Source organism: Pseudomonas fluorescens (assembly GCF_005938625.1).
In the GTDB taxonomy this organism is placed as follows: domain Bacteria; phylum Pseudomonadota; class Gammaproteobacteria; order Pseudomonadales; family Pseudomonadaceae; genus Aquipseudomonas; species Aquipseudomonas fluorescens_BD.
The window spans coordinates 1-52,207 of the sequence record NZ_VCNJ01000069.1 but is presented as its reverse complement, the minus strand read 5'-3'; the positions used below and the strand labels follow the sequence as shown (position 1 = coordinate 52,207).

42 protein-coding genes and 1 riboswitch are annotated in these 52,207 nt (G+C 59.2%); of the genes, 19 read left to right on the top strand and 23 right to left on the bottom strand.

The genetic code is table 11. The features are described from left to right. Positions 1-51: 51 nt before the first annotated feature. Genes FGA82_RS28355 through FGA82_RS28330 form a run of 6 tightly spaced genes read right to left on the bottom strand, consistent with a single transcriptional unit; the run spans position 52 to position 5,477 of the window. Complete coding sequence (locus tag FGA82_RS28355) at positions 52-1,995, bottom strand: response regulator (protein ID WP_141129654.1); 1,944 nt, start codon at positions 1,993-1,995, stop codon at positions 52-54. Beyond that, on the bottom strand, positions 1,985-2,860 hold the full coding sequence (locus FGA82_RS28350; protein ID WP_141129653.1) for a sensor histidine kinase: 876 nt from the start codon (positions 2,858-2,860) through the stop codon (positions 1,985-1,987). Before FGA82_RS28350 ends, FGA82_RS28355 begins: the two co-directional genes overlap by 11 nt. Next, positions 2,853-3,863, bottom strand: coding sequence for an ATP-binding protein (locus tag FGA82_RS28345; RefSeq protein WP_141129656.1), 1,011 nt, complete (start codon positions 3,861-3,863; stop codon positions 2,853-2,855). Before FGA82_RS28345 ends, FGA82_RS28350 begins: the two co-directional genes overlap by 8 nt. Next, positions 3,860-4,264 (bottom strand): anti-sigma regulatory factor, encoded by a 405-nt coding sequence (locus FGA82_RS28340; protein ID WP_003225570.1) that lies wholly within the window; start codon positions 4,262-4,264, stop codon positions 3,860-3,862. The genes FGA82_RS28345 and FGA82_RS28340 overlap by 4 nt, the downstream gene beginning before the upstream one ends. Further along, positions 4,261-4,623: an STAS domain-containing protein gene (locus FGA82_RS28335; protein ID WP_007912539.1), complete on the bottom strand. Its 363-nt coding sequence runs from the start codon at positions 4,621-4,623 to the stop codon at positions 4,261-4,263. Before FGA82_RS28335 ends, FGA82_RS28340 begins: the two co-directional genes overlap by 4 nt. Before the next feature lie 2 nt (positions 4,624-4,625). Further along, a complete protein-coding gene (locus tag FGA82_RS28330) occupies positions 4,626-5,477 on the bottom strand; it encodes an STAS domain-containing protein (RefSeq protein ID WP_141129652.1) in 852 nt (283 codons plus the stop codon). 249 nt (positions 5,478-5,726) lie between these two features. Here FGA82_RS28330 and FGA82_RS28325 point away from each other — a divergent pair, with 249 nt between their 5' ends. Then, positions 5,727-5,993, top strand: coding sequence for a hypothetical protein (locus FGA82_RS28325; protein WP_141129651.1), 267 nt, complete (start codon positions 5,727-5,729; stop codon positions 5,991-5,993). A 375-nt stretch (positions 5,994-6,368) separates the two neighbouring features. On the opposite strand, the gene FGA82_RS28320 is transcribed toward FGA82_RS28325, so the two are convergent. Both FGA82_RS28320 and FGA82_RS32245 read right to left on the bottom strand, forming a co-directional pair. After that, positions 6,369-6,890, bottom strand: coding sequence for a DUF4142 domain-containing protein (locus tag FGA82_RS28320; RefSeq protein ID WP_095047850.1), 522 nt, complete (start codon positions 6,888-6,890; stop codon positions 6,369-6,371). Between the two features lie 30 nt (positions 6,891-6,920). After that, complete coding sequence (locus FGA82_RS32245) at positions 6,921-7,097, bottom strand: hypothetical protein (RefSeq protein ID WP_171057377.1); 177 nt, start codon at positions 7,095-7,097, stop codon at positions 6,921-6,923. Between FGA82_RS32245 and FGA82_RS28315 the strand changes: the two genes are divergently transcribed. Both FGA82_RS28315 and FGA82_RS32240 read left to right on the top strand, forming a co-directional pair. After that, positions 7,096-7,338: a YdcH family protein gene (locus tag FGA82_RS28315; protein ID WP_053120870.1), complete on the top strand. Its 243-nt coding sequence runs from the start codon at positions 7,096-7,098 to the stop codon at positions 7,336-7,338. The genes FGA82_RS32245 and FGA82_RS28315 overlap by 2 nt on opposite strands. A gap of 109 nt (positions 7,339-7,447) precedes the next feature. Further along, positions 7,448-7,612, top strand: coding sequence for a hypothetical protein (locus FGA82_RS32240; protein ID WP_007912545.1), 165 nt, complete (start codon positions 7,448-7,450; stop codon positions 7,610-7,612). 133 nt (positions 7,613-7,745) lie between these two features. Here the strand turns inward: FGA82_RS32240 and FGA82_RS28310 are convergent, their stop codons facing one another. The 4 genes from FGA82_RS28310 to FGA82_RS28295 all read right to left on the bottom strand — a co-directional run bounded on the left by FGA82_RS28310 (position 7,746) and on the right by FGA82_RS28295 (position 12,912). Further along, positions 7,746-8,822 (bottom strand): SMP-30/gluconolactonase/LRE family protein, encoded by a 1,077-nt coding sequence (locus FGA82_RS28310; RefSeq protein ID WP_141129650.1) that lies wholly within the window; start codon positions 8,820-8,822, stop codon positions 7,746-7,748. After that, a complete protein-coding gene (locus tag FGA82_RS28305) occupies positions 8,819-9,964 on the bottom strand; it encodes a sterol desaturase/SRPBCC family protein (RefSeq protein ID WP_141129649.1) in 1,146 nt (381 codons plus the stop codon). The genes FGA82_RS28310 and FGA82_RS28305 overlap by 4 nt, the downstream gene beginning before the upstream one ends. A 111-nt stretch (positions 9,965-10,075) precedes the next feature. Then, positions 10,076-10,939 (bottom strand): LysR family transcriptional regulator, encoded by an 864-nt coding sequence (locus FGA82_RS28300; RefSeq protein ID WP_141129648.1) that lies wholly within the window; start codon positions 10,937-10,939, stop codon positions 10,076-10,078. A gap of 254 nt (positions 10,940-11,193) precedes the next feature. Then, complete coding sequence (locus FGA82_RS28295; RefSeq protein WP_141129647.1) at positions 11,194-12,912, bottom strand: hydrogenase maturation protein; 1,719 nt, start codon at positions 12,910-12,912, stop codon at positions 11,194-11,196. A 297-nt stretch (positions 12,913-13,209) separates the two neighbouring features. Here FGA82_RS28295 and FGA82_RS28290 point away from each other — a divergent pair, with 297 nt between their 5' ends. From FGA82_RS28290 to FGA82_RS28245, 10 genes are all read left to right on the top strand, one after another. Beyond that, the gene (locus FGA82_RS28290; RefSeq protein WP_034152323.1) at positions 13,210-13,716 is read left to right on the top strand and encodes a sigma-70 family RNA polymerase sigma factor; all 507 of its coding nucleotides are present in this window, start codon (positions 13,210-13,212) and stop codon (positions 13,714-13,716) included. Next, the gene (locus FGA82_RS28285) at positions 13,713-14,660 is read left to right on the top strand and encodes a FecR domain-containing protein (protein ID WP_141129646.1); all 948 of its coding nucleotides are present in this window, start codon (positions 13,713-13,715) and stop codon (positions 14,658-14,660) included. The genes FGA82_RS28290 and FGA82_RS28285 overlap by 4 nt, the downstream gene beginning before the upstream one ends. A 91-nt stretch (positions 14,661-14,751) precedes the next feature. Then, positions 14,752-17,661 (top strand): TonB-dependent receptor, encoded by a 2,910-nt coding sequence (locus FGA82_RS28280; protein ID WP_141129645.1) that lies wholly within the window; start codon positions 14,752-14,754, stop codon positions 17,659-17,661. A 270-nt stretch (positions 17,662-17,931) separates the two neighbouring features. Next, positions 17,932-18,408 carry an antitoxin Xre/MbcA/ParS toxin-binding domain-containing protein gene (locus FGA82_RS28275; RefSeq protein WP_171057378.1) on the top strand — a complete coding sequence of 159 codons (477 nt, stop codon included), beginning with the start codon at positions 17,932-17,934 and terminating at the stop codon, positions 18,406-18,408. Then, positions 18,405-18,908 (top strand): RES family NAD+ phosphorylase, encoded by a 504-nt coding sequence (locus FGA82_RS28270; RefSeq protein WP_141129644.1) that lies wholly within the window; start codon positions 18,405-18,407, stop codon positions 18,906-18,908. The genes FGA82_RS28275 and FGA82_RS28270 overlap by 4 nt, the downstream gene beginning before the upstream one ends. 118 nt (positions 18,909-19,026) lie before the next feature. Then, positions 19,027-21,681 carry a TonB-dependent receptor gene (locus FGA82_RS28265; protein ID WP_141129643.1) on the top strand — a complete coding sequence of 885 codons (2,655 nt, stop codon included), beginning with the start codon at positions 19,027-19,029 and terminating at the stop codon, positions 21,679-21,681. Between the two features lie 225 nt (positions 21,682-21,906). Continuing rightward, complete coding sequence (locus FGA82_RS28260) at positions 21,907-23,748, top strand: extracellular solute-binding protein (RefSeq protein WP_141129642.1); 1,842 nt, start codon at positions 21,907-21,909, stop codon at positions 23,746-23,748. Continuing rightward, complete coding sequence (locus FGA82_RS28255; protein ID WP_141129641.1) at positions 23,735-24,799, top strand: microcin C ABC transporter permease YejB; 1,065 nt, start codon at positions 23,735-23,737, stop codon at positions 24,797-24,799. The genes FGA82_RS28260 and FGA82_RS28255 overlap by 14 nt, the downstream gene beginning before the upstream one ends. After that, positions 24,799-25,821, top strand: coding sequence for an ABC transporter permease (locus FGA82_RS28250; RefSeq protein ID WP_141129640.1), 1,023 nt, complete (start codon positions 24,799-24,801; stop codon positions 25,819-25,821). The genes FGA82_RS28255 and FGA82_RS28250 overlap by 1 nt, the downstream gene beginning before the upstream one ends. Before the next feature lies 1 nt (position 25,822). Continuing rightward, complete coding sequence (locus FGA82_RS28245) at positions 25,823-27,421, top strand: ABC transporter ATP-binding protein (RefSeq protein ID WP_141129639.1); 1,599 nt, start codon at positions 25,823-25,825, stop codon at positions 27,419-27,421. 3 nt (positions 27,422-27,424) lie between these two features. Here FGA82_RS28245 and FGA82_RS28240 read toward each other — a convergent pair whose 3' ends face one another. The 3 genes from FGA82_RS28240 to FGA82_RS28230 form a co-directional block, all read right to left on the bottom strand. After that, a complete protein-coding gene (locus tag FGA82_RS28240; protein ID WP_141129638.1) occupies positions 27,425-29,371 on the bottom strand; it encodes a P-loop NTPase fold protein in 1,947 nt (648 codons plus the stop codon). Positions 29,372-29,576: 205 nt separating this feature from the next. Next, a complete protein-coding gene (locus FGA82_RS28235; protein WP_007912567.1) occupies positions 29,577-29,894 on the bottom strand; it encodes an SCP2 sterol-binding domain-containing protein in 318 nt (105 codons plus the stop codon). A 50-nt stretch (positions 29,895-29,944) separates the two neighbouring features. Beyond that, positions 29,945-30,655, bottom strand: a complete 711-nt coding sequence (locus FGA82_RS28230) for a histidine phosphatase family protein (RefSeq protein WP_141129637.1) — start codon at positions 30,653-30,655, stop codon at positions 29,945-29,947. Between the two features lie 204 nt (positions 30,656-30,859). Here FGA82_RS28230 and sohB point away from each other — a divergent pair, with 204 nt between their 5' ends. After that, positions 30,860-31,891: a protease SohB gene (gene sohB / locus FGA82_RS28225; protein WP_122605220.1), complete on the top strand. Its 1,032-nt coding sequence runs from the start codon at positions 30,860-30,862 to the stop codon at positions 31,889-31,891. Between the two features lie 104 nt (positions 31,892-31,995). After that, a complete protein-coding gene (locus tag FGA82_RS28220; protein ID WP_141129636.1) occupies positions 31,996-36,963 on the top strand; it encodes a dermonecrotic toxin domain-containing protein in 4,968 nt (1,655 codons plus the stop codon). A gap of 43 nt (positions 36,964-37,006) precedes the next feature. Here the strand turns inward: FGA82_RS28220 and FGA82_RS28215 are convergent, their stop codons facing one another. Both FGA82_RS28215 and FGA82_RS28210 read right to left on the bottom strand, forming a co-directional pair. Further along, complete coding sequence (locus FGA82_RS28215) at positions 37,007-37,501, bottom strand: DUF934 domain-containing protein (protein WP_141129635.1); 495 nt, start codon at positions 37,499-37,501, stop codon at positions 37,007-37,009. Beyond that, positions 37,485-39,143 carry a nitrite/sulfite reductase gene (locus tag FGA82_RS28210; protein WP_034152311.1) on the bottom strand — a complete coding sequence of 553 codons (1,659 nt, stop codon included), beginning with the start codon at positions 39,141-39,143 and terminating at the stop codon, positions 37,485-37,487. The genes FGA82_RS28215 and FGA82_RS28210 overlap by 17 nt, the downstream gene beginning before the upstream one ends. 524 nt (positions 39,144-39,667) lie before the next feature. Between FGA82_RS28210 and FGA82_RS28205 the strand changes: the two genes are divergently transcribed. Continuing rightward, positions 39,668-40,741 (top strand): ABC transporter substrate-binding protein, encoded by a 1,074-nt coding sequence (locus FGA82_RS28205; protein WP_141129634.1) that lies wholly within the window; start codon positions 39,668-39,670, stop codon positions 40,739-40,741. A 5-nt stretch (positions 40,742-40,746) separates the two neighbouring features. On the opposite strand, the gene FGA82_RS28200 is transcribed toward FGA82_RS28205, so the two are convergent. Continuing rightward, on the bottom strand, positions 40,747-40,965 hold the full coding sequence (locus FGA82_RS28200; RefSeq protein WP_008080467.1) for a DUF2970 domain-containing protein: 219 nt from the start codon (positions 40,963-40,965) through the stop codon (positions 40,747-40,749). Between the two features lie 270 nt (positions 40,966-41,235). Next, positions 41,236-44,946, bottom strand: coding sequence for a methionine synthase (metH, locus tag FGA82_RS28195; protein WP_141129633.1), 3,711 nt, complete (start codon positions 44,944-44,946; stop codon positions 41,236-41,238). A 154-nt stretch (positions 44,947-45,100) separates the two neighbouring features. Between metH and FGA82_RS28190 the strand changes: the two genes are divergently transcribed. From FGA82_RS28190 to nfuA, 3 genes are all read left to right on the top strand, one after another. Continuing rightward, on the top strand, positions 45,101-47,407 hold the full coding sequence (locus FGA82_RS28190; RefSeq protein WP_141129632.1) for a fatty acid cis/trans isomerase: 2,307 nt from the start codon (positions 45,101-45,103) through the stop codon (positions 47,405-47,407). 178 nt (positions 47,408-47,585) lie between these two features. Further along, a complete protein-coding gene (locus FGA82_RS28185; RefSeq protein WP_141129631.1) occupies positions 47,586-48,608 on the top strand; it encodes an acyltransferase family protein in 1,023 nt (340 codons plus the stop codon). A 57-nt stretch (positions 48,609-48,665) separates the two neighbouring features. Beyond that, positions 48,666-49,250 (top strand): Fe-S biogenesis protein NfuA, encoded by a 585-nt coding sequence (gene nfuA, locus FGA82_RS28180; RefSeq protein ID WP_007912592.1) that lies wholly within the window; start codon positions 48,666-48,668, stop codon positions 49,248-49,250. 159 nt (positions 49,251-49,409) lie between these two features. Here the strand turns inward: nfuA and cobM are convergent, their stop codons facing one another. From cobM to FGA82_RS28160, 4 genes are all read right to left on the bottom strand, one after another. Continuing rightward, positions 49,410-50,156 (bottom strand): precorrin-4 C(11)-methyltransferase, encoded by a 747-nt coding sequence (cobM, locus tag FGA82_RS28175; RefSeq protein WP_141129630.1) that lies wholly within the window; start codon positions 50,154-50,156, stop codon positions 49,410-49,412. 81 nt (positions 50,157-50,237) lie between these two features. Continuing rightward, a complete protein-coding gene (locus tag FGA82_RS28170) occupies positions 50,238-50,651 on the bottom strand; it encodes a cobalamin biosynthesis protein (RefSeq protein WP_141129629.1) in 414 nt (137 codons plus the stop codon). After that, positions 50,648-51,349, bottom strand: coding sequence for a CbtA family protein (locus FGA82_RS28165; RefSeq protein ID WP_141129628.1), 702 nt, complete (start codon positions 51,347-51,349; stop codon positions 50,648-50,650). The genes FGA82_RS28170 and FGA82_RS28165 overlap by 4 nt, the downstream gene beginning before the upstream one ends. An 11-nt stretch (positions 51,350-51,360) precedes the next feature. Then, positions 51,361-51,558, bottom strand: a complete 198-nt coding sequence (locus FGA82_RS28160; protein WP_003225486.1) for a CbtB domain-containing protein — start codon at positions 51,556-51,558, stop codon at positions 51,361-51,363. A gap of 124 nt (positions 51,559-51,682) precedes the next feature. Continuing rightward, positions 51,683-51,904: riboswitch (cobalamin riboswitch) on the bottom strand. Between the last annotated feature and the right edge of the window lie 303 nt (positions 51,905-52,207).

The following is a 52,207-nucleotide window of genomic DNA, read 5'->3' as shown; positions in this document are numbered from 1 at the left end:
CTCACTCCTACATTGGATCTGTGTTCGACATTAATCCCTGCGAAGCTGTGGTCAGGCGCCGTCGAGCGTGCGGCGGACCTTGTCCAGCAGCTCGCTGATCTGAAACGGCTTGACCAGCATGTCCATGCCGCTGCCCAGAAACACCTGACGGTTGATCGCCGTTTCCGCATACCCGGTCATGAACAGGATCGGCAAGCCCTCACGCCAGCCCCGCGCCACATCCGCCAATTCACGACCGCTCATGCGCGGCAGGCCAACATCGGTCAGCAGCAGGTTGATCGACGGATCATTCTGCAGGCGCTCCAGCGCCGTTTCGATATCCGCCGCCTGGGTACAGCGATAACCGGCGTCTTCCAGCACTTCAGTGACAAACATGCGCACCGACGGCATGTCCTCGACAATCAGTAGATGCTCGCCGGTACCTTGCGGATCGACCACTGGCGCGGGGATGTCGGCGCCTGTCGGGTCGGTAGTGGCCGGCAACATGATTGTCACTTCGGTACCGCGTCGGGCGACGCTGCGAATGTGCGCATCGCCACCCGACTGGCGGGCAAAGCCATAGATCGTCGACAACCCCAGCCCGGTGCCTTGGCCCAATGGTTTGGTAGTGAAAAACGGATCGAAAACCTTGTCGATGACGTTGTGCTCGATCCCGGTGCCGTCGTCACGCACCGACAACGCCACGTAAGCGCCATCGGCCAGATTCGGATCGCCGTGGGAGTACGCTGCGTAGGTGTTGACCCAGATATTGCCGCCCGCCGGCAGGGCATCACGGGCGTTGATCACCAGGTTCAACACCGCACTTTCCAGTTGCACCGGGTCGACCAGCGCGATCGCCGGTTTGCTGGTCAATTCAAGCTTGAGGCTGATCCGTTCACCGATGGTGCGCACCAGCAACTCTTCCAGCGAGCGTACGTGTTCATTGATGTCCACCGGCCGCGTATCCAGCGGCTGCTGACGGGCAAAGGCCAGCAGGCGATGGGTAAGCGAGGCGGCACTCATCGCCGAATTCAGCGCGGCTTCGCTGTAAAACTGCACCTTGTCGAGACGCCCATCGAGCATGCGTTTCTGGATCAGCTCCAGGCTGGTGATGATCCCGGTCAGCAGGTTGTTGAAGTCGTGGGCGATACCGCCGGTGAGTTTGCCCAGTGCGTCCATCTTCTGCACTTGCAGCAACTGCGCCTCGGCGCGCACACGCTCGGCGACCTCTTTGGCCAGTTGTGTGGTGGTGTCGTCCAGGCGCGCCAGATGCGAGCGCTCGCGATGGCGATGTTCGGTGACGTCCTCAACGAACACCAGGCTCAGTTCGGGCGTGCGGTATGGGGAAATCTGCCATTCGGTTTCGCGAATCTCGCCCTGCACGCGCATGTTCAGCGTGCCTTTCCAGCGCTCGCCATCGACCAGACGCAGGCGCAGTTCATTGAGGATGGCGCTCTGCTCCTCGGCGAAACATTCACGCAGGATTTGCGGGTCCTGATTGTCCAGAATAAGCTGTGCGAAGGCATGGTTGCACTCATGCACCTTGAGGCTGGCATCGAGCACCGCGATCGGCGCGGAAACATTGACGAAAATCTCGCGGAATCGCGCTTCACTTTCCCGCAGGGCATTTTCCGTGTCGCGCACCCGTAGCAACGTGCGCAGGGTCGCCAGCAACACGTCCGGATCGACCGGGTGAATCAGGTACGCATCGGCGCCCGCGTCGAGGCCGGTGATGATGTCGCCGGTCTGGATCGATGCAGCGGAGACATGGATCACTGGCAGCAGGGCGGTGCGGCTGTCCGCGCGCAGAATCCGCACAATGTCGAAACCGCTCATGTCTGGCAGATTGACGTCGAGAATCAACGCATCGAGCGCTTCGCTGTCGATCAGCGCCAGCCCCTCGCCGCCGGTACCGGCCTCAAGGACTTCGTAACCGTGGCGCTCCAGCCGTCGACGCAAGGCGTAGCGGGTGGCGACGTTGTCGTCGACGATCAACAGGCGGATGTCACGTTTCATCGACGTTCTCCAGAGCGATCGCCAGTGGAATGATCACGAAGAAGGTCGAACCGACCCCCGGCGTGCTTTCCAGCCCGACTTCACCGCCGAGCAGGGCCGCGAAGCGTTTGCACAGTGACAGGCCCAGCCCGGTGCCGCGCAGACGTTTCTGCAGCGGCGAGTCGACCTGGGAAAAGTCCTCGAACAATGCGCCATGCAGCTCGGCAGCGATACCTATTCCGGTGTCGCTGACGGCAAAGCGCACCTTGTCCGCACCTTCGAGCCGCGCGGAAACCCGCACTTCGCCACGGGTGGTGAACTTCAGCGAGTTGGAAATGAAGTTGCGCAGGATCTGCGCGAGTTTCTTGTCGTCGGTGTACAGGCGTGGCAAACCGACCGGCTCTTCGAAAATCAGATCAACGGCGGAGGCGTCGACGATCGGCCGGAACATCCCGCGCAGCGCCGAGAACAGGTCGAACATGTCGAACCACGCCGGGGAAATGGTGATGCGTCCGGCCTCGATCTTCGCCAGATCGAGCAGGTCATCGACCATGTCGCTCAACTCGCGGGCAGCGGTGCTGACGAACGCTACCTGCTTGTGTTGTTCAGGGCTGAGCGGGCCGTCGAGCTCGTCGGCGAGCAGGCTGTTGATGCTGAGAATCGAGCCCAGTGGCGTGCGGAATTCGTGGCTCATGTAGGACAGAAAGCGACTTTTCAGATCCGAGGCCTGGCGCAATTCTTCAGCTTGTTCGTCAAGTTCGGCATACAGCGCCAGCACGCCCTGATTGGTTTCGTCGAGCTCTTCGCGCAAAGCCACTGTTTCGCTCTGCAACTGCGCGATGAGCGCGGCCTGTTCGGCGTTGCTCAAAATCGGTGACTCAGCCATGGGCGGCCTCCAGGGCAACGACCAGCACCGTTACATCGTCGCGCCCGCGACAGAAGTCGCGGTGCAGGACGCTGGCTATCACGGCGGGGTGGCGGTGCACCAGACCGGGGTAGTCTTGAAGATTCCAACGGGACTGCAAGCCGTCGCTGTACATGATCAATAGATGTCCGTTCACGTGAGCATAGTCAAAGGGTCTGGCTTTCCGGTATTGCACGCCGACGATACCCGGGTGCGAGGCCAGTCCGCGGGACTTGTCGGCGTTGATCAGGCTGGCGCCGATGTTGCCGACGCCGGCAAAGGTGAGGCTGTCGCGCCTGCCGTCGAACTGAGTAAACGCGACCGCGCCACCGCGGGTGCCGATCATGTCCCTGTGCATGTCCTCCATCAGCATCACCGGGTCGGCAAATGGCGTCAGGGCAAAGGCTCTCGCCCCCTCGCGACCGGCGCGTTCGGCTTCCTCGCCATGCCCGAGGCCATCGATCACCAAGGCGCTGATGCTGGCGCCTTCATACTTCAGGTGCCAAACGTCACCGCACGCCGGATCGTTGTGCAACGAGTGCTGGCTGACGCCATAACGGATATCCGGATCGCGGTCGGTGCGCGGGTAAAGACGCGCCAACAGTACCGCGCCACGGGCGTCGGCATAGACGTCAAATACCTCGGTCTGCCGCGAAACTGCACCGAGGCCGATACCTTGTGTGCCACCGGTGGAAAATCCGTCGGCCATGCAGGCCTGCAGATCAAAGCCCAGTGCACGATCGACCGCGAGCATTTCGATACCGAAACCCGCAGGCCGAGGTAATACCCGCAGATGCAGTGCACCGTGCGTGGCGTGCTTGAGCACGTTACTGGCCAATTCCGTGGCAACCAGGGCGACACGCCCGGCATCGCGCTCATCAAAGCCATGCTGTTCAGCGAGTTGCTGCGCGGTGCGTCGGGCATGACCGATCTGACTGCTGTCCTCGATCAACAGAACCTGGGTCAGCGACCCGACGATATTCATGTCCATCGGGTGATCGTTATGCGCGTGCCTTTGCCGGGCTCGGTGTCCAGTTCGAACTCTTCGACCAAGCGTTTAGCGCCGGTCAGCCCCAGCCCCATGCCGCTGCCGGACGTCCAGCCATCGGTCATCGCCAGCTTGATGTCGGCGATGCCCGGGCCTTCGTCGCGGAAGGTCAGGCGCAGGCCGACTTTGTGATCTTCATCGAGGATCTGCCAGTCCATGTCGCCGCCGCCACCGTAAACCATGGTGTTACGCGCCAGTTCGCTGACAGCGGTGACCATTTTGGTCAGGTCGATCAGGCGCATCCCGCATTCGGTAGCCAGTTTGCGTGCGGTCTGGCGCGCGAGCACGACATCCTGCTCGATATGGATGGGTTGAGTACCGCTGCTGCGTACGGTCATTGCCGGTCTACTCGTTCCTGCAGCAGCTTCATCCCGCGCTCGACGTTCAATGCCGTGCTGACACCGGGCAGGGTCAGGCCGAGTTCGACCAGGGTGATCGCCACGGCCGGCTGCATGCCGACCAGCATGGTTTCGGCGTCCATGATTTTCGACAGGCCGGAGATCGTGCTGATCATCCGGCCAATGAATGAGTCGACCATGTCCAGCGCCGAGATATCGATCAGCACGCCCCGCGCCGAGGTCTTGCTGATGCGCTCGGACAAGTCGTCCTGCAAGGTGAGGGCGAGTTGGTCATGCATGTCGACCTGAATGGTCACCAGCAGGAACTTGCCCATCTGAAGAATCGGGATACGTTCCATGTTTAAACCGTCTTGACGAGGCTGACACCCAGACGGGTCAGGGCCAGTTTCAACGCATCCGCCAGATTGGCTTTGGTGACCACGCCTTGCAGGTCGAGGCCGAGGTGGACGATGGTCTGGGCAATTTGCGGACGCACACCGCTGATGATGCAGTCGGCGCCCATCAGGCGGATCGCGGTCACGGTTTTCAGCAGGTGTTGCGCGACCAATGTGTCGACGGTCGGCACGCCGGTGATGTCGATGATGGCAATTTCCGAACCGGTGTCGACGATGCGTTGCAGCAGCGATTCCATCACCACTTGCGTGCGCTGCGAATCGAGGGTGCCGATCATCGGCAGCGCCAGTACGCCGTCCCACAGCTTGACCACGGGGGTCGACAGCTCCAGCAGTTCTTCCTGCTGACGCTTGATCACCGCTTCGCGGGATTTCTGGAAGGTGCGGATGGTGTGCATGCCGAACGCGTCGAGCAGTTCGGAGACTTCCCAGAGCTGTTCGGCGAGCAGTGCAGGCTGGTCTTTGTAATGGGCCTGGAGCAGGTTAAACAGCGGGCCTTTGAGGGCGAAGATGAAACTGGCGGTCTGTTGCGAATCCTGGCCGAGCAGGGCGCGGCTGTGGGAAAGCTTTTCGAGGAACTGGCGGGTGGCTTCCCAGCCCGGCGCGGCGATGTTGGTGCCGTTGTCGTTCTCGACACCACTGACCACCAGTTGCAGGAACTCCGAGGTTTGCTGCTGAACATCGTGATCCTTCAGATTGCGGGTGGCACCGCTGGCTTGCAGGCCGTTGATCCATTCGCCCAGCAGTTGTGCTTGTTTGTTTTTCATCGCATCGAGTGTGCTGTTCTGCAGTGCTGCCATGTGCCTGTTGCTCCGTCGCGAATTGGGGGCGATCGTGAAAAGTGATCGCCGCGAAGTGATCGACATTTGCCGTTCGAAATAGTTGTTCGTTCATGCACGTATATTTTTCATCTGGCGCAAGGAACGTCCCGGTAACTCTAGTCGGCGTGGCCGCAAGCGGCGATGTTTTGAACGATGGCGCGGGGCAGGCTTCGAATCTTCAAGGCCCGACTGATTTGCGTCGGGCTTGATTTGACGAGCGAGGTGGTCATGAACGAGCAAAAGCATCAGCAGAGTCAATCTGGCGAACCGATTAACCGCAACGATCCAGCGATTGACCCGCAGGTACCGGGGCAAGCGGCGCCTACGCAGCAGCAGGGCGAGGATGGTCAGGCGCAGAGTGCGGATCCGGCGGTGGATCAGAAGAACCAGCATACGGATAACGACAATGAGTTCAGCCCGGGCTTTAAACCGCAACCGGATCGGGCGAAGCCGGGGGAGGAGACGGATGCGGATATTGATACGGATGGCGGTTGATGTTCGGCGGATATGACAAGGCCGCATCTATCTGGATGCGGCCTTTTTTTGCTTTGGATTTGTGGTGTTGCGGACATCGATCCCCCCCCCTCACCCCAGCCCTCCCGAAACGTCGGACCGCCCCCAAGGGGGCGAGGGGGAAAGGGAGCCGATTGGGGGATGTTCAAATCCTGCGTTCAACCTAAGACTTTCAGGTCGGCGTAACTCGAACATCCACCTCGGTCGGCTCCCTCCCGCTCAAAGGGAAAGGGAGCGGATCAGGGGCTATTCAGAACCTGAGTTCGAAGTAAGACTTTCACGTCGATGTAACTCGAACATGCACCTCGGTCGGCTCCCTCTCCCTCCGGGAGAGGGCTGGGGTGAGGGTAAGGCTGTTTACTTGCTCGGATGCTTGGCTTGCAGTTCCTTGGCAGCGGCGAGGTGTTTTTCCAGCGCCGGCAGCATTTTCTGCGCAAACGCTTTCAGTTCAGTCGCGCCTTTGACCTTGTCATCGGTCACGGTATTGGCTTGTTTCTTGAACAGCTCGATGGTCTCTTCGTGCGCCTTCACCTGATTGTTGGCGTACGCCGCGTCGAAAGATTCATCACGCACTTCGAGGATTTTTTCCTTGGCCTGTTTGACCAGGGTTGTGGTGTCCGGGACTTCGATGTCGTTGGCTTTGGCAATGGTCGCCAGTTCGTCGTTGGCCTTGCCGTGATCGGTGATCATCATGTTGGCGAACGCCTTGATGTCAGCCGATTGGCTTTTTTCCAGGGCCAGACGACTGGTTTCGATTTCAGCAATGCCACCGGCAGCGGCGTTATCGACGAAGTCATTGTCAGTCGCAGCGAAAGCACTGCCCATGCCGCTGCTCAACGCGACAGCCAAAACCAGATGACGCAGGTTGAATCCGTCCATTGGTGTATCTCCACGCAGTTATTGTTGGTGTTAACCAATGGAGGCGATGCGGCGAATAAAGGTTTGATCGCATTTGCGACAGGGCGACGAACGGGCACCGCTGGTCTGACAGGTGGTCGACAGAAGCGCCCAACCGAGGCCATTCTGATAACTGGCCAGCGCAATCGGTCGCGTTGGCCAGCCGATCAACTGACGGAGGTGTTCCATGCCGGTGACCCATGATCTGTTACAGGACTTGAAGCTTACAAAGGAAGAGATCCAGCAAAAACGCACCGCGGATCCACATCTGGACGCACTGATCAACAAGTATTCACAGGCGGACGCCGACGTAGTCAAGGCCGAGACGGCGACCTCGGATGCTCCCAGCGACGACACGCTGAAAAAACTCAAAGAAAAGCGCTTGCAGGTCAAAGACAAGATCGTCGAGCAATTACAGGCGCGATCCTGAAACCCGGTTGACCCGCCGACCTGCGGTTGCGGATTGACGGGAACGACAGCCACGACCGGCACCTCGAATGTATAGAGTCTTCAATCCCCGACTCTTTGCGAGGTGCCTTATGAACGATCCCAAATTCCCCAGTGAAGAGCAGGGCGCATTCGACCCGGTTCCCACGCATCCTGAACCGAATAGCCCGGCGCATACCACCGCTAACCCCGAAGAGCCGGATGAGGATTTGCCTGAAGACGAAGATCCGGACAAGTTCGACAAGTCGAGTAACTGACAGACCGTCATCGCTGGCAAGCCAGCCCCCACAGTGAATTGTGTTGACCACAAATGCTGTGGTCAGCAGAGAACCCTGTGGGACCCGGCTTGCCAGCGATGGCGTCAGTCCGCTCGATACAGATCCAGCAGATTCACTTCAGCGCCGCATCCAACGGCATCCGCGCCATATGCATCGCCTTCAACGAGCCAAAATACAACCACGGCCCATACTCACGCACCGTGGTAATCGGCGAGTAATTGCCACTGCTCGCATCCTGCAGATTGGCAATCACCTTGCCCTCCAGATCCAGCCCCAGGACAAACCCGCGCTTCTCCACCGGCTTAGGCAAAACCGTCAACGCCCGCACAATCATCTTGCGCACGAATGGGTGCCCGGCCGTGCCGTCGAGCAACGCACTGCGCGGCGCATACAACGCCACCCAAAACCGGTTACTGCCATTGAATGCAAGGTTGTCCGGCAGCCCCGGCAGGTTGTCGATGAACAGGTCGTGAGTGCCGGCTTTCGGCCCGGTCAGCCAGTAACGGCTGATGCGGTAAGCGCCGGTTTCATTGACCAGCACATAGGCGTCGTCCGGGCCAAGAGTTACGCCATTGGCGAACTGCAGTTTGTCCAGCAGCACACTGGTTTTACCGCTCTGAAAGTCATAGCGCAGCAGACGCCCATCGCCGCCGTGCTCGATGATCGCTTCACCGTCATGGCCATAACCCCAGCGGCTGGAAGCATCGCTGAAATAGGCATAATGCCCGGACTTGTCGATGGCCACGTCATCAGTGAAACCGAAGGCCAGACCATTCGCCTCCGTGGTCAAAGGAACCAGCTGACCTTGCGCATCGAGGGACAACAAGCCCTTGACCCCATCAGCGATCACCAGCATGCCGTTCGGGTGCCGGGCCAGCCCCAACGGGCGGCCACCGGTGTCGGCGAGGACTTTGCGTTGCTGGCCGTCGAGGCTGGTACGGATCAGTCGGCCGTCGTGCAGCCCGGTGATCAGGAAGTCACTCTCCAGCAGCAAGGCTTCCGGCCCTTCGATGTCGCTCGGTCCGACCTGCGCTGTGGCTTTGAGTTTCTGATTCTCGGCGTAAATGCCTTCTTTCAGCGATGGCGCTGGCGGCGGCGTCCAGGCCACGGGTTCGACTTTGGTGGGCATCAACAATAAGAACGCGATGACGATGAGGACCAGCAACAACAGCAGATGTCTCAGCTTCACGCGCTGGCCCTCGCCGATGACAGGTATTGCGCGGCCATGTCGCGCAGCGCCAGCATCGATGCGGCAGATTCGCGCTCGATGCGCCGTTTCAGCAGCAGATGATTGGCGATGCGCATGCCCAGACCGCCGAAGCGATAATCCAGAGTGCGCACAAATCGCGTGCCGCTGCCTTCCGCGCTGCATTCATAGGTCAGCAGCAACGATAAGCCGTGATCGCCCTGCGCCCGCGCGCACCAGCGCCGGCCGGGCAAATACTCGGTGACTTCCCAGCTCAAATGGCCTTCACGGCCGCCGGCATGAATGTCCTCTTCGAAACGCGCGCCGGCATGCAGTGGGCCGTGTGGGCCGTCGATTTTCAGCGACGAGGGGTGCCACTCCGGCCAGCGCCCGACACTGGCGGCGTAGGCGAGCAAGGCAATGGGGTCGCCAGCGATATCGATGGTGTGCTGCATGCGGGTCATGGGCATTCTCGCGTAGCTCAAAGGGGCGATTTCCGGCTCCCAGTACAGGGTGCCGAACAGGTAGTCCATCAGCGGCAGGACGATGTTGAAGTTGCGTTCCTGCATGCGCTCGCGGCGGTGATGCAACTCGTGCAGGCGGCGCATCTGGCGGATCCATGGCAGGCGTGCCAGAGGGTTGTCTGCCGGCAAATGCTCGCAGGCATGGAACACTTCGTAAGTCAGATAACCCAGCACCATGCAACCGCCGAACAACCCGGCAACGTTGGCGTTTACCTGTGCCAACAGCCACCACAACGGTACGGTGATCACTAGCGTATGAAGCACGATCAACCAGGCGGGGAACAAAATCACCCGCCAGTCACGCGCACTGTCGTAGGTCATATGGCCCGGTGTGAAAAAGCTGTGATGATCGCCGGCATGCCGGGCGTAGAACATTTTCGCGAAGGTTTTTTTGTGGTGACCGAGATGGCGATGGACCATGTACACGCCGAAATTGAACAGCACTAGGGTCAACGGCACCGTCAGCCATTCCAGCAGGCTCGCCTGCTGCACGCTGCTCCAGAACGCACCGATGGCCAGCACGCCGAACAACAACACGAAGGCGCCATGTAGCCACGGGTTGTACAGCGGGTGAATGGCCGCACGGTAGCGGCTGCGAAATATCTCGGTGGTCTGCCTCACTGCGTCACCTGCGGGTATTGTTGTTATACCCGGCAGATTAGCCGATCCGGCCGTTTGTGCAGGCCGGTCCTCGGTGTCACATGCGCCATGCTCCGGTACGAAGCCGCCGCTTTAGCTCAGAGGGTTCCAGCGTTGCGACCAGTCGTCATCGGTGCGGATCACTTCGCGCAGCAGATCGAAGGCTTGCTGCAGCGTCGCCGAATCACGATCGCGGGAGTAGACAAGGTAAGTCGGGTAGCCGAATTCCGGGGCTTTGGTCACCGCTTCGAGGGCGCCGCTTTCCAGATAGGTGCGCACCACGCGGGTGCGAAAGTAGCCGCTGCCGCCGTGTTCGAGAATGTATTGCAGGGCCAGTGGGCCGAGGTTGAAACTCAGCGCGGCTTTGGCTTTTTCCGGCAGGGCGGCGTCATGCTGGCGGCGGAAGTCCGGGCCCCAGTCGATGTAAACGTAGGGATCGGGGCGATCGGGTGCACGCACCAGAATCAGTTTTTCTTCCAGCACTTGCTCGACCTGCAATCCCGGCCAGTATTCCGGCTGGTAGACCAGCGCCGCGTCGAGCACACCGAGTTCGAGCTGGCGCAGGAGGTTTTCGCCGTCGCGGATTTCCATGCGCAGGGCATGCCCGGGAATCTTTTCGCGCAGCTCCGCCGCCCAACTGAGCATCAACGGGTTGCACAAGCTGACTTCGCCGCCGATGTGCAGCACGTTGTGGTAGCCCTCGGGCAGCGGCAGGTCGCGGCGCGCGGCTTCCCAGGTCTGCACCAGTTGATTGGCGTAGACCACAAAGGCCTCGCCATTGGGCGTCAGTTTCGCCCCCGCGCGGTTGCGCACGAACAGTGTGCTGCCCAGCTGACTTTCGAGTTTCTGCACGCGCGCGGTGATTGCCGTTTGTGTGACGAACAGCTTCTGCGCGGCCGCGGCGAGGCTGCCGTGGCGGACGATTTCCAGGAAGGTGCGAGCGAGATCGATGTCCATGGGCGGGCCGGTGTTTGAGGTGTCGGGCATTGTAAAGGCAAAAGCCCCTCATCGGATCGCCGCCCGCCTAACCCTCTCCCGGAGGGAGAGGGGACTGACCGAGGCATCTTGCGTCATACACCGATCTGAAAGATCGCGTCGATTATGGATTCAGTAGAGATCGTTCATGTCGGCGAACCTCTACAGCATCCCCCAATCGGTCCCCTCTCCCTTGGGAGAAGGCTAGGGTGAGGGGAAAGCAGTCACCGCCAAAATCAACTGGCCAACTCGGTCAAACGCACCCGCGCCCATTCCTCGATCAATCGCGCCGGCGTGCCGCAAACCTTGCGCTTGTAGACAAAATTTCGGCACTTCTCGGCAAACTGATTGCGGTTGTAGAGCATGTCTTCCTGCATCTCTTGCAATTCGGTTTCGCGGCACTGCTGGATCAACACCTGATCAACCCGCGCCTTGCGCTCACGCACCGCCGCATAGGTCGGATCGCTCAACACACCGTTGGCCCGTTGCAGCAACCACAGGGCAAACTCATCCGGGCAGCGCGGGCCAACTTCCTGAACCATTCCCAATTGCCACGCCTGCACCGCGCTCACCGGCAAACAAGCCTGGGTCAATTGTTCGGCCATTGCCGGGCCGACGGCGCGGGGCAGGTTGTAGGTCCAGTATTCGGAGCCGTATAAACCCATGCTCTTGTAATGCGGATTAAGCACGACATCGGCGCGGGCAAACACAATGTCCGCCGCCAGTGCGAGCATCACGCCACCGGCGCCGGCGTTGCCTGTGATGCCACTGACCACCAGTTGCCGGGCCGTCAGCAGTTCTGCGCAGACATCATCGATTGCCTGAATATTCGCCCAGGCTTCGGCTCCGGGATCCTGCGCTGCCTGAATCACGTTCAAATGCACGCCGTTGGAAAAACTGCCGCGCCCGCCCTTGATCAGCAACACCTGAGTATCACGGGACTTGGCCCAGCGCAGCGCGGCGACCATGCGCTGGCATTGCTCGGTGCTCATGGCGCCGTTGTAGAACTCGAAGGTCAGCTCGCCGACGATGCCGGACTCGCGATAACGAATCGGTTGATAGGCTTCATCACTGAACGGCTGCGTGGCAACCGACCAGTCCAGCACCGGCACGTCGGCCAATTGTTCGGCCAACAGGTGCCGCGCCGGTTGCTTGAAGGTTTCCTCGCCGGGTTGCGGTTTGCGCCGCAGTGCGCCGATCCACAGGCTTTGATCACCGGCCGCGACGAGTACGGCATCGTCATGCACCGCGAGAATTTCGCCGGGCACGCCGCTGCGCGAATCAAGGTGTGCGTCGTACACGTAATACTGACCGCCGGCCAGGCTGGCCAGCACGCCGGGTTGGCCGTCGGCGGCATCGATGCAGCGTTTGATGAAGCGCGCGCAGTCGTGCCAGCTGAAACTGCGGTCGTCCTGTTTCATGTTCGGCTGCAAGCGCCCGCGCACTTTCGTATCGGCATAGTCGAGGGCAACCGGTTCAAAACCCTCGATGAATTTCTCCACCACTTCGCGTATGCAACGAATCGCCGCGTCACTGACCCGGCCGTTGTACAGTTCGGATTTGCGCAGGCCCGCCGGCAGGTTGAATTCGCAGGTGGCCCACACCGGGCCGGCGTCCATTTCTTCCACCGCTTGCAGCGCGGTGACGCCCCAGTTCGGCAACTCGTTGGTAATCGCCCAGTCGAGGGCACTGGCGCCACGATCGCCGACGATGCCGGGATGGATGATCACCACCGGACGCTGCGCATTGCTCCACAGTGCTTCGGGCACACGGTCCTTGAGGAACGGGCAAATCACCAGATCCGCGCCGCTGTGTTCGATCTGCTCGCACACGGCTTGTTCATCGGTAAACAGCACAACGCTGGGCGAGTGCCCGGCCTCGCGCAGTTCCAGCCAGGCGCGTTGGGTCAGGCCGTTGAACGCTGACGACAGCAGAATGATGTTGAGTGGTCGCATGCTTGCTCTTCCTTGAGTGGGTTGGGCCGCGGGCTCTCGGTGAGCCGTCCCTGGCTTTCGATGGAGCCGCGAGATTAATCAGTGGCTGTCCATGCGCCAGTGATCGAGGTCAACGTTGTGTCAGCCAATGTTTCTGCGGCGACGAAGCGGCTTATGCTCAATGGTTTGCTTGTGCTGATTTTTTATTACTTCAAATGTCTTCGAGGCTATTGCACAGTCGCGCCTGATCAGAGCCGGACGATCCCGGCAGAACGATGGTTTTTCGCAGCGGGTGGGACCCGTTTCAGGGAGCAAGGCATGGGTGGGTACAACCCGCATTACCAGATCATCGGGCAGATGTTCCAAAAGGACTATCGCTGGCTGTGCGCTGCCGTTGGCCGCACGCTGGGTTGCCCGCACAGTGCGCAAGACATTGCCTCGGAAACCTTTCTGCGGGTGCTGGCATTACCGGACCCCACGGCCATTCGCGAGCCGCGAGCCTTGCTGACCACCATTGCGCGCCGATTGGTGTACGAAGGCTGGCGCCGTCAGGACCTTGAGCGCGCCTATCTGGAAAGCCTGGCGTTGGCGCCCGAGCCGGTGCATCCGTCGCCGGAAGAACGCGCGCTGGTGATCGAAGCGTTGCTGGCAGTGGATCGCTTACTCAACGGGCTGTCGGCCAAGGCCAAAGCGGCATTTCTCTACCATCAACTCGACGGTTTGACTTACAGCGAGATCGGCGAGCGCCTCGGGGTGTCCACCAGCCGCGTGCAGCAATACATGGTCGAAGCGTTCAAACGCTGCTATCAGGCGATGCAGGCATGAGGCCCGACGAGGCGGTGATCGACGAAGCGGCGCAATGGCTGGCGTTGTTGCAATCGGGCGAGGCGGGCATGGCTGAGCGTGCAGCGTTTGAGGCCTGGCGGGTTGCCGATCCCCGGCATCAGCAGGTCATCGAGCAGATGGGCGGTGGCCTCAATCTGCTGCGTAACCCGACCCTGCGCAGCGTGCCGCGCAGCAGTCTGCTGCACAGCCTCAATGCACCATCGAGTCGTCGACGCTTTATCAGCGGCAGTTTGAGTGTACTCGGCATTGCGCTGTTGGCCGGGGTGCTCGGGCGGCGCTACGGCTGGCTGCCGGAGGCGGGGGAGTTGTCGACCGGGACTGGCGAGCGACGCAACTTCACCTTGGCGGATGGCAGTGCGCTGACCCTCAATGCGCGCAGTCGTGTGGTGCCGTTGTTCGATGGTCAGCAACGCTTGCTCGCGTTGCGCAGTGGCGAGTTGCTGGTCGATGTGGCAAAAGAGCCGGCACGGCCTTTTGTGGTTGAGACCGAGCACGGGCGCATGCGTGCGCTGGGGACCAAATTCCTTGTGCAGTACAGCGAGGATTCGACGCGATTGGTGATGCTTCATTCGCAGGTCGAAGTGGTCACGGGTGATGGCGAACGGCAAGTGGTGCAGGCCGGAGAAAGTCTGTTATTCAACGGCGCCGGACTGTTGTCACTGGAACGCAGCAACGGTCAGGAAAGTGCCTGGGTGCAAGGTCGTCTGGAAGTGCGCGACCGGCCTTTGCACGAGGTCATCGACAGCCTGCGCCGCTACCGTCGCGGTATCTTGCATCTGAGTCCCGACGTTGCGGATCTGCGCCTCAGCGGCCTCTATCCGCTTGACGACAGTGATCGCACGTTGCAACTGCTGGAACGCTCGCTGCCGATCCGCGTCACCTGGCACAACCCGTACTGGGTCAGCGTCGACGCGCGGTTATAACCCCATAACTTCTTGGCCTAATCGCCGCCCTATAAAAAGCGCTGGCCCGCTGCTCATTCCCTGCAGATGCCTCCAACAGGGAAACCCTTCGATGTTCTCGATCAAACAACAATTACCTCGATTGACCCTCGCCGCCGCATTGGCGATGGGCATCAGTCCATGGGCGGCGGTTGCCCAGGAACCCGCTGCGGCGGTGTTCACCTTCGACATCGCCACCGGGCCGCTCGACGAAGTGCTGCTGGACATCTCGCGGCAGAGCGGCGTGCCGATTTCCTTTAGTCAGGAACTGGTGCAAGGCAAACGCAGCGCGGCGGTGCGCGGTGCATTGGGCGGCCGCCAAGCGGTGGAAAAAGCCTTGCTCGGCAGCGACCTGCAAGTCGAGCAAAGCGCTCAGGGCCTGACCGTTCGCGCAGCCGACGCGCCGGCAAAAGTCACTACCGTGGCGCCGGTCACCAGTGCCGATTACCGCATGGAAAAAGTCACCGTCACCGGTTCGCGCATTGCCCGCGCGCAGAGCGATGGCGCCACGCCGGTCAACGTCATCACCCACGAAGAAATGGAAGCGCGCGGCTACAAAAACGTCTACGACGCCCTCGCGACGCAGACGCAAAATACCGGCATGACCCAAGGCGAAGATTACGGCAACACCTGGCAACCGGCGGCCAGCGCGCTCAACCTGCGCGGCCTCGGGCCGAACCATACGCTGGTGCTGATCAATGGCCGTCGCGTGGCCGACTACCCGACGCCGTACGACGGCAAGGTCAACTTCACCAACCTGGCGAACATTCCGTCGGCGGTCATCGAGCGCATCGAAATCCTCAGCAGCGGCGCCTCGGCGATTTACGGCTCGGACGCGATTGCCGGGGTGGTCAACATCATCCTCAAGGACAAGATCAACGGCGTCGACGTCAACCTCAAGGGTGGCACCAGCGAACGCGGCGGTGGCGACAACCAGCGCTTGCAGATTAGCGGCGGCGGCAGTTGGGGGGATTTTGACGGTTTGTTCGGTCTGGAACTGACTAACCGCGATCCGATCTGGGCCGACGACCGTGGCTTTATGCAAAACGGCCCGCTGGCGGACGTCGGTTACCGCCGCGACCTGAGCAACAGTCGTTATCTGGGACCGGGTTGCGGTGCTTATCAGGGCACCTTCGACAACAAACTGGTCAACAGCGGCGGGCGCTGCCGCACCGATCAGATGTACAACGATTACTGGACCGTGCAGACCCAGAAGGAAAACTACGACGGCTACACCCGTGGCACCTGGCACTTCAGCGACAGCGGCCAGGTCTTCGCCGACTTGATGTACGGCCTCGACCATATCCAGAACAACACGCGCGGGCCGACCTTCACCTCGCCGGACTTCATCAATCAGAACAGCGGCAATCTTGAACGCTGGTATCGGCGCTTCGGCGAAGAGGAAATCGGTGGTCGCACCAGCAACAACAGCAAGTGGCGCGATACCTCGTGGACTGGCACTCTCGGCCTCTCGGACAAGATCGCCGACACCGGCTGGAGTTACGATCTGGCAGCCAATCGCTCGGAATATCGCAGCGTCAGGACCACGCGCTACACGCCACTGTCATCGATTCAGGATTTCTACCTCGGCCCGCAGTTAGGTGTGAGCGGCGGTTATCCGGTGTTCGCCCCGGACGCCTCGCGGCTCGACCGGCCGCTGACGCCGCAGGAGTGGCAGCAGTTTCGCGGCAACCTGACCCAGAGCAGCAAATCGGTGTCGACCAGTTACAACGCTTCGGTCAATGGTGATCTGTTCGACTTGCCGGCCGGCCCGGTGGGCTTCGCCGGTGTGCTGGAGGCGGGCAAGCAGGAATACCGTGTCGACCCGGATGACAGCCTCAACGACGGCACGTTTTACGGCGTAAGCCCACAGCAAAGTTCCGGCGGCTCGCGCAAACGTTACGCGGCGGGAGGCGAGTTCAGCATTCCGTTGACTGACACGATTCTGGCAACCGCCGCCGGGCGCTGGGATCAATACAAATTCAGCGGCCGCACCGAGCAGCAGAAAACCTACAACCTCGGGCTTGAGTGGCGCCCGGTGACCAGCCTGTTGCTGCGCGGCAGTTACGGCACCAGTTTCCGTGCGCCGGACCTGAACTACATCTATCAGTCCGATAGCAATGGCTACTACCCGGCGCAGATCGACTACTACGGTTGCAGCCAGGGCGTGGAGGGCGCGTGTGATCGCGGGCGCGTCGACTACACCCAAAGCGGCACGGCGAATCTGGAGTCGGAACGTGGTAAATCATGGACCTACGGCTTTGTCTGGTCGCCTTCGCGCAATTTCGATTTCTCCACCGATTTCTGGCGCGTGGAGATTGATGATCTGCTGACCACCGTCGATGAAAACCGTCTGCTACAGCAGGAAAACGAATGCCGCAACGGTACGCAGGACATCAATTCGGCCAATTGCCAATCGACCCTGGCGCGCATCGATCGCAACGCCGGCAATGCGGCGGTCGATCCCAACCAGTTGAACCGCGTGCGGGTCAATGCGATCAACGCCGCCAGCGAGCGGGTCAGTGGTCTGGACTTCAAGAGCAATATTCGCTGGGGTGCCGGGCAGTACGGCGCGTTCAGTTCGGCGCTGGGCTACACCTTGGTGCTTTCGCATTATTACAAGGAATCGGAAGAAGCACCGACGCAAGACTGGCGCACCTCACGCACCAATTACGACTGGCGCAGCAAGGTCAACGCCAGCCTGACCTGGGATTATCAGAAAGCCACGGCGACGCTGATGGGTATTCGTTACGGTTCAGTCACCAACGGCGCAGGAGACGGGCGCCTGTCGCCGTGGACAGTGTTCAACGCCAGTGCGCGTTACAAGCTTAATGACCGGGCAAGTGTCGGGCTGACCGTGAACAACGTGCTCAATCAGGTCAAACACGATGACTCGGCGGGGTGGCCGTATTATCCGACCGGCAACTATGACCCGTACGGACGGCAATGGTGGCTCGATGTGAGTTATCACTTCGGCGGCTGAGGGCGGGAATCTCGGGTTTACGTCCTACGGAAAATGGCATGTTTTGCGGCAAGCAGGGGATTTTTCCGACGACCTTTTCAGGTTGGTCGTCGGAAGCGCGATCTATAGCATCGGACCTGACATTGAAGTCGCTGAGCGGTTTGTACGCTCAGGCTCCCAGATAAAGGATCGATTATGCGTACCCCACACATAGAGCATGAAACCTCTGTTTATTCCCTGCGCAACTTCTGGATCGATGATCGCGCCAGATGCCCCATGGAGGATGTCGCAATGCCCACTCGAAAATCGCCCCGGTTGACGGGCCTGAAGAAGGCCGAGGGAACACCGGTCGATTTGCTCGTGCATGGTCAGGACCTCGGTGACGACGCGATGCTGATTGTACGCCTTACCGAGAAGGGTTTTGAGCTGAGCGACGTCGTCAACATGCTTTCAACTTCCGAAATGTACCTGCGCGAAGACATGGTCAAACGCATCACCGGCAGGTCTGTCAGAACCGTGCAGCGACTGCTGAAGGAAGGCAAATCGCTACGGCTTGACTCGCAGCAGAGCGTTGTCGCCTATCAATATGCGCTGGTGCTGGAGATGGCCATTCGTGCGTTCGGGGGGCTGTCACAGGCGGAGAGATGGATGCAGAAGTCCACCCCGTACCTTAACGGCTACGTGCCGTTGGAGTTGACCCACCATCCGCTCGGTTTCCAGATGGTCGAGCAATACTTGTGTCGGGTCCTGTACGGGGGTTACCCATGAATCCCTTGCCCTGGGAAGGGCACTGGTATGGCTGGCGCCTGGATCAGGAGGCCTACGGAGAGACATGGGACAGCGGGATGGGTTCAAAACTGAAGGGCGGTCGATGGAATGCGCCTGGCCGGCGAGTCGTCTATGCATCTGTCGACCCGTCCTCGGCCATTCTGGAGGTGGCAGCCAATAATAGTTTTGATGCACTGGACAGAGAGCCTTATGTGCTGACGTGCTTTGAGGTCATCCGCGATGCACGGGTCAAAGTCGTTCAGCCCGAAGAGGTACCGAATCCTTACTGGTTGAGTCCCGCTTGGCCGTCGCCCAACCAGCAGCGGTTTGCCGACGCTTTACTGGATGAGCATCCGTTTGTCCTGATTCCCTCGGCGGCAACCCGCCACTCGTGGAATCTGCTGGTGAGCTGCGACCTGGCAGAGGGGCAGTTCAAGATGGTCTCTCAAGAACGTTTTGGCCTGGATACACGGTTGCTGCGGGAGATGGCATCGGCTTGATACGGAGGCATGGCATTCTTTGCATAACCTCAGCACTCAACAGTCTAAGTCGCCCTCTATAAATCCTTATTTGTCATCGCACATCCCTGCATAAACCAAAACGCAGGGATGGCTGTTCATGATTCAGTTTTCACCCGTCAAATCACCTTTGAGCCTGGCCTTGCTGCTGGCAATCAACACGCTGCCGGCCATTGCCGCCGACGGCACGGCAACCGAACCGACCACCCAACTGCAGCGTGTCGAAGTCACGGGGACGGCAATCCGCCGGGTCGATGCAGAAACGGCGGTGCCGGTGACCATCCTGCGCGTCGAAGAGTTGCGCGAGCAGGGTGTTTCCACCACCGAGGAGCTGGTCAGTCGCATTTCCGCCAACCAGTCTTCGGTCGGCTCCGGGCGTTCGGTGGGGTCCAGCAGTGGTGGCGCGTCCTATGCGGATCTGCGGGGCATCGGTCCGAACAAGACGCTGGTGCTACTCAACGGTCGGCGCCTGAGCAACAACGCGACCAACGCGATCAACGGCTCGGGTGTCGATCTCAACACCATTCCGTTCGCCGCCATTGACCGTGTGGAAGTGCTGCGCGATGGCGCCTCGGCGCTGTATGGCACCGATGCGATTGGCGGGGTGATCAACTTCATCACCAAGACCAGCCTCACCGAAGGGCAGATCAGTACCAACTACGACACGCCCACCCATTCGGGTGGCGGTGAAAGCCGCAACTTCAGCGGCAGTTGGGGCTTCGGTGATTTGCAGGATGATCGCTTCAACGTATTTGGTGTAGTCAGTTACGACAAGCAGCAACGCCTGGCCGCTGAAGACCGGGGTTACACCTACAACTATCAGCCGAACCGCGGACTCGATTACACCTCCGGCACCGCATCGCCGGCCAACTGGAGTCAGGGCAGTAACGCCACCAACCCGTTGGCCGGCTCAGGCTGCAACGCACCGGGTTTGCTGGCGCGTAACGGCATTTGCCGGCAGAGCCTGTGGAACTACCTCGATCTGGTGCCGGAAACGGAGAAGACCTCGGCCTTCGCCAAAGCCACCGGCAAGCTGTCGGACGATCACAATGTCAGCCTCGAATACTTTTGGGCGCGCAACGAAAACCGCACGCAAATCGGCCCCGGCACATTGATGGGCAATCAGGTCAACCCCGGCACGACGTTCTATCCGGGCAACGGCATCACCCCCGCGCCGAGCGGTTTCGCCCTCGACCCGACGCAACCGGTCGACGTGAACTGGCGCGAAACCGCCGTTGGTGCGCGTCAGCACGAAGACGACAACACCAGTCAGCGCTTGCTGCTGAGTTTCGACGGCTCGCTGGTCGGCTGGGATTACAACCTCGGTGCCTCGTACAACCAGAACAAAGTGGTCAACAGCATTCAGGACGGTTACGTCAACGACCGCGCCGTCAGCGCCGGTATTGCCAACGGCGTGATCAACCCGTTCGGCCCGCAGACAGCTGCCGGTTCCGCGCTGTTGGCGGCCAACGCGGTGGACGGTGATTACGCCACGGCGGTCGGGCGGGTGAAGGCCATCGATGGGCGCATCAGTCGTGAAATCGGCGACTGGTTCGGCGCCGGCCCTTCGGCATTGGCGCTCGGCGGCGAGTATCGCAAAGAAGACTTCCATCAGGATTTCGCGCAATTTGCCGGCGACGTGCAAAGCCTTGGTGTTGATCCGAACGGCAGCGTTGCCGGGGATCGCAGCGTCTCGGCCGAGTACGCCGAGGTCAACGTGCCGGTGCTCGACAGCCTCGAATTGTCCGCGGCCGTACGCCACGACAAGTACAGTGACTTCGGCAGCACCACCAATCCGAAATACTCGTTCCGCTTCCAGCCGTTCAAGGAGTTGGTGGTACGCGGTGCCTACAGCGAAGGGTTCCGTGCGCCGTCGTTGTATGAGTTGTACAACCCGACCTTTACCAGTTTCACCAATGCCAACTACAACGATCCACGCTTGTGCGCTGGCGGCAATCCGAGCAATGGCGGCATTGCCAACCGCGACTGCGCGCAGCAGTTCAATCGCACCAGCGGCGGTAATACCGATCTGAGCCCGGAAACCGCGCGCAACGTCACTCTCGGGTTCGTCTATCAGCCGTTTGAGCGCCTGACGGCCGGGCTGGATTTCTGGTGGATTGACATTGCCAACCAGATTGCCGAATTCCCCGAGTCGGCGGTGTTCGAGAATCCTGAGTTGTACCCGGATCGCCTGGTCCGCAAGCCGGATGGCTCCATCGATCACATCGTCACCGGGCTGGCCAACCTCGGCAAGATCAAGACCAATGGCGTCGATGTCAGCTTCGATTACCGATTGCCGAGCACGCCGTACGGTAATTTCGGCATCGGCCTGCAAGGCACTTACGTCACCCGCTATGACTATCAGCAACAGCTCAAGGGCGACTACATCGACAAGCTGGGTGATTTTCGTGGCGGTGATTTTGCTTCGGCGGGTGCCGTGGCGCGCTGGCGGCACAGCCTGACCGGTAGCTGGAATTACGGCCCGTTCGGCGCTGCTCTGACCAACCGTTACACCAGCGGTTACCACGACTCCGATCGCGACACTCACGATTACGTTGGCTCGTACAACGTCTGGGACCTGGCCGGTACCTACACCTGGCGCAAGACCCTGAGCGTGACCCTCGGGGCGAAAAACCTGTTTGACCGCGAACCACCGTTCAGCAACCAGACCTACACGTTCCAGAGCGGCTACGACCCGAAATATGGCGATCCGTTTGGCCGGACGTTGTACACGCGGGTCAGTTACAAGTTTTGAAAATGATCAGCGAAGGCCGGTTTTAGTCACCGATTGATCTAAAGCCTGCCCTATAAAAATCGCCGGCCTGTTGCACATCACAGGTAGGCAGAAGGTGTGTTGACTGCATTGACGCTTTCGCGAGCAAGCTCGCTCCCACAGGGATTTGAGTTCACAGAAGATCCATGTGGGAGCGAGCTTGCTCGCGAAGAGGTCGTCAGCGACACCGTGTAAAAGGATCTGCCCATGTTCTCCAGGCTCATTTTATTCAGCGCTTTCGCGCTTTTAACGCCGTTCAGTTGGGCCGCCCCGCAACCGGCGTTAACGGTCTACGGCGAACCCGCCAAGTACGCTCCCGACTTCCAGCACCTGGCCTACGCCAACCCCGATGCACCGAAGGGCGGCAGCCTGCGCCGGTCTTCCCTGGAAAGCGGCCCGTTCGATCACCTGATTCCTTACACCGACAAAGGCACCGGCGTGGCCGACATCGATGGCTGGCTCTACGCGCCACTGGCCTATCGCAGCAAGGACGAACCCTACAGCGTCTACGGTCTGGTGGCGCAGCAGATGGAGCTGGATCCGGATCGCCGCTGGATACGCTTCTACCTGAACCCGAAGGCGCGTTTCGATGACGGCACACGGATCACCGCCGAAGACGTTCGTTACACCTTCAACCTGTTCACCACCCAGGGCAGCCTCAAATACCGCCAGCAGTTTCGCGATGTCGCCGAGGTCGTCGTCGAGTCGCCGACGCAAGTGCGCTTTCTCTTCAAGAACAACGACAGCCGCACTTTGCCGCTGGATCTGGCGACACTGCCGGTGCTGCCCGAACATTGGTGGCGGACCCGTGATTTCGCCGAGGGCGGTGGTTTCGAGATCCCGCCAGGCAGTGGCCCGTATCGCATCAGCGCGGTGGATGCCGGGCGCAGCGTGAAATTCCAGCGGGTGCAGGACTGGTGGGCCAAGGATCTGCCGATCACTCGCGGCCTCTACAACTTCGATCAACTGAGCGTGGAGTTCTTCGCCGACACCGACGTGTCACGGCAGGTGCTCAAGGCTGGCGGCTTCGATTACAACCGCGAGTTCTCCGCCACCAGCTTCACCATCGGTTACGCAGGGGCTGCGCTGGAGCAAGGCAAATTGCTCCGTGAACATCTCGCACCCGGTGCCGCTCAAGGTGCGCAGGGCTTTGTGTTCAACCTGCAGAAACCGCCGTTTCAGGATCGCCGCGTGCGCCAGGCAATCGCCATGCTCTGGGATTTCGAATGGAGTAACCGCCAGATGATGCGCAGCATGTACCTGCGTCAGCGCAGCTTCTTCTCCCACAGCGCACTGGCGGCTACTGCATTGCCGGATGCCGAAGAGCTGAAGATTCTTGAGCCGTTGCGCGGACAGATTCCCGATGAAGTGTTCACCACGGTGTTTGAAGCACCGAAAACCGATGGCAGTGGCAATATCCGCGCCGAGCAATTGCAGGCACTGAAACTGCTGGAGGCCGCTGGCTGGAAACCTCAGGGTGATCAGTTGATGAACGCCAATGGCGAGCCGCTGCACTTCACGTTTCTCAATGGCCAGAAAGGTTTCGAGCGGCTGTTGTTGCCCTTTAAGCGCAACCTGGCGCAGATCGGCATCGGCTTCGATATTCGCCAGGTCGACACCGCGCAATACACCAACCGCGTGCGCAATCGCGATTACGACATGATTGTTGCCGCTTATCCGGTGAGCCAGGCACCGGGGCGTGAGATGTTCAATTACTTCGGCTCCGATGGCGCCGCTGATCCAGGCTCGAACAATTACATGGTGCTGCGCGATCCGGCCGTCGATGCACTGCTCGAGGGGCTGGTGCAGGCGGACAATCGCGAGAGTCTGCTGCGTCACGCTCACGCGCTGGATCGGGTGTTGCAGTGGGGTTACTACTGGGTGCCCAACTATTACCCACCGGGAATTTCCACGGTATGGTGGAACCGCTTCGGCCGACCGGCGATTGCGCCGCTGTACGACGCCGGTCTCGACACCTGGTGGGAAATTAGTCCGACCGCGCTGACCGCCACCCAGATGCCCAAGGAGTACAGCCATGTGGGGTTATAGCCTGCGGCGTCTGCTGCTGATCGTGCCGACCTTGCTCGCCATCCTGCTGGTCAACTTCGTTATCGTGCAAGCCGCGCCCGGTGGCCCGGTCGAGCAGGCCATTGCGCGCTTGCAGGGGATTGGCGTGGGGGCAGGGGTGGGTTCCAGCCATGTCGAAACCGTCGGGGGCGAGTCTCGCGCCACCCGAGGGCTGGATCCGAAACTGGTGGCCGATATCGAGCGTCAGTATGGCTTCGATAAACCCGCCAGCGAGCGTTTGTGGCTGATGCTCAAAAGCTATGCGCAGCTGGACTTTGGCCAGAGTTTCTTTCGCGGTGCCAGCGTCACCGAATTGATCTGGCAGAAGCTACCGGTGACCTTGTCGCTGGGCCTGTGGGCGACGCTGATCACCTATCTGGTGTCGATTCCGCTGGGCATTCGCAAAGCTGTGCACAACGGCTCAGCGTTCGATGTCTGGAGCAGCGTGGCGATCATCATCGGTTATGCGCTGCCGGGATTTCTCTTCGCGCTGTTGCTGATCGTGGTCTTTGCCGGTGGCACGGCGCTGGACTGGTTTCCGGTGCGCGGGCTGGTCTCGGACAACTTCGCCGAGCTGTCGCCGTGGGCCAAGGTGGCCGACTATTTCTGGCATTTGGTGTTACCGGTGATTGCCCTGGTTATCGGCGGTTTTGCCACGTTGACGATCCTGACCAAGAACAGCTTTCTCAACGAGATCTCGCGACTGTACGTGGTGACCGCGCGCGCCAAAGGGCTGAGTCAAAGGCAGGTGTTGTACGGCCATGTGTTTCGCAATGCGATGCTGTTGGTCGTCGCCGGTTTGCCGCAAGCGCTGGTGACGGTGTTCTTCGGTGGCTCGTTGCTGATCGAAGTGATCTTTTCCCTCGATGGCCTCGGCCGTCTCAGTTACGAAGCGGCGGTCGCACGCGACTATCCGGTGGTGTTCGGTTCGCTGTTCATCTTCACCTTGTTCGGCCTGCTGATAAAACTGCTCGGCGATCTCTGTTACACACTGGTCGATCCGCGCATCGACTTCACCGCGAGGGCTGCCTGATGCTGACATTGTCTCCAATCGGCCGGCGCCGCTGGGCGCGGTTCAAGGCGCATCGGCGCGGCTGGTGGTCGTTGTGGCTGTTTCTCGCGCTGTTCGGCCTGAGTCTTGGCGGTGAGCTGGTGGCCAATGACAAACCGTTGCTGGTGACGTATCAGGGCGAATGGTATTTCCCGGCGTTCAAGCGCTACACCGAGCAGGACTTTGGCGGCGAGTTGCCGTTTCAGCCGGACTATCGCAGCGCGCAGGTGCGGCAATTGATCGAGGGGCAGGGCGGGCGGATGTGGTTTGCGCCGATTCCGTTCGCGTTCGACACGGTCAATTACGACCTCACGGAGCCGGCGCCGAGTCCGCCCAGTGGCGACAACTGGCTGGGCACCGATGATCAGGCGCGGGATGTGCTGGCGCGGGTGATATTCGGCACGCGTATATCGCTGTTGTTTGCCTTGGCCCTGACCGCGGCGAGTGCGCTGATCGGCATTGCCGCCGGGGCGTTGCAGGGCTACTACGGCGGCTGGGTCGACTTGATCGGTCAGCGCTTGCTGGAGGTCTGGTCGGGGTTGCCGGTGTTGTACCTGCTGATCATTCTGTCCGGGTTTGTCGAGCCGAATTTCTGGTGGTTGCTAGGGATCATGGCGCTGTTTTTCTGGTTGAGCCTGGTCGATGTGGTGCGCGCCGAGTTCCTGCGCAGTCGCGGTCTGGAATACGTGAAAGCCGCGCGTGCACTGGGTGTCGGCGATGCGCAGGTGATCGTTCGGCACATCCTGCCCAATGCCATGAGCGCGACGCTGACTTATCTGCCGTTCATCCTCACTGGGGCAATCGCAACCTTGTCAGCACTGGATTTTCTCGGTTTCGGCATGCCGGCCGGGAGTGCTTCGCTGGGTGAGTTGATTGGCCAGGGGAAAAGCAATCTGCAAGCACCGTGGCTGGGTTTGACCGCGTTCTTTGCGCTGGCGCTGATCCTCTCGCTGCTGGTATTCATCGGCGAAGCCTGCCGCGATGCGTTTGATCCGAGGACTTAAGATGCCTGAACACTTGATTGAAATTCGTGACCTGCGCGTCGCGTTCAATGGCCAGTCTGTAGTGCATGGCATCGACCTCGATATCCGCCCCGGCGAGTGCCTGGCGCTGGTCGGGGAATCCGGCTCGGGTAAATCGGTGACGGCGCACAGCATTCTGCAATTGCTTGACCCGGGCATCACCCGGATCGGCGGCAGCATCCGCTATGACGGCACGGAGCTGCTGGGTGTGCATGAGCGCTATCTGCGGCAACTGCGGGGTAATCGCATCGCGATGATTTTTCAGGAACCGATGAGTTCGCTGAACCCTTTGCACACGATTGAGCGGCAACTGGGTGAAAGCCTTGCGCTGCACAAGGGGTTGGCCGGGGCGGCGGCGCGTCAGCGGATTTTGCAGTTGCTGGAGCTGGTGGGCATTCAACGCCCGCGCGAACGGCTCAAGGCCTATCCGCATCAACTGTCGGGCGGACAACGGCAACGGGTGATGATCGCCATGGCGCTGGCCTGCGAACCACAGTTACTGATTGCCGACGAACCGACTACAGCGCTGGACGTAACCGTGCAACGCAAGATTCTGCTGCTTCTCAAAGAACTGCAGGAGCGGCTGGGCATGGCCCTGTTGATCATCAGTCATGACCTGAATCTGGTACGCAATATCGCTCAGCGGGTGGCGGTCATGCGTGGCGGGGTAATCGTCGAACAGGCATCGTGTGAACAGTTGTTCAGCGCGCCGCAACATCCTTACAGCATCGAGTTGCTCAACGCTGAGCCGGGTGGCGAGGCGTTGTGTCGGGAACCTGCCGAGGATTTGCTGGAGGTGCGCGATCTCAATGTGCGCTTTCGTTTGGGTGGCGGATGGCTGCGCGCGAAATCCTGGTTGCACGCGGTCAACGGCATTGACTTGAATCTTCAACGCGGCAAAACCTTGGGGATCGTCGGCGAATCCGGTTCCGGTAAATCGACATTGGGCCAGGCCATTCTGCGTCTGATCGACGCCCAAGGCAGCATCCGTTTTCAGGGCGAGGCGCTGGAGCACTTGAGCGGCAAGCAACTCAGACCTCTGCGCAAGCGTCTGCAAGTGGTGTTTCAGGATCCGTTCGGCAGCCTCAGTCCGCGTCTGTGTGTGGCGCAGATCATCGCTGAAGGTTTACAGGTGCACAGCGATTTGAATGCCGCTGAGCGAGAACGGGCGGTGATCGATGTGCTGCGTGAAGTCGGTCTTGATCCGGCCACCCGCCATCGCTATCCCCACGAGTTTTCCGGTGGTCAGCGGCAACGCATCGCCATTGCCCGGGCACTGGTGCTCAAGCCCGACTTGATCCTGCTGGATGAACCGACCTCGGCACTGGATCGCACGGTGCAGAAGCAGATCGTCGCGCTGTTGCGACGTTTGCAGCAAGAACATGGCCTGACTTACCTGTTCATCAGCCACGATCTGGCGGTGGTGCGAGCGCTGGCCCATGACTTGATTGTGATGAAGGAAGGTGAAGTGGTTGAGCGTGGCGAGACGAATGCGCTGTTTCATGCGGCGCAGCATCCGTATACCCGAGAGTTGCTGCTGGCTGCAGTGCCGGGTCGTCAAAAACGAACCAGCACATTTTAAAGGCTATCCAGAGACTTTGAGGGAGCGGATGTCTTCAATGTAAGGGTCGAGAAAGTTTTCAACATTCGAAGAGAGGCGTTGTTGTTGGAATAGAGATAACTCTTGGGCACGCGTCAGAATCATTTCACGAACGCTGAACAACCACTCACGCTCGCCTGTTTCCTTCGCGCTTATTGGTGTGAAGCTGTAGCGTGCTCTAAATGCTCCCAGAATGATCTGTTGCTGTTTGGGGTGAAGATCAAGAAGTGTAGAGACGAACTCTTTGCACTGGACTTGTAACAGGATTGCGGGGTGGATGTGATCAACTTCGCGGTGGCTGGAGTAGGAAAGCCTGTAGACCAAACGTTCGACACTGCATTTCATATCCTCCAGAAGTTGAGTGGCGCTTTCTACATCCAGGTCGTTTTGTGTCAAATCACTGAGCCGTTTGAACTCGCAGAAGAAAGCTTCGGCTTCCGCAGATTTTTCGCCCTGAAACGCTAAGCGGTAGTGTCCTGTGAAAATTCCATACTTCACACCCTCCAGATCTTTTGGCGTAAGTATGGGTAGCCTCTTTGTATCATAAAGATCCTGCAAATATTGTTTGCCTTGAGATAGAATTCTACTGTGGGCAACAGTTAATGATTTTTGGGATGAAAGCCAGAGTCGCAGTGCGAATGTTTCAAAGATATCTTGAGGTGAGATAAATATCCGCTCTTTATATTGCGCTTCGAACTGCGCTAGATTTTTTTTGAAACGTTCTTCTGTTAGTTCATAAGGACGTCTGAGTGCATCCAGGGCAGGCATGTCTTCTTCTCGTATGAAGTAAACACTATTAGCCAGAGAGGAGCGGATGGCATCAGCATCCAAGGTGCCCTGGATAAGCAGTTCGGAAAGCAATGTGTTAGAAAGAATTTGATCCCGTAGATCCACCGTGAGGTGCCGATTCTCCATTTCAATAAAAGCCTGTTCTTCAGGCTTACTTTGCTGGATTTTCTTCAGGAAACTCGGTGCTTGTACTGGGCGGCTCAGGATATCAACTGCACCAATCTTTTTTTGTGCGATTTCGATGGAGAAAATGACAATGATGTTTACAAGAGAAGCCATAGCTTTGGAGTTCTGCTGCTGTTGAGATGGGAGTGCAGCAAAAATTCGTTCAAAATCCCACAATGTCTGTCGTAAAATACGCAGGTTATGACACTCGGAGTGATGGAAGATGCGGATGATATCTTCTTGCATATCTGTGATGAGTTGTCGGGCGGCTTTGTGTTTTATGGTATTTGTAAAGTGTTCAAGTGCTTCATGTGTTGTCGTCTGAATGGTAAGCGACTTTCCGATGACCTTTTCGCGGCTTTTTAAATACTCGTCTTTGTCTTTTTCGTTGATTTCGTCTTCGTTGGCGATAATGATGACTTTTCTGTCGCCGTGCTCGATGAATTCGTTAATATATCCCAAGAGCATCTTGCTGGGCAGGTTGCTGCGTTCAAAGTCATCAAAGATATATAGTTGTTTATGGAATTTTGAGATGAAATTCTTGAGTGATAGCGAGGTTTCAAAACGGAAGATTTTCAAGGCTGAGCGAGTTATTCCGCCAATTATCTTGGCAGTTTTGACATTGAGTCCCGGAAAAGCCGCGCATATAATTCTATCGTTTATGTCTTCAATGGAATCGGTGCCGTATAGGCTGACATAAATATAACAGTGCTCAGGCTGCTTGTTAGCTTCTTTGGAAAATAGACGCCAGATCCATGATTGCATAAGCATTTTTTTGTATGCGGACAGCCAGCCCCGAAAATCTGTTGGTTCAGAGCGGAAGTTTTTTGCAATGAAATTTTGTATTAAGTGCGTTTTTCCTGTTCCCCAACTACCGTTGATCAGAACGGCATATTTTGGAGGTTGGCTCAAGCTCAGGTAATAGTCGAGGTAATCATAGGTAGAGCGATTGGTGGCGGTTGTTGCAGGGTGGTCCATGTCCGATCCATTTGGCTGAGTGTCGAGTTATTTTGACAGACTATCAAACTATATAGGTTTCGCAGTTAAAGTTTACAGCTCAACCATTACGCACGATCCCGCCTGATTCATAAGCGTTTGCTCACTCATCCAAACAAACGAATCCCGCCATCAGGCGGGATTCGTGGTGTATTCCGACAGGTCCCGCGATAGCGGGTCTGCGGTCTTACGAAGGGAACAGCTCGGACAGTTTCATCGACAGCATCATGTCGCCTTCAACGCGCAGCTTGCCGCCCATGAAAGCCTGCATGCCGTCGGTTTCGCCGCTGACGATACCTTTCAGGGTTTCGCTGTCCAGCACCAGCGTGCAGTTGGCGTCCGGGTTTTCGCCTTCCTGGATGTCGCAAGTGCCGTCTTTGACGATCAGCGAGTACTGCTTGTCTTCGTCGGTGATGTTGAAACCGAAAACCAGATCCAGACCGGCAGCAGCGGCTGGGTTGAACTTGGCTTGCATTGCTTTTACGGCATCGGCTACGGAGGTCATGGTTCGATCCTTATGAGGTTGATTACAGCAAGGTTCACAGTTATCCGGACTCAGCGAAAAGTGATGAGTTCCGGAGCCTTCAGCAGTTGCAGGTGTGCATGACTGTTGAAGGAGGCCAGAGCCACCTCGCGACCGCGGAACTTCAGCTGGTTGAGCGAGGTGTTGACGATTTGCCAGTTCAATTCAAAGGCCTGTTTCGCAGGCATTTGCGTAATGAGGTGGAGCAGGGCGGTGATGGTGCCGCCGGAGGTGAACACGGCGATTTTCTGATTTTTATCGGCCAGATCGAGTATCCGGTGTAGCCCGGCCTGAACCCGATCGACGAAACCCAGCCAGCTTTCCAGCTCCGGCGTGTCGTAGGTGCCGGCCAGCCAGCGCTCGATGATGAGGGCGAAAATGCGTTGGAATTCGCCACGGTTCTGCGCGGCGTTGCGCAGGATGTCGAGGGCTTCCGGTTCGTCTGCCAGCATGTCCGGGAGCAGGGCACGGATCACCGCGTCGGCATCGAACTCGTTGAACGCCGAATCGGTTTCCAGCGTCGGTACCGGCAAACCTTTGGCGGCGTATTGTGCCAGCGCGCTGGTGGCCGTGTGCTGCTGACGACGCAGGTCACCGGCGAGGCAGCGATCGAAGCTGATCCCCAGTTCAGCGAGGTGCTGACCGAGGATTTCTGCCTGGCGCACACCGGTCGGCGATAGGACGTCATAGTCGTCTGCACCGAAGGAGGCCTGGCCATGTCGAATCAAGTAGATGCTGCCCACGTCCGCGTCATCCCGGTACGTTGAAGGTTGTGGCGAGGTTATGAGGATGACGGGTAGCTGTCAATGAAAAAACATACGCTTGTTTGAAATGCCCGTTACAGGGGTGTTGCCAGAGGTTTCACGGCTGGCCGACAAGCCGGCGCATGGGTATGCTGGAGCCATCCCGCGTGTGTCCCACATCCGCGCATCGTTTAAGGAGTCTCTGTGGAGTTTTTCACCGAATACGCCAGTTTTCTGGCCAAGACCGTTACCCTGGTAGTCGCCATTCTGGTGGTGCTTGCCAGTTTTGCTGCATTGCGCAGCAAGGGCCGGCGCAAATCGGCCGGTCAGTTGCAGGTCAGCAAACTCAATGATTTCTACAAAGGCCTGCGTGAGCGCCTGGAGCAGACTTTGCTCGACAAGGATCAGCTCAAGGCCCTGCGCAAAGGCGAAGCCAAGTCCGAGAAAAGCGCGAAAAAGCAGAAGAAGCAACCTGAAGCCAAATCCCGCGTATTCGTCCTCGATTTCGATGGCGATATCAAGGCGTCCGCCACTGAAAGCCTGCGCCATGAAATCACCGCGTTGCTGACCTTGGCCACGCCAAAAGACGAAGTGGTCCTGCGTCTGGAAAGCGGAGGCGGCATGGTTCACAGCTACGGCCTGGCGTCGTCACAACTGGCGCGGATCCGCGAGGCCGGTGTGCCGTTGACGGTGTGCATCGACAAGGTTGCTGCCAGCGGCGGTTACATGATGGCGTGCATCGGCGAGAAGATCATCAGCGCGCCGTTCGCGATTCTCGGCTCGATCGGCGTGGTCGCGCAGTTGCCTAACGTCAATCGCTTGTTGAAGAAGCACGACATCGACTTTGAAGTTCTCACCGCCGGCGAGTACAAGCGCACCCTGACCGTGTTTGGCGAAAACACCGAGAAGGGCCGCGAGAAGTTTCAGGAAGACCTGGACATCACTCATCAACTGTTCAAGAACTTCGTGGCCCGCTATCGCCCGCAACTGGCGATTGACGATGTCGCCACCGGTGAAGTCTGGCTCGGCGTCGCGGCGCTGGATAAGCAACTGGTCGATGAACTCAAGACCAGCGATGAATATCTCGCAGACCGGGCGAAAAAAGCCGAGGTCTACCACTTGCACTACGCCGAACGCAAAAGCTTGCAGGAGCGTATCGGCATGGCCGCCAGCGGTTCGGTCGACCGGGTGTTGCTGAGCTGGTGGAGTCGCCTGACCCAGCAGCGCTTCTGGTAAATACTCTGACGCTCGCATGATAGCCGTCATGCGAGCGTGCCTGAGGTTCCTCGGCAATCTGTGCGTTATATATATATTTTAAACTTCTTGATTGTTGATGGCTTTTGCTTAAGTTCATCAACTTATCGCGCTGTATCCGCTTTTGTTTCAACTTTATTCTGAGTGCTCAAGTCAGATTAAGGTTGTTAAACATGGATGTTAAAAGTGAAACGCTGAAGGCTCCTGAAATGACGCCAGCTCAACAAGGCGTCTTTTATGAGTTGTTCAAGGAGCAAATCCCTTCCTGGTTGCTTGAATCGTCGACTGTCCTGCGCGACGCACTCTATGCAAGCCTTAAAGCCAGCTACCTGTCCCGGCACATCGCGCGGGAACAGGCCAAGACCTTGAGTTCTCCGCAAAGTTTCTGTACGCCGCTGTTGGCCAAAGCAATGACGCAGAAGCTGGGTGAACCTTTCGAAGTCGCGGGTGCGATCTTCCAGCATGTGCGCTCGACGTCCAGCCTGTTGGGGTTGCGCAAGAAGCTGGTGCTGCCAATCCAGCGTGATCTGGTGGCTGCCGCCTGCGAGAATTTCGAACTGGCAGAAACAATCCCTGGCAACTATAGCGAAACTTCGTTTCTTTATATTCCGGAGCGCGTAACAGGAAAACGCAGTCGGATCCTGCCAATTAAACCCCATGAGTTCGCCAAGCTATGTCGTGACCTCGATCTGGGAGCGCAATACCAGAAACATGTAGAAGCCTTGTTTGGCAGTGATAACCAAACGGGCAGTTTGCAGTCGGTTTCCGTGACATGTTCAAAGGATCAATTCGACGTCGACCGGCATATCGCACTGATGCGCGGACATATCAGTGCGGATGTTTACGCAATGCTCGAATCGGTCAAGGACTCGGCGTCCAGGATCAGCTTGGGCAACAACACGCTGGGTTTTCAGAATCTCGAAATGCTCGGCGTGACCTTGAGGGGCACGATGTTGATCGGGCCGGTCGGCGTAATTGCCGACGATGACCAGCGCTGTGTGGTTTATATACCCGGCGATCCGGATCACCCGCTGAAGGAATACACATCGTTCTCGATGTTCGAGCGGCAGTTGAGCGTGCGCTTGCGAGACATCAAATGGCGCAGCTTTTTTATGCGTTTCATCCTCCTCGGGGAGCGCTCGACATTCATCTCTGGTCTGAATGTGAGGCTGTTGAATGCCAGTGCAACGCAGTTTCCATTTGCGACGTTCTACCTGCCGGTGACAGCCGTAACGCCTGAAGGCGATGCCAGGCACGACCTCTTTGTGGCGCTGTTTCAGCACCACTCGAAAAAAGTCCGCGCGGAGTCGCGATTACTGGTGGTGCCAACTGGCGATGAAGATGAAAAGACCCGCCTGACAAGGCTGGAAAGCTATAAATCCATCGGTTTGAACTCGCTGGCGTTCTTTGCCTCGTTTGTCCCCGTTCTTGGCGAAATGATGTTTGCAGTCGCCGGTCTGCAATTGCTCAGCGAGGTCTATGAAGGCGCGGAGAGTTGGGCGCACGGTGATCAGGAGCACGCGACGGATTGCCTGTTCGACACCTTGGAAAATCTGATCCTCATGACGGCATTCGCGGCGGGCGGAGTGACTGCAGGCAAGGCGTACAAAACCGTGCGCTCGTCTAATTTTGTGCAGGGTTTGCGACGTATGCCTATCGCGGACAACGCCCATCGATTGTGGCGTCCGGACATAGCCGCCTATCGCCAATGGGAGCCCGCTCTCGATGGGCTTTCTACGGACAGCCAAGGATTAGTCTGGCAGGGTGGTGAGCATTATCTGCCGCTGGGGACGGATGCCTACGCGGTACGTCCAGTCAGCGGTACCGGGCTGTGGGAGGTGTGTGGCACGCCGTCCTTGACGCGATACAAGCCGTTGCTGGAAACCAATGGCGCGGGGGCTTGGCGGCACGACTCGGAACTGGCGCAGGGCTGGAGCCCACTCAAACTGCTGCGCCGCCTCGGCTACCGGGAAGCCGGGCTGCCCGATGCCCGTGCCTTGCAGGTCATCGCCTGCACCGGCATCGACGGGACACAATTGCGCCATTCGTTCGTGCAACGTGGCGAGACGATCGCAATACTGACCGATACCGTCAGACGCTTTCGTGCTGATACGCAGGTTTCGCAGTTTCTGCAACAAATCGCCGCGCCATCACTGGCTTCATCAGCCGATGCTGATCTGCAGTTGTACCTGCTGACTACGTCGTCGCGCTGGCCCGCGGATCTGGCGGTGATCGTGAAGAATGCTGGACCAGGAGATGTGGTGCGGTATGGCGTTGAGAGTGCGTCTCGCCGTCTGGAAATCAGCAAGGATGCGCTGCGTCAGGGGCAGTTTCACGCGGCACTCCTGACGGCACTCAAGGCGGATGAGAAGTCGCATCTACTGGGTTCGACAGCGGCGGAAACATCCGATCAGGTTGCATTGCTGATTGGTTATATAGGCGGGGTCGCGCCGCGCCAACGCACGGCGCTGATGAGTCGGCTGTATCGACGCCTTGACGTATGGGAAATCGACCGCGGGGAAGCTGTTTGCAAAGCTTTTTCGCCCCTGTCAGCCAGTATCGCCGATGAGCTGGTACGGCATGCCGACGTCAATGAATGGGCGCAACTCGACGCCGCCCGGATACCGCTGCGACTCGCCGAGGAGGCTCGGCGCTATCAAACGATCCAGCGTTTGAACCGCGCCTATGAGGGGCTGTATCTGGATGCAGTCAGCGGCGACGACGCTGACAGGTTGCTGCTCGATACCTTGATGCACTTGCCCGGGTGGCCCGGCGATGTTTCGGTCGAAATAATGGAGGAGGGGGCATCGGCCACAGACAACAATCGAGTGGGTCAGACCAATGCTTCCCACAAGGTCGTGATTGAGGTGCATGCGGATCGTTATCGGGGCCTTGATACGCAGGGAGCCGTCGTGTCGACGCAGGCAGCCCGCACTCGGGCAGATTTTTTTCAGACGTTATGGGAAACCCTGCCGGTGCATGCCCGCAAGGCACTTGGCGTTGCCACGGACACCGACGGCAGTGCTCTTCGGCAGAAAATCACCGCGTTGGCATTGCAGCGCCGCGAGGCTTTTGCCACCTTGCTGAGTGGCAAAACGCTGGACGCAGACTACCACTCGCCCATGGGGCTGGCCGATCGTCAGGTCGAGCACTCGATGGGACTCTCGGCGCCGGATACCAGCCCTTTGCCGTCCAGATCAGCGGCAATCATGCAACGGGCGGCCGAATTGTACCCTTCCCATTCCACCGAGCAGATCAAGCTGTTTGTGGCATCACTGGAGGCGGACGATGTCCTGGCGGTCAGAACACTCGAGCAGATGAGGGTTGAGTATCAAACGATGGTAGAAGCGCTGGAGCGCTGGATCCACCGCGATACCTGGTATCACACCGATGACGGAGCACGCGAGAGGGTACCGTTACACAGCAAATCCCGTGCATCGCAAGCAATCCAGCGCGCCTGGCGCCGGGAAACCCGCATGACTCATGAGTCGGGTGACAGCGTGCACAGTCTGACGCTGGCCCCGGTGCCTCTGGGTGACCTGCCGGTGATCGTTGCCGATTTCAGTCACGTCGCTGTGCTGCAAATGAGGGGCGTGGGCGCCAGTGCCGGGTTGAACACCTTTCTGCGCAATTTTCCCCGGCTGAGCACACTGGAATTGTCGGGCAACGGGCTGACGCGTATTCCTCAGGCCATCGAAGACATGTCCGCTCTGCGTCATCTGGATCTGAGTGCAAACCGCATCGAATTCACTGAGCGCTCGGATCCCGAGTTCGGCAACAACGATGCCCTTGTTTCGCTGGATCTGAGTTTGAATCCGACGCTGGGCCGCGCACCGCGGATCGCCGCGCAGCGCCGACTGCGTCGCCTTGAGCTGCGAGCTTGCGGGATTGCGCAATGGCCCTCGGACATCGATGCGCTGGCTCATCTGCAGGCGCTGGGTCTGCGCAATAACAACATCGCCGAAGTGCCCGCAGCGGTCTTCAAATACCGGACCGCACTGATCCGTGGCATCAACATTGACGGCAACCCGCTGTCAGCCGCGAGCCTCGAGGCCATTGCGCAGTACCAAAAGACCCAGGGGATTGGTCTGGGCGTAATGACCAGCGATTATCCGGGCACGGCATGGCAGGCTGCCGACAAGGAAGGTGCCGGTTGGATAAAGGGCTTGTCGCAGGTGTCGGTTGCTCACGCGCAGGAAGTGCTGACGTCTTTATTGGCGGATCCGCAGTCCGGTGATTTTTTCGAAATGCTTGAACAGTTACGCGCAACCGCCGATTTCACACGTACCCGCGATCAATTGGCCCAACGCGTGTGGAGCGTGCTTGAGGCGATGTGCGCAGACGCCAGACTACGTCGCACGCTGTTTCGAATGGCCGGGGCCGGTCAGCCCAGCGCTGTGAATGTTGCCGCGCTGTTCAGTGAGCTTGAGGTCAGATTTTTATGTCATCGCGCAGCCGCGGCGTCGCGCACCGCTACACAAGCGCTGGAAGGGGAGCTGATCGGTCTGTTGCGCGGCCTGTTTCGATTGCATGAGGTGCAAAGACACGCGTTGATGGAGGTTGCGCAGCGTGCGCAATCAGGTCCATTCACCGCGCAGCAAGCAATGGATATCAGTTTGCTGTACAGGGTGCGATTGGCCGAGCGACTGCAACTGCCCGGGCAACCCCGGCAACTGAATGCAACGCTGAGCGTTGAAGTGACCGCCGGACAAATCGATCAAGTCTGCCTGGAGGTGATCCGGACCGAGCAGGGTTCACAGCTGTTGGAGTCGATCAGTCAGGAGGAATTCTGGTCGGAGTACTTGTTGACGACACAGCGCGCTGCTTTTGAAGACAATCTACAGCGCAGTGGGCGATCACTCGCGCAACTGGAGAGGCAAGCCGGGCTGTCTCGCCAGACGGCCTCGCAACAGATGAAGACCATTCTGGACAATTTCAGGAACGAAGGTGCGCAGGTGCGCAGGCGACTGACAACGCAGGCATTGAGTCGGCACCCGGGTTTGACCTTGCCAACGACGACGATGGCGGGCAGGTTTGGTCAATCCAAGGGTTAAGCAGAAAACCCCGAGTCCGCGTGAGCGGGCTCGGGGTTCGTGGTCAGCGGCGACGGAACAGCGGCAGCGGTTCGTCAGTGGCGGCCTGATAGGTCACCGAGAAGTCCTTGAGGCCTTCCAGCGCTTCGTACGGGTCTTTATCCGCGCGAATGGCGAAGGCGTCGAAACCGCAGCGATGCATATAAAACAGCTGATCGCGCAGCACGTCGCCAATCGCCCGCAGTTCGCCTTTGAAACCATAACGGTCGCGAAGCAGACGGGCGTTGGAGTAGTTGCGGCCGTCGGTGAACGCCGGGAAATTCAGCGCGATCACCTGAAACTCGGCGACGTCTTCACCGATTTCTTCAGCTTCTTCGCCGGCGTCCAGCCAGATACCCAGGCCCCCGTCGCGGGCTTTGAGCATGCGGCTGTGTTCGCGCCACAGTTGCAGTGGAACGATCAGATCGTCGCAGTTGCTGATCTCGTCGATGTTGAAATCCTTGGGCAGCAAGTGCCAGGTTTCGTCGACGACCTCGTTGTTCTTAATGATTCGCTGCATAGACGCGTTCCTTGAAGAGGTCGATGCCAATACGCTGGTAGGTGTCGATGAAGCGCTCGTCTTCGGTACGTTGTTCAACGTAGACGTCGATCAGCTTCGAGATCACGTCAGGCATGGCTTCCTGAGCGAAGGACGGGCCGAGGATCTTGCCCAGGCTCGCATCCCGGCTGGCGCTGCCGCCGAGGGAAACCTGATAGAACTCTTCGCCTTTTTTGTCCACCCCGAGGATACCGATGTGGCCGACGTGGTGATGACCACAGGCGTTCATGCAACCGGAGATGTTCAGGTCCAGCTCACCGATATCGAACAGGTAATCCAGGTCGTCGAAGCGGCGCTGGATCGATTCGGCAATCGGGATCGACTTGGCGTTGGCCAGCGAGCAGAAATCACCGCCAGGGCAGCAGATGATGTCGGTCAGCAGGCCGATGTTCGGCGTAGCGAAACCGCCTTCACGCAGTTCGCCCCAGAGGGTGAACAGTTGGCTCTGCTCGACGTCGGCGAGAATGATGTTCTGTTCGTGCGAGGTGCGCAGCTGACCGAAGCTGTAGCGGTCGGCCAGATCGGCGACGGCGTCGAGCTGCTTGTCGGTGATGTCGCCCGGGGCAACGCCGGTCGGCTTCAGCGACAGGGTCACGGCGACATAACCCGGCTTCTTGTGTGCCAGGGTGTTGCGGGTACGCCAGCGGGCGAAACCAGGATGCTCCTTGTCGAGATCGGCCAATTGCGCGGTCTGGTTGTCCAGCGCCTTGTAGTCCGGATCGACGAAGTGCTTGGCCACACGCTGCAGCTCGGCGTCGGTCAATGTGGTCTGGCCACCGCGCAGGTGCTCCATTTCCGCATCGACTTTCTGCGCAAACACTTCAGGCGTGAGGGCTTTGACGAGGATCTTGATCCGCGCCTTGTATTTGTTGTCGCGACGACCGTAGCGGTTGTACACGCGCAGGATGGCGTCGAGGTAGCTCAACAAGTCCTGCCACGGCAGGAATTCGTTGATGAACGCGCCAACCACCGGTGTACGACCGAGGCCGCCACCCACCAACACACGGAAACCCAGTTCGCCAGCGGCGTTGTGCACCGGCTCAAGGCCGATGTCGTGGACTTCAATGGCGGCACGATCAGCGGTCGAACCGTTGACGGCGATCTTGAATTTACGCGGCAGGTAGGCGAATTCCGGGTGGAACGTGGTCCACTGACGGACGATTTCGCACCATGGGCGTGGGTCGATCACTTCGTCGGCGGCGACACCGGCGAACTGGTCGGTGGTGACGTTGCGCAGGCAGTTACCGCTGGTCTGGATCGCGTGCATCTGCACGGTGGCCAGTTCAGCGAGGATGTCCGGGATGTCTTCCACCGCCGGCCAGTTGAACTGCACGTTCTGCCGCGTACTGATGTGGGCGTAGCCCTTGTCGTAGTCGCGGGCAATCTTGGCCATCATGCGCGTCTGACGCGAAGTCAGTTGGCCGTAAGGCACCGCCACACGCAACATCGGCGCGAAGCGCTGGATGTACAGGCCATTTTGCAGGCGCAGGGGGCGGAATTCTTCTTCGCTCAGCTCACCTGCCAGATAGCGTCGGGTCTGATCACGGAACTGCTTGACGCGGTCCTCGATGATCCGCTGATCGTACTCGTCGTATACGTACATATAAGTCCTGTTCTCAGGCTTGGGCTACTCGGAAAACGCTGCGTTTTCGCGTGCTGGAGTCCGATTTTGCCTCTGCAATTCTGCGCGCACGGCCGCGCACTCCCTAGAGGAGCCGGGGCAATATACCCGTTTGCAGTTATGCGCAAAAGTGATGTTTGAGTATATGTAAAGAACCAAATCGCCTAACGAGAATGGCTGTCAACTAACCCACATTTGTCGTGCGGACAATCATCGTCTTAACTGTGGTCGAGTCTTTCTGCAATCACCGATAAAACCGACAAGAGGCGATGCAATGAGCAACCCGACCAAGGCAAGAAAAAGCGACAGCAGTGTCGATGCGTGGGCCATTCTGTTCCTGATCATTCTCGTAGTAGGGACAGCGGTATTCTGGGTCAGCCACCAGTAAACGACCCATCCGGGCCCGTGCCCGACGAATTGTCGGACAAAAAGCGGGATCAGGCATCAATAGCCGGTGGATCGAGGGCTATAATGCGCGGCCATTTTTCCTTGGGCCCGGATGCTTCATGTTCAAGTTTTTTCACCTTAGTCTTTTGCTGTTCGGCGCACTGTTCCAGATCGGCGCACGGGCGGAGTCTGTGCTGTTTTTGAACCCGGGTTCGACGCAGGAAGCCTTTTGGGTCAGCTATTCGCAATTCATGCAGGCGGCCGCGCATGATCTGGGTATTGACCTGCAAATCCTCTATTCCCAACGCCAGCCCGAACTGACCCTGGCTCAGGCGCGCCTTGCGTTGCAGGGGCCGAATCGTCCCGGGTACCTGATATTCGTCAACGAACAATACGTCGCGCCGCAAATCCTGCGTCTGGCCGAGAACAGTGGCGTGAAACTGTTTATGGTCAACGCCGCGCTGACCCCGGACCAACAGGCGTTGGTCGGTGAACGTGCCGACCGCATCGGCAGCCTGGTGCCGAACGACGAGGAGGGCGGTTACTTGATGATGAAGGAGCTGATCCGCCTGCATCCTGCTGCGGCAAATGCTGAGCCGATTGAAGTGTTGGCGTTCTCCGGCCTGAAGGTCACCCCCTCGGCGCAGCTGCGCGAGCGCGGCATGCAGCGGGCGTTGGCCGAACATCCACAGACCCGCTTGCGACAGCTGGTTTACAGCGGCTGGACGCAAGAGCGCGCCTATGAACAGGCAAAACAGTTGTTTGCGCGTTATCCGAAAGTTTCGCTGGTGTGGTCGGCCAATGATGAAATGGCCTTCGGCGCGATGCGCGCGTACGCCGAGACCGGCAAAGTCCCCGGTAAAGATGCCTTGTTCAGTGCGGTCAACACCTCACCGGCGGCCTTGCAGGCGCTGGTTGACGGTCGGCTGAGCGCGTTGGTTGGTGGGCATTTCACCTTGGGTGGCTGGGCGTTGGTCGAGTTGCATGACGTAGAGCAGGGCGTCGAACTGAATCACTACGGCGGCCGGGATCGGCAAATTCCGTTGCTGCAACTGATCGACAAGCCGCACGCTCGACAAATGCTGGCCATGGGCAAGTCGCCGCAATACGGCGTGAACTTCCGCAAGCTCTCAGCCAAGGGGCAGCCGGATTCGTATCGTTACCCATTCACCCTGCAAACCCTGATGCGCTGATTTCGTCAAACCCCGGCGAAATGCAGCACCAGTTTGACGATGGCAAATAGCGTCAACGCAAACACAGCCGTAAAAAGAATGCCCAGCACCACGAAATGGCTGGGCTTGCCATGGGTGAAATCCCTTGCCCGGTTCTTGCCGCTCTGCACCCCGAACGCCGCCGCCATGACGCTGTGCAGCATCTGCCAGAAGGTCGGCGGTTTGTTGTCGACTGGATCGTCCATAAATCCCTCGTCTGCCGTGTGTGTCAGACAAGCATAGCCAACCCTTTCACGAGCACTGCAAAAACAAATGTGGGAAATGGGCAGGAGAGAGGGGTGAGCGAGCATCCCCGAAACCCTGTGGGACTGGCTTGCCAGCGATGAGGCCGGCACACGCGACATCAATGTTGGCTGACCCGACGCCATCGCTGGCAAGCCAGCTCCCACAGGTTTAGCGTTGGTTCACAAGATTTGTGAACGACGCGGGCACCTGTAGGCGCTGGCGGAGGCTGCTTAGTTGTCGTAGCCGAGGTTCGGCGCCAGCCAGCGCTCGGTCACGCTCAACTCCTGGCCTTTGCGCGAGGTGTAGCTGGCGACCTGATCCTTGTCGACCTTGCCCACCGCAAAGTACTGCGCCTGCGGATGGGCGAAGTACCAGCCGCTGACCGCTGCTGCCGGGAACATCGCGTAGTGTTCGGTGAGGAACACGCCGCTGCGGCCGGCGCGCATCTCTTCAGCTTCCGGGTCGAGCAACGCGAACAGCGCGGCCTTCTCGGTGTGATCCGGGCACGCCGGGTAACCCGGGGCAGGGCGGATGCCGCTGTATTGCTCTTTGATCAGCGCGTCGTTGTCGAGCACTTCGTCCTTGGCATAACCCCAGTGCTCTTTACGCACTTGCTGGTGCAACCATTCGGCGCAAGCCTCGGCCAAACGGTCGGCCAGCGCCTTGACCATGATCGAGTTGTAGTCGTCGCCGGCGTCCTGATAGGCCTTGGCGACTTCTTCGGCGCCGATGCCGGCGGTGGTGATGAAACCGCCGACGTAGTCGGTCACTTCGCTGTCCTTCGGTGCAACGAAGTCGGCCAGCGAGAAGTTCGGTTTGCCGTCGGTCTTGATGATCTGCTGGCGCAGGTGATGCAGTTTGGCCAATGGCTGGCCGTCATCGCCGTACAGCTCGATGTCGTCGTCATGCACCTGATTGGCCGGCCAGAAACCGAACACCGCGCGGGCGCTGATCAGCTTCTCGTCGATCAGCTTGGCGAGCATTTCCTGCGCGTCCTTGTACAGCGCGGTGGCGGCTTCACCGACCACTTCGTCTTCGAGGATGCGCGGGAATTTGCCGGCCAGATCCCAGGAGATGAAGAACGGCGTCCAGTCGATGTATTCAGCGAGGACTTTCAGGTCAATGTTGTCCAGAACCTTGCTGCCGGTGAAGGTTGGTTTGACTGGCTGATAGGTCGCCCAGTCGAACTGTGGCTTCTTGGCGATGGCGGCTGCGTAGCTCAAGCGTTCAGTACGAGCACTGCGGTTAGCGGTACGCTCACGGACATCGACGTATTCCAGACGGGTCTTCTCGACGAAACCGGCCTTCAATTCTTTCGACAGCAATTGGGTGGCAACGCCCACCGCGCGGGAGGCGTCGGTCACGTAAACCACCGCATCGTTGCTGTACTTCGGCTCGATCTTCACCGCCGTATGTGCTTTCGAGGTGGTCGCGCCACCGATCATCAGCGGCAGGTGGAAGTCCTGACGCTGCATCTCACGCGCCACGTGAACCATTTCATCCAGCGACGGGGTGATCAAACCGGACAAACCGATGATGTCGCATTTCTGCTCCTTGGCGACCTGCAGAATCTTCTCTGCCGGCACCATCACGCCGAGGTCGACGATGTCATAACCGTTGCAACCGAGTACCACACCGACGATGTTCTTGCCGATGTCGTGCACGTCGCCTTTGACGGTGGCCATCAGAATCTTGCCCTTGGCTTCCGGCTTGTCGCCCTTTTCCAGCTCGATGAACGGGATCAAGTGCGCCACGGCCTGCTTCATCACACGGGCGGATTTCACCACTTGCGGCAGGAACATTTTGCCGGCGCCGAACAGGTCGCCAACGATGTTCATGCCGGACATCAGCGGGCCTTCGATCACTTCGATCGGGCGGGCGAACGACTGACGCGACTCTTCGGTGTCTTCAACGATGTGCGTGGTGATGCCTTTGACCAGCGCATGTTCCAGACGCTTGTTGACCTCCCAGCTACGCCACTCTTCGGTCTCGGCTTCCTTGACGCTGCCGTCGCCCTTGTACTTGTCGGCGATGGCGAGGAGGGCGTCGGTGCCATCCGGCGTGCGGTTGAGGATCACGTCTTCCACGGCGTCGCGCAGCTCTTGTGGGATCTGGTCATAGATCTCCAGCTGGCCAGCGTTGACGATACCCATGGTCAGGCCCGCGCGGATCGCGTACAGCAGGAACACCGAGTGGATCGCCTCACGCACCGGGTTGTTGCCGCGGAACGAGAACGACACGTTGGACACGCCGCCCGAGGTCAGCGCATACGGCAGCTCGTCGCGGATGTAGGCACAGGCGTTGATGAAGTCCACAGCATAGTTGTTGTGTTCTTCGATACCGGTGGCGACAGCGAAGATGTTCGGGTCGAAGATGATGTCTTCCGGTGGGAAGCCGACTTCGTTGACCAGAATGTCGTAGGAGCGTTTGCAGATTTCTTTCTTGCGCGCTTCGGTGTCGGCCTGGCCGGCTTCGTCGAATGCCATCACCACCACTGCCGCGCCGTAGCGTTTGCACAGTTTGGCGTGGTGAATGAACTGCTCGACGCCTTCTTTCATGCTGATCGAGTTGACGATGCCCTTGCCCTGAATGCACTTCAGGCCGGCCTCGATCACTTCCCATTTAGAGGAGTCGATCATGATTGGCACACGGGAGATGTCCGGCTCACCGGCGATCAAATTGAGGAAGGTCACCATGGCCTTCTTCGAATCGAGCATCCCCTCGTCCATGTTGATGTCGATCACCTGCGCACCGGCCTCGACCTGTTGCAGGGCGACTTCGAGGGCTTCGGTGTAGTTGTCTTCACGGATCAGACGGGCGAACTTGGCGGAACCGGTGATGTTGGTACGCTCACCGACGTTAACGAACAACGAGCTGCGATCGATGGTGAACGGTTCCAGGCCCGAGAGGCGGCAAGCCTTGGGGATGTCGGGAATCTGCCGTGGCGCATAACCGGCGACAGCTTTGGCGATGGCTTCAATGTGCCCCGGCGTGGTGCCGCAGCAGCCGCCGACGATGTTGAGGAAGCCGCTCTGGGCGAACTCTTCGATGACTTTGGCAGTTTCCGAAGGCAGTTCGTCGTACTCGCCGAATTCGTTCGGCAAACCGGCGTTCGGGTGCGCGGAAACGTGGGTGCTGGCCTTGTTCGACAGCTCTTCCAGGTACGGGCGCAGCTCACTGGCGCCGAGCGCGCAGTTGAGGCCGACCGAGATTGGCTTGGCGTGCGCCACCGAGTTCCAGAACGCTTCGGTGGTCTGACCCGACAGGGTGCGGCCGGAGGCATCGGTGATGGTGCCGGAAATCATGATCGGCAGTTCGATGTGCAACTCTTCGAACACGCCTTGCACGGCGAAGATCGCCGCTTTGGCGTTGAGGGTGTCGAAAATGGTTTCGATCAGGATCAGGTCGGCGCCGCCCTCGATCAGGCCTTTGGTGGCTTCGGTGTAGTTTTCCACCAGTTCATCAAAGGTGACGTTGCGGTAGCCGGGGTTGTTGACGTCCGGCGACAGCGAACAGGTGCGGCTGGTCGGGCCGAGCACGCCGGCAACAAAACGCGGCTTGGCCGGGTTCTCGGCGGTCTTGGCGTCGGCGACCTTGCGCGCCAGACGTGCGCCTTCTACGTTTAACTCGTAGGCCAACTCTTCCATGCCGTAATCGGCCATGGAAATACGCGTGGCGTTAAAGGTGTTGGTCTCGAGGATGTCGGCGCCGGCATCCAGATAGGCCTTCTCGATGCCGCCGATAACGTCGGGACGAGTGATCACCAACAGGTCGTTGTTGCCCTTGACGTCACTCGGCCAGTCAGCGAAGCGTTTGCCGCGATAATCCTGTTCTTCGAGCTTGTAGCTCTGGATCATCGTGCCCATGCCGCCGTCGAGTATCAGGATGCGCTCTTTGAGAGCTTGCTTGAGAGCTTGAAGGCGGACGCTGCGATCGGACATTTGGACTACTCGGAAAGACCATTACGAAGGAGCGGGATCATAGCAAACCTGTGCGCTTTTAGAGCACGTGGGGCTTTTGCATGAATATCGCTCATGTTGGTACGAGCGTCATACTGTAGAATCGCGGCGTTTTTTTACAATCGGGATCAGCAGCATGTCTTACCGCGTCATTGGTTTTGTGTTGCTGTTTCTCAGCTGGGGCGCCGTGGCGCAAGAGCCAGCGACTGTGCCTGCCATTTCTCAGTCGATTTCGTACGTCCGCGACATCCAGCCAATCTTCACCGAGAAGTGCGTGGCCTGCCATGCCTGCTACGACTCGGCTTGCCAGTTGAATCTGGGCAGTGGCGAGGGCGCGGCCCGTGGCGCCAGCAAGATGCCGGTTTACGATGGCGAGCGCACACAAGCGGCACCGACCACTCGGCTGTTCTACGACGCCTTTGGCAAGCGTGCCTGGCAGCAGAAAGACTTCTATTCAGTGCTCGACGCGCAGGGCAGTCAGGCGGCGCTGATGGCGCGCATGCTCGAACTCGGGCACAAGACGCCGCTGACACCGAACGCCAAACTCCCGCAAGACATCGTGCTGGGCCTGAATCGCGAGAACATGTGCGCGCTGCCCGCCGAGTTCGAAGGCTACGCCGGCGCTCATCCGAAAGAAGGCATGCCGCTGGCGGTCACCGGGCTGACCGATCAGCAATATCAGACGCTGCAGCGCTGGCTGGCGTCAGGTGCGCCGATTGACGAGCAAGGCCTGGCGCCGAGCGCCAAGGAGGCGTTGCAAATCGTCCAGTGGGAGAACCTGCTCAACATGCCCGGCGCGCGGCAAAGCCTGGTCGGCCGCTGGTTGTACGAGCACTGGTACCTCGCGCACATCTACTTCAAGGACGGCGAGCCAGGGCATTACTTCCAGTGGGTGCGTTCGCGCACACCGAGCGGGCAGCCGATCGACCTTATCGCCACTCGCCGCCCGAACGACGATCCGGGCACTCAGGTGTATTACCGTTTGTGGCCGGTGCAAGGTGTGATTGTGCATAAAACCCACATCACCTATCCGCTGAGCGCGGCGAAGATGGCGCGGGTGAAAAGCCTGTTTTACAGCGGCAACTGGCAGGTCAATGCCCTGCCGGGTTACGGCCCGCAGAGCCGTGCCAATCCCTTCGCGACATTCGAGGCGATTCCGGCGCAGGCGCGTTATCAGTTCATGCTCGACAACGCCGAATACTTCGTCCGCACCTTTATTCGCGGCCCGGTGTGCCGTGGGCAGATTGCGACCGACGTGATCCGCGACAACTTCTGGGCACTGTTCCAGGCACCGGAACACGACCTCTATATTACTGATCCGAACTATCGCGGTCAGGCCACGCCGCTGCTGGCCATGCCCGGGCAGAACGACGATGTAGGCAGTGTGTTGAGCCTTTGGCACAACTATCGCAACAAACGTAACGAGTACGAGGCGTTGCGACGCGACAGCTACGCCGATGTGCCTGCGCCGAGCTGGTCGACCCTGTGGGCCGGCAATGACAACGCGCTGCTGAGCATTTTCCGCCACTTCGACAGTGCTTCGGTGACCAAAGGCCTGATCGGCGAGGTGCCGCAGACAATGTGGTTGTTCGACTATCCGCTGCTGGAGCGCACGTATTACCAGTTGGCAGTCAACTTCGATGTGTTCGGCAACGTCTCGCATCAGGCGCAGACCCGCCTGTATTTCGACCTGATCCGTAACGGCGCTGAGCAGAACTTCTTGCGCCTGATGCCCGCCGACTCTCGTGAGGATTTCCTCGACGATTGGTACCAGAGCAGCGGCCAGTTCAAGATGTGGCTCGATTACGAGTCAATCGATGACGACAAACCGACTGCGCTTAAGCTCGATGAGAAAGACCCGAAATACGACTTCGCCATGCAATTGCTGGCGCGTTACGGCGATCTCAATGCGCGGCCCGATCCGATCAACCGTTGCGACGGCGCTTACTGCTCACGGCCGAATATCGACCCGGCGCTGCAAAACGCCGAGCAGGCGTTAAGTCGCCTGACTTCGCGCCCGGCCGCCGGCTTGAAGGTCATCGACCAACTGCCGGAAGCCAGCATGCTGCGCGTTGAAACCGCCAGCGGCAAACGAGAGGTCTACAGCCTGCTGCGCAACCGCGCGCACAGTAACGTGGCGTTCCTGTTGGGCGAGTCGCTGCGTTATCAGCCCGGGCTGGACACGCTGACCATTTACCCGGGCGTGCTCAGCAGTTATCCGAACTTCATCTTCAACGTCCCGGCCGATCAGGTGCCGGCGTTTGTCGATGCGATGGAAAACGCCAAGGATGCCAACCGCTTCGAGAAAATCGTCGAACGCTGGGGAATTCGCCGCAGTCATCCGCAATTCTGGTTCTATTTCCACGATTTGAGTCAGTACATCCACGAAACCGATCCGGTGGAAGAGGGCGTGCTGGACATGAACCGCTACGAGAATCTTTGATCGATTCAGATTGGCCGACTGTCACAGCTTCAGGTAACACACAAATCCCCTGTAGGAGCTGTCGAGTGAAACGAGGCTGCGATCTTTTGATCTTTCAGAATCAAGATCAAAAGATCGCAGCGTGCCGCAGCTCCTACAGGGATTGAGGTGGATTTGAGGGTGAGGACGGGAGCGGCAGATGTTGATTTCAGTGCAAGCCCTGCGTGCGCTGGCCGCGTGGACGGTGGTCTGCCATCACTTCATGCAGATTTTCTTTGATTTCAAAGCACGCGGTCCCATCGGGCAACTGTTCATCGATAAAGGTGCAGTGGGCGTCGATGTGTTTTTTGTCATCAGCGGCCTGGTGATTTTCCTCTCGACTGAACACAAACCGCTGCCACCGGCGCGCTTTCTGTTGTATCGGCTGTTTCGCATCGTCCCGGCGTATTGGCTGTATACGCTGTTGATGGCGCTGCTGGTGGTGTTCGCCCAGCCGTTGCTGCCGGACCAGAGCGTGGATTGGGGGCATCTGCTGTTGTCGTTGCTGTTCATTCCGACTGAAAACCCCGGCGGCTACGGCTTCTATCCAACGCTGAATGTCGGCTGGACCCTGAATTACGAAATCCTGTTTTACGTGCTGTTCGCCTGGGCGCTGCTGTTTCGCTTGCAGGTGCGCCTGCTGGTAGTCGCGGCGTTGCTGTTTGCAGTGAGTCAGGCGTGGACCGGGTTTGGCTGGATCAGCGAGTTTTACCGTTCGGACATCGTCTATGAGTTTCTGCTGGGGATTGGCATCGGCATGCTTTATCGCCGGGGCTGGATCGGTGCGGGACTGTGGCTGCCGCTGGCGGCCATCGTTGCGGCGTTGCTGGCGATTTATCATCTGGCACCGGCGCCGAGGCTGCTCAACTGGGGTGTACCGAGTGCGGTGCTGGTGATGGCTTGTATCGCGCTGGAGCGTTATGTCGAGCGCAGTCGTGTCCTCAAGCTGCTCGGCGATTGCTCATATTCGGTGTATCTGATGCACGTTCTGGTGTTGTCGGCAGGCGGGTATCTGGCCCGGCGCTACGGCATCAACCCGTATTTGATGTTTGTCGTGTGTGCGCTGGCCATCGGCGTCGGCTCTTGGCTGAGCTACGAATGGGTGGAAAAACGCAGTTATCGCTGGCTCAAGGCGCGGATCGACAACGGGGCGGACGAGAATCTTTCCCGACAAAAATACTAGGACTTTGTCCGGCGCAACGATTGGCGTAAACTGCGCCCAAGCCTGCGAGGAGTTTCCATGACCGCTATTACCATTACCGACGCCGCCCACGATTACCTGGCCGATCTGCTCTCCAAGCAGAACACCCCGGGCATCGGCATCCGCGTCTTTATCACCCAGCCTGGCACCCAGTACGCCGAAACCTGCATTGCCTACTGCAAGCCGGGCGAAGAAAAACCTGAAGATACCGCGCTGGGGCTGAAAAGCTTCACCGCTTATATCGATCACTTCAGCGAAGCGTTTCTCGATGACGCCGTCGTCGACTACGCCACCGACCGCATGGGCGGCCAGCTGACCATCAAGGCGCCAAACGCCAAAGTACCGATGGTCAACGCCGACAGCCCGGTCAACGAGCGTATCAACTACTACCTGCAAACCGAAATCAACCCGGGGCTGGCCAGCCACGGCGGTCAGGTCAGCCTGATCGATGTGGTTGAAGACGGCATCGCCGTTCTGCAGTTCGGTGGCGGTTGCCAGGGCTGCGGCCAGGCGGACGTGACCTTGAAGGAAGGCATCGAGCGCACGCTGCTCGAGCGCATTCCCGAGCTGAAAGGCGTTCGCGACGTAACCGACCACACGCAGAAAGAAAACGCCTACTACTAAGGCGTTCGCTGCGGACATGAAAAACGGCGCCCCGTGAGCGCCGTTTTTTTATGGGTGAGTTTTTTATGGATGAAATGTACCGACGCCTTCGCGAGCAAGCTCGCTCCCACATTTGATCGCATTCCATATGTGGGAGCGAGCTTGCTCGCGAAGGGGCCTTCAAGGGCGATAAAGGTGGGCATGCCCCGCGCGATACAGCGATGACTCGCTGAACACTTCACTGCCCAACACACGCCCAACCAGAATCAACGCCGTACGCCGAAACCCCTTGGCCGCAACCTTCCCGGCGATATCGGCCAGCGTTCCCACCACCCAATCCTGATCCGGCCACGTCGCCCGGTGAATCACCGCGATCGGGCAATCGGCACCGTAATGCGGCAGCAGCTCGGTCAGGATTTTGTCCAGATGATTGACCCCCAGATGAATCGCCATGGTCGCGCCATGCTGCGCCAGACTGCCGAGTTCTTCGCCTGCCGGCATCGCGGTCTTGTCGGCGTAGCGGGTCAGAATCACAGTTTGCGACACATCCGGCAGCGTCAGCTCCGCCCCAAGCAACGCCGCACAGGCTGCCGTTGCCGTCACTCCCGGGATGATCTCGAACGGAATATTCAGCTCCCGCAGATAACGGATCTGCTCGCCGATTGCGCCATACAGGCTCGGATCGCCGGAATGCACTCGCGCCACATCCTGACCTCTGGCATGCGCGGTTTTGATCAGGTCGATGATCTGTTCAAGGTGCAACTCAGCGCTGTTGACCACCGTCTCAGCGTGATGCCCTTCGAGCACCGCCGCCGGCACCAACGAACCTGCATAGATAATCACCGGGCAACTGCGGATCAGTCGCTGGCCTTTGACGGTGATCAATTCCGGGTCGCCGGGGCCGGCGCCGATGAAGTAGACGGTCATCTTTGAATCCTGAGTAAAAGAGGGCACGACCACGTTGCAGATGAACAACGCTCATGATCAATGGCGGGGATTATCGGGATTTTACGCCGCGCCGGCCAATGCCAACGTAGCCTGAGCGTATTTCTGCCGGGAAATCAGCAGTTTTGCCGGTGCCTGAATGAGCTGTTCGGCAAGAGCCAGCGCGGCACTTTCCGCCACGCCATAGCAACCGGTGCGTTCGTAGGCGATTTGCGAATGGTGGCTGAGTCGTTGCTGATAACTGGCCAATTCCTCGCTGCTGAAGTACAGCAAGGGCAGGGCCAGTTGTGCAGCAAGTTCTTGCAGACCCGGCTCATCGCGCTTCAAGTCGATGCTGGCCAAGGCCTTGACCGCTTCAAGGTCGATGCGATGTGCCTGCAACGCCTGATCGAGCAGTGCGCGCAGCGTGCTGGCCGGGCAGCCGCGCTGGCAGCCCAGGCCGACTACAAAGGTCGGCGCTGTGCTGTCATCGGTCATGCGTGGTATTGACCATCGCTTTTGCGGCGGAACAACCAGGCGCTGATCAGGCCCAGGGCCAGCCAGAACGCCACGTTGGTCAACTGCGAAGCAATTTTGAACTGGGCTTCCAGTGCTTCCGGCGCGAGCATCGAATGCACTTGCGGCTGCGGTGCGCCAATGACGTGTGGGACAGCAAGGATGGCCACACCGAGGACTTTCATCAGCCAGTGACGGCTGAACGCAATCAGCGACAGGCCGACGGCGGTCGAAGCGGCAGTACCGATCCACCACATCTGGCGCGAGGCCAGATCAGCGGCAGCGGTGCCCGGCAATTCAGGTGGCAGGCCCATTGTCGGTGCCAGTACGAATGTCGCGTAACCGGCCAGGCCCCAGAGCAGGCCTTGCGAGGTTTTGGTCGGGGCGCGCAAGGTGTACAGGCCTGCGAGCATCAGGGCGAAACCCACTGCAACCACCAGATTGCCGCCAGTAGTCGAGACCACGCGCTGCCAGCCGTCTTCCGGCTCCCAGGCTTCGGCGTCGTGGGTGTGCGCAGCGGTGCCTGCGGCGTGTTCGTGAACTTCTGCAACAGGCTCGGCTTTCTCGAACGTCTCGGCCTGGAGAATCAGCGGAGATACCCAGAAGCTTTGCAGCAGAGTGAGGAGCAGGGCGGCCAGCAGACCGGTGAAACCTGCGGTTTGCGCAATACGCTTGATCATGTCGGCAGGTCTCAGTGGCACGGGAACGCGGCGCTGTGGCGGGTATCGTGGGCGGCGTTGTGTACCGCTTCGATGTGCGAGAAACCGGCGAAGTAGACCAGGCTGGCGCCGAGGATCGACGCAAAGATCGCGGCGGTCAGGCGTTGGCTCAGGGTGGCGGTGCTGGAAATTTTGTCCGTGTTGCTGCCGGTGCTGCTGATGATCGACATGGCGCTTCCCTCTGGAATGTCAGTGGGTGAATCGAGCGCATGAAAACCCCTGCGGGTCGGGCTCGCAGAGGTTCGAACAGCGCCCGCCCACCGCGGGTTTGTTATGTTCAGCGACGCACAAGGTGCGGGCTGTGTGTTGCGGGCCGGTCTCCGGGCTCACGAGGGGTTGGCGTCAGGCCGACCTGCAAGCGTCACCTTCCCATGCCGCACGGGCACAGTGGTTTTGACGCTTCGCTCGCTTACCGTTGCGGGGGCAGCACCGGACTGACATGGGCTTGAGTAAAGCACATGATTCACCGGTTTCCCGTTTCACCCTGTGAAGGGCACCCGTAACAAGTTGTGTAGGAGAGCATGGCTCGGGGATTTTAGTCAATTTTGTGGGTGGATCCGTTGCTGCGGTAACGGCTTCTTAGGGTTCCGCCCTTACGGCGGGTCACTTTTGACAAACGCCTCAAAGTAACCAAAAAGGCTTGCTCCTGCGTGCGGCCCGCTCGCTGGAGCTCGGGGTTCCTTCGCTCCGGGATCGATCCGGGCGCAGCGCCTACGGTTTGCTTCGCTGCACCTCCTCTCGCTGTGTTTGGCTGCGCCAAACGGTCGCTGCGCTCCCACCCCCGGATCAATCCCTCCACTCAGCCTTCCGACGTCGCCC

Coding starts and splice junctions, on each gene's coding strand:
- FGA82_RS28355 (WP_141129654.1), bottom strand. CDS start 1,995: ATGAAACGTGACATCCGCCTGTTGATCGTCGACGACAACGTCGCCACC.
- FGA82_RS28350 (WP_141129653.1), bottom strand. CDS start 2,860: ATGGCTGAGTCACCGATTTTGAGCAACGCCGAACAGGCCGCGCTCATC.
- FGA82_RS28345 (WP_141129656.1), bottom strand. CDS start 3,863: ATGAATATCGTCGGGTCGCTGACCCAGGTTCTGTTGATCGAGGACAGC.
- FGA82_RS28340 (WP_003225570.1), bottom strand. CDS start 4,264: ATGACCGTACGCAGCAGCGGTACTCAACCCATCCATATCGAGCAGGAT.
- FGA82_RS28335 (WP_007912539.1), bottom strand. CDS start 4,623: ATGGAACGTATCCCGATTCTTCAGATGGGCAAGTTCCTGCTGGTGACC.
- FGA82_RS28330 (WP_141129652.1), bottom strand. CDS start 5,477: ATGGCAGCACTGCAGAACAGCACACTCGATGCGATGAAAAACAAACAA.
- FGA82_RS28325 (WP_141129651.1), top strand. CDS start 5,727: ATGAACGAGCAAAAGCATCAGCAGAGTCAATCTGGCGAACCGATTAAC.
- FGA82_RS28320 (WP_095047850.1), bottom strand. CDS start 6,890: ATGGACGGATTCAACCTGCGTCATCTGGTTTTGGCTGTCGCGTTGAGC.
- FGA82_RS28315 (WP_053120870.1), top strand. CDS start 7,096: ATGCCGGTGACCCATGATCTGTTACAGGACTTGAAGCTTACAAAGGAA.
- FGA82_RS32245 (WP_171057377.1), bottom strand. CDS start 7,097: ATGGAACACCTCCGTCAGTTGATCGGCTGGCCAACGCGACCGATTGCG.
- FGA82_RS32240 (WP_007912545.1), top strand. CDS start 7,448: ATGAACGATCCCAAATTCCCCAGTGAAGAGCAGGGCGCATTCGACCCG.
- FGA82_RS28300 (WP_141129648.1), bottom strand. CDS start 10,939: ATGGACATCGATCTCGCTCGCACCTTCCTGGAAATCGTCCGCCACGGC.
- FGA82_RS28295 (WP_141129647.1), bottom strand. CDS start 12,912: ATGCGACCACTCAACATCATTCTGCTGTCGTCAGCGTTCAACGGCCTG.
- FGA82_RS28290 (WP_034152323.1), top strand. CDS start 13,210: ATGGGTGGGTACAACCCGCATTACCAGATCATCGGGCAGATGTTCCAA.
- FGA82_RS28285 (WP_141129646.1), top strand. CDS start 13,713: ATGAGGCCCGACGAGGCGGTGATCGACGAAGCGGCGCAATGGCTGGCG.
- FGA82_RS28280 (WP_141129645.1), top strand. CDS start 14,752: ATGTTCTCGATCAAACAACAATTACCTCGATTGACCCTCGCCGCCGCA.
- FGA82_RS28275 (WP_171057378.1), top strand. CDS start 17,932: ATGCCCACTCGAAAATCGCCCCGGTTGACGGGCCTGAAGAAGGCCGAG.
- FGA82_RS28270 (WP_141129644.1), top strand. CDS start 18,405: ATGAATCCCTTGCCCTGGGAAGGGCACTGGTATGGCTGGCGCCTGGAT.
- FGA82_RS28265 (WP_141129643.1), top strand. CDS start 19,027: ATGATTCAGTTTTCACCCGTCAAATCACCTTTGAGCCTGGCCTTGCTG.
- FGA82_RS28260 (WP_141129642.1), top strand. CDS start 21,907: ATGTTCTCCAGGCTCATTTTATTCAGCGCTTTCGCGCTTTTAACGCCG.
- FGA82_RS28255 (WP_141129641.1), top strand. CDS start 23,735: ATGTGGGGTTATAGCCTGCGGCGTCTGCTGCTGATCGTGCCGACCTTG.
- FGA82_RS28250 (WP_141129640.1), top strand. CDS start 24,799: ATGCTGACATTGTCTCCAATCGGCCGGCGCCGCTGGGCGCGGTTCAAG.
- FGA82_RS28245 (WP_141129639.1), top strand. CDS start 25,823: ATGCCTGAACACTTGATTGAAATTCGTGACCTGCGCGTCGCGTTCAAT.
- FGA82_RS28240 (WP_141129638.1), bottom strand. CDS start 29,371: ATGGACCACCCTGCAACAACCGCCACCAATCGCTCTACCTATGATTAC.
- FGA82_RS28235 (WP_007912567.1), bottom strand. CDS start 29,894: ATGACCTCCGTAGCCGATGCCGTAAAAGCAATGCAAGCCAAGTTCAAC.
- FGA82_RS28215 (WP_141129635.1), bottom strand. CDS start 37,501: ATGCAGCGAATCATTAAGAACAACGAGGTCGTCGACGAAACCTGGCAC.
- FGA82_RS28210 (WP_034152311.1), bottom strand. CDS start 39,143: ATGTACGTATACGACGAGTACGATCAGCGGATCATCGAGGACCGCGTC.
- FGA82_RS28205 (WP_141129634.1), top strand. CDS start 39,668: ATGTTCAAGTTTTTTCACCTTAGTCTTTTGCTGTTCGGCGCACTGTTC.
- FGA82_RS28200 (WP_008080467.1), bottom strand. CDS start 40,965: ATGGACGATCCAGTCGACAACAAACCGCCGACCTTCTGGCAGATGCTG.
- metH (WP_141129633.1), bottom strand. CDS start 44,946: ATGTCCGATCGCAGCGTCCGCCTTCAAGCTCTCAAGCAAGCTCTCAAA.
- FGA82_RS28190 (WP_141129632.1), top strand. CDS start 45,101: ATGTCTTACCGCGTCATTGGTTTTGTGTTGCTGTTTCTCAGCTGGGGC.
- FGA82_RS28185 (WP_141129631.1), top strand. CDS start 47,586: ATGTTGATTTCAGTGCAAGCCCTGCGTGCGCTGGCCGCGTGGACGGTG.
- nfuA (WP_007912592.1), top strand. CDS start 48,666: ATGACCGCTATTACCATTACCGACGCCGCCCACGATTACCTGGCCGAT.
- cobM (WP_141129630.1), bottom strand. CDS start 50,156: ATGACCGTCTACTTCATCGGCGCCGGCCCCGGCGACCCGGAATTGATC.
- FGA82_RS28170 (WP_141129629.1), bottom strand. CDS start 50,651: ATGACCGATGACAGCACAGCGCCGACCTTTGTAGTCGGCCTGGGCTGC.
- FGA82_RS28165 (WP_141129628.1), bottom strand. CDS start 51,349: ATGATCAAGCGTATTGCGCAAACCGCAGGTTTCACCGGTCTGCTGGCC.
- FGA82_RS28160 (WP_003225486.1), bottom strand. CDS start 51,558: ATGTCGATCATCAGCAGCACCGGCAGCAACACGGACAAAATTTCCAGC.